The sequence below is a fragment of the Pseudomonas fluorescens genome, assembly GCF_000968015.1.
Lineage (GTDB): Bacteria > Pseudomonadota > Gammaproteobacteria > Pseudomonadales > Pseudomonadaceae > Aquipseudomonas > Aquipseudomonas fluorescens_W.
The window spans coordinates 1-57,671 of sequence record NZ_LACH01000044.1; the positions used below are offsets into that span (position 1 = coordinate 1).

Sequence of the window (57,671 nt, forward strand, 5' to 3'; positions counted from 1 at the left end):
CCATTGCCTGAGCAGCGAACAACAGGCCTTGATCCTGACCCTGCGCCGACGCTACGAGGAACACCTGGTGGACGTTGTCGAGCAGCTCACCGGTAAACCGACCAGTGCCACCCGGCGTGCCACCTTGAGCGGCATCGTCTCCCTCCTCAACCAATTGCCGGCCTGGGTTGGGGAGCCCCAGGCAAGCAAGGGTGCACGCCGCCAGCTGCTGCAAGACATGGTGATGAGTGCCCTGCAAAGCGCGTTACAGGCGACTCATGCCTCAGGCTCTCTCGGCTAATCAACCGGGCTCATCCCGTTAACGAACGCAGCAGAGATGCTGCGCTTGCGGGCAACACCCCGCCCCCTCCTCACATCACCCATTTGCCCCAAGGGTCACTCATCCCCCAAAGCGAACTGCGCCTCGAAAACGTTTGGCGCGATATGCAAATAAATCGGCGGATCGGGTTATTTCTAACCCCATCCCTCAAAGACTAAGGTGTAGCTATCCCAATGGTTAAGGCGGCATCAGCCAAAAGCCACCATTTAACAGACCCCAGCACAGTGGCAGCTAATGCAATTCTGCCACTCACTGAAACACTCTATGCGGCCGCCTAAAAGACTGCCCACTAATAAAAATAATGGAGACTTAATCATGCTGTTACATGGCGGAATGATGACTCAACCTCTTCTCATTTCTTCGATCATCACCCACGCGGCGCGTAATTCCGGTAGCCATGAAGTGGTGTCACAGCTTTCGGATGGCAGTCTCCATCGTTATACCTATGCCGACTGCGAGCAACGCACCAAACAACTGGCGGGCGCACTTCTGGGGCTGGGAATCACTCAGGGTGATCGGGTCGCGACACTGGCCTGGAACGGCTATCGCCATCTGGAAATCTACTACGGTGTTTCAGGACTTGGCGCGGTCTGCCACACCATCAATCCCAGGCTGCATGTTCAGCAGATTGTCTACATCATCAATCATGCTCAGGACGTCGCGGTGTGCTACGACATCGGCTTCGCAGCCCTGATCGCTCAGATCACCGAACAATGTCCAAGCGTGCGCCACTGGATCGCGCTAACCGACATAGACCATGCCGAAAGCTCTCTGAGTTATGAGGCATTGCTTCGCCAAGCCTGCGCCCTTGAGCACTGGCCTGAGTTCGATGAGAACACCGCCTCGAGTCTGTGCTACACCTCGGGCACCACCGGGCAACCCAAGGGCGTCTTGTACTCCCACCGTTCCACGCTGCTTCAGGCATACGCAGCCTCCCATCCCGACGCAATGGGTATCTCCGCCCATGACGTGGTACTGCCGCTGGTGCCCATGTTTCACGTCAACGCCTGGGGACTGCCCTATACGGCACTGATGGCGGGTTCGAAACTGGTCCTGCCAGGCAGCCGGCTGGATGGCGCATCTCTGCAAGCACTCTGTGATGGCGAAGGCGTGACCTTTTCAGCGGGCGTGCCTTCCGTCTGGCAGGGCTACATCGAAACCCTTCAGGCCACAGGTCAGCGTCCGCGGACCCTGCGCAGAGCCTACATCGGAGGATCAGCCTGTCCACCAGCGATGTTCAGTGCACTCCATGAGCTCGGCGTCGATGTCACTCATTCCTGGGGCATGACCGAAGTGTCCCCCCTGGGTACCGCTTGCCGTCTGCTGCCCAAGCACGAGGGCGAGGACGATCAAACCAAGATCCAGGTGTTGGCCAAGCAAGGGCGCGAGTTGTTCGGCATCGAAATGCGCACGGTCGATGAAGGCGGCGTAGCCCAGCCACGAAATGGACAACACCCAGGCAACCTTATGGTGCGTGGCAATTGGGTGGTCCGTGATTACTACCAGAGCGACTCGAAGGCATTGAGCGAAGGCTGGTTCGACACCGGTGACATGGCCACCATCGACGAAGACGGTTATCTGCTGATCACCGACCGCTGCAAAGATGTCATCAAGTCTGGTGGCGAGTGGATCTCCTCCATCGACCTGGAAAACATCGCCATGGCCCATCCCAAGATCCACATGGCCGCCTGTATTTCCTGCGATCACCAACGCTGGGGTGAACGCCCTCTGCTGATCGCTGTTGCCAAGCCTGGCGCGCAAGTCGATGCCGCTGAGTTGCTGGCTTTCTTCGAACACAAAGTTGCCAAGTGGTGCATACCCGATGACGTTCTGTTCATCGAGGACATGCCACTGACCGCCACCGGCAAGCTATTCAAACTCGCCCTGCGCGAGCGGTATCGCGATCACTACTCGCGCCAGTCATCGACAGGTGGCGAGACACAGAACCCTCCCCTAATCCAGGCAAAAGCCTGACCCTTCACTGCTATCTGGAGCCTGTATGAACGAGCCCTTCCTGAAAATCGAACTGCGCGACACCATCGCGATCGTCACGCTCAATCGTTCACAGAAACGCAACGCGTTGGATGAACAGGCGATTGCCGCCCTGGATGATTTCTTCTCCACTGTTCCAACGAACGTGCGCGCCATCGTACTGGCTGCTGCGGGCCCACATTTCTGTGCGGGCCTGGACCTTAAAGAACACCACGATAAAGAACGCTCGGCGATTGATTTCATGCGTGTATGTCAGTCATGGCACCGCGCCTTTGACAAAATTCAGCATGGCGGCATTCCGGTGATTGCGGCCATGCAGGGGGCGGTTGTCGGCGGTGGACTGGAGCTCGCCTCCGCAGCCCACGTGCGGGTGGCAGACGCCACCACCTACTTCGCTCTACCCGAAGGCCAGCGCGGCATTTTTACTGGGGGTGGCGCCACCGTGCGCGTGGCACGAATCATCTCCGCCAACCGGATGGTCGAGATGATGCTGACTGGACGCGCACTCGATGCACGCGAGGGGCATCGATTGGGTCTAGCCCATTACTTGTGCGAGCCAGGCGAGGATGTACTCGAACGGGCCATCGAGTTGGCCGAACGTATTGCCACGAACGCAGCGCTGTCCAACTACGCCATCGTCAGCTCAATCAACCGTATTGCCGACATGTCCTCAACCGACGGTCTCTTCGCCGAGGGCTTGATGGCTGCAGTGGTCCAGACCGGACACGATGTTCAGCGGCGTCTTGGAGACTTTGTCGAGAAGCGCACCGAAAAAGTCAGAGTCTGAGGCCGTTCAAGGCCGCAATGCATCACCTGCCACCGTCGTGGCAGGACCATAACAAAAAACTCCACCCGATCACCTCTCAGGTATTAAGGAGCAGCAGCATGTCATCGAATCTCGTTTATCAGAAAATCCGCGAAAACCCTCTGTATCACTCCCTGGTGCTGAGCCGCAGCCGACTGGCCTTTACCCTTAGCGCCGTGGTGCTGGGCCTCTACTCCCTGTTCATCGTTTCAGTATCGTGGCAACCGCAGCTGCTGACACAGGTGCCCCTGAGCAGCGGCAGCCTGACCCTCGGAATCTGGGCTGCATTAATCCTGATTGTCGGTTCATGGTTGCTGACAGGCCTCTACGTGCTGCGCGCAAATAACCAGTTCGACAAGTTGACCGAGGCGCTGCTTAAGGGAGTACGGCCATGAAGCTCATCACTCGAGTATCGTTATTCAGCCTGCTTTGCGCCGTCAGCTTCGTGGCGGTAGCACAGGCCTCGCTTCAGAGCACCCGCGAGCCAAATATGACGGCGATTGTGATCTTCATGGCTTTCGTGGTCACCACGATCGGCATCACCTACTGGGCGGCCGGACGCACACGCTCGACGTCCGACTTTTATACGGCGGGGGGTGGAATCAGCGGCATACAAAACGGCTTCGCGATTGCTGGGGACTATATGTCGGCAGCGACTTTGCTTGGTGTTTCAAGCATGGTCTACAGCACTGGCTTCGACGGTATGATCTATTGCGTCAGCGCATTTCTGGGTTGGCCGTTGATCATGTTTTTGATGGCTGAGCGACTGCGCAACCTTGGACGCTTCACCCTCGCCGACATCATTTCCTATCGCCTCGACCCAGTGGGCACACGGGTGTTTTCTGCCTGCAGTTCGCTGATCATCGTCAGTTTTTATTTGATCGTACAAATGGTCGGCGCGGGTCAGTTGATCAACCTGTTGTTCGGGCTCGATTACGAGGTCGCGGTCATCTGCGTCGGCGTGTTGATGGTGGTATACGTGACATTCGGCGGCATGGTCGCCACGACCTGGGTGCAAATCATCAAGGCTGTCCTGCTGCTCGGCGGCGGCCTGTTTCTGACACTGCTTGCATTCAAGCACTTCGGCTTCAGCCTGGAGCGCATGGTGGACAGCGCGGTTGCCAGTCACCAGAGCGGTAGCGCAATACTCGGGCCGTTGAAGTTCGCCAGTGATCCGCTGTCCATGTTCTCGATGGCGCTGGGTTTGGTGTTTGGAGTGGCAGGCCTGCCACACATCATGATGCGGTTCTTTACCGTCCCGGATGCCAAAGCAGCGCGGAAGTCGGTTTTTGTGGCCACCGGTTTGATCGGGCTGTTCTTCATCGTGGTCTGCGTGCTGGGAATATCAGCGATCAGCATCGTCGGACAACAACCGAGATTCTTTGAACAGGGGATTATAGGCGGCACGCTACTCGGTGGCAGCAATATGCCGGTCATGCACCTGGCCCAGGCGCTAGGTGGTGATCTGATGTTTGGGTTCCTCGCCGCCGTGGCCTTTGCCACCATCCTTGCCGTCGTTTCCGGCCTGGCCCTGGCCGGTGCTTCAGCCCTCTCCCATGACCTGTATGCCAATGTCCTGTGCAAGGGGAAATCCTCCAGCCTTAAAGAAATGCGTGTCAGCCGCTGGGCAACGATAGGCTTGGGTTTGGTCGCCATTGCATTGGGGATTGTCTTCAAAGGCCAGAATGTGGCGTTTCTCGTTGCGCTGACCTTCGGCATCGCCGCCTCATCGAATTTCCCGGTACTGCTGCTTGCCATGTATTGGAAAGGATTGACTAGCAGGGGCGCCATTTGTGGCGGCCTGGCCGGCCTTGTCAGCTCTGTTGCCTTGGTTGTGCTGTCTCCCGGTGTGTGGGTCAAAGTGCTGCATCACCCCGAAGCCCTCTTCCCTTTCGACTACCCCGCGCTGTTCTCGATGCCCTTGGCCTTCGGTATCGCCTGGGTAGTTTCATGCCTTGACCGCAGCGCAGCTGCAAACCTTGAAAGAACTGCGTTCGAACCGCAAAACGTACGCGCCGAAACGGGTTGGGGCGCCAATTCAGCAGCGCAACATTAACTATCTGAACGACTCCAAGGAGCTACTGATGAGCTATCAAGCCCCAGTTAAAGAGATGTGCTTCGTCATCAATGAGTTGGCAGACCTGGCGGCCATCGCTCGACACCCTGGAATGGAGGACGCAAGTCCCGATATGGCGAGTGCGGTGCTCGATGAATCGGCGAAATTCACTTCACAGGTGATCGCACCACTCAATCACGCTGGCGATGTTCAAGGGTGCCGGTTGGTCGCAGGCGAAGTGTTGACCCCTTCCGGCTTCAAGGAAGCCTTCGCCCAATTTGCCGCCGGTGGTTGGCAGGCGCTGGCGCACCCCACCCGATTTGGTGGCGCAGGGTTGCCGAAACTGGTCAGCACGGCCTGCAATGAAATGCTCAATTCAGCCAACATGTCTTTTGCTCTGTGCCCACTGTTGACCGATGGTGCGATCGAAGCCTTGCTAACGGCCGGCAGCAAGGAACAGCAAGATTACTATTTGCCACGCCTGATATCGGGAGAATGGACCGGCACCATGAACCTGACTGAACCTCAGGCGGGCTCGGATCTGTCCCTTTTGCGAAGTCGTGCCGAGCCGACTGATGATGGTCGCTATCGTGTATTCGGTAGCAAGATTTTCATCACCTATGGGCAGCACGATATGGCGAGCAATATCGTGCATTTAGTACTGGCCCGCGTACCTGGCGCGCCAGAAGGCGTCAAAGGCATTTCCCTGTTTGTGGTTCCCAGGTTTCTGCAAGATGCAGACGGCCGTCTGAATGTACGTAACGACATAGAGTGCCTGAGCCTGGAACACAAGCTGGGGATTAAGGCCAGCCCCACGGCGATCCTGCAGTTTGGCGATCATGGCGGTGCCATTGGCACCCTGATCGGCGAGGAGAACCGCGGCCTGGAATACATGTTCATCATGATGAACTCGGCGCGTTATGCCGTCGGCATGCAAGGTGTCGCCATCGCCGAACGTGCCCGACAGCAGGCGACTGCCTATGCACGAGTACGCGTTCAGGGCCGGGCATTGGACAGTAGCCATAAATCCGTTGCGATCATTGAGCATCCCGACGTCAAACGCATGCTCCTGGACATGCGCGCGTTGACCGAAGGCAGCCGGGCGGCCGCCTATATGACGGCAGCGCATGGCGACCTGGCGGCCTGTCATGCAGATCCCCGGCAACGACAGCAACATCAGGCGCTCTATGAGTTTTTGGTACCCATCATCAAGGGCTGGTGCACCGAGATGGCCCAGGAAGTGACCAGTCTGGGCATACAAGTCCATGGTGGTATGGGGTTCATCGAGGAAACCGGCGCCGCTCAGCATTTCAGAGATGCGCGGATTTTGCCGATTTACGAAGGGACCACCGCCATTCAAGCCAATGATCTGATCGGTCGCAAGACGGCGCGCGATCAAGGCGCAGTAGCGCGATTGCTGGCCAGTTACATCGAGGAAACCGAGAAGCAACTGCTCGCCAGTGGCAACCCGGATGCTCGGGCCGTTCACGGTCCGTTGCAACAGGCTCGATTGGCCTTTGAGACGGTGGTGGACCATGTGGTTGAACACCATCGTAGTTCAGCCCAGGCGGTTTACGCCGAGGGCGTCGCTTACCTGACACTGTGCGGGATATTGGTCAGCGGCTGGCAACTGGCGCGCGCCCTGCTGATCAGCGAGCCACGGCTCGCCGAAGACCCGAGTTTCTACGGCGCGAAAATCGTCGTCGCTCGCTACTTTGCCGGGCACTACCTCACGCGGGCAACAGCGTTGCGAGATTGCGTGCTGTACGGCGGCGAAACGGTGAACCGTTTAGCCGCCGATGATCTCTGACGCTACCACGGTTCTGCAGCGCATCAATTTTGGCCACCTGTCCCGCTTCTATGTACAAGCGGGACACTTTATCGGTTAAAGCCTGGCTAACCCAGGACATCAAAACGAGAGCAAAACAACAATGGCTACCATCCCTCATTTGATTCACGCAGAGCGCATCGTCAGCGGTGTGCGTACTTGCAATGTCTACAACCCTTCCACTGGCGAGGTTATCCATACGCTCGGCCTTGCTGACCGCGCAACCGTGCAACAGGCCATCGACTCCGCCAGGTTGGCCTTTCCAGCCTGGCGCAATACCCCGCCGGCCAAACGTGCGCAGGTGATGTACCGTTTCAAGCAACTGCTTGAGCAGAACGAAGCACGTATCGCTCAGTTGATCAGCGAAGAGCATGGCAAAACGCTGGAAGACGCTGCTGGCGAGCTCAAGCGCGGTATTGAAAACGTCGAATACGCCTGCTCGGCTCCGGAAATTCTCAAGGGCGAGTACAGTCGCAACGTCGGTCCGCGTATCGATGCCTGGTCGGATTTCCAGCCATTGGGTGTGGTGGCCGGTATTACCCCGTTCAACTTCCCGGCCATGGTGCCGTTGTGGATGTATCCGCTGGCGATCGTCTGCGGCAACTGCTTTATCCTCAAACCGTCCGAGCGTGATCCAAGCTCGACGCTGCTGATTGCTCAATTGCTGTTGGACGCCGGTCTGCCAAAAGGCGTGCTGAACGTGGTGCACGGCGATAAGGAAGCGGTGGACGCGCTGATTGAAGCGCCGGAAGTCAAAGCGCTGAGTTTTGTGGGGTCTACGCCGATTGCCGAATATATCTATTCCGAAGCCACCAAGCGCGGCAAGCGTGTACAGGCCTTGGGCGGAGCGAAGAACCACGCAGTGCTGATGCCGGATGCGGACCTGGATAACGCGGTCAGTGCCCTGATGGGCGCGGCTTTTGGTTCGGCGGGTGAACGCTGCATGGCGATTTCGGTGGCCGTGTGTGTGGGTGACCAGGTGGCGGATGCGCTAGTCAGCAAACTGGTACCGCAGATCAACGCCCTGAAAATCGGTGCAGGTACGAATAGTGGTCTGGATATGGGCCCGCTGATTACTGGCGCACACCTGGACAAAGTAACCGGATACATCGAAGACGGCGTGCAGGCTGGCGCTCAGTTGGTCGTCGATGGCCGTGGGTTGAAGGTTGCCGGTAACGAAGGCGGCTACTTCTTCGGTGGCTGCCTGTTCGATCGCGTCACGCCAGACATGCGCATCTATAAAGAAGAGATCTTCGGCCCGGTGCTGTGCGTTGTCCGGGTTAGCAGCCTGGAAGAGGCGATGCAGCTAATCAACGAGCACGAGTACGGCAACGGCACCTGCATCTTTACCCGTGACGGTGAATCAGCCCGATTGTTTTGCGATGAAATCGAAGTCGGGATGGTCGGCGTCAACGTGCCGCTGCCGGTTCCAGTGGCGTACCACAGTTTCGGTGGCTGGAAGCGCTCACTGTTCGGTGACCTGCATGCCTATGGCCCGGATGGTGTGCGTTTCTATACCCGTCGCAAGGCGATTACCCAACGCTGGCCACAACGTGCAAGCCTCGAGGCGGCGCAGTTCGCCTTCCCTAGCAACAGCTGATTACGCACAAACCAAAACGCCGCTCAAAGAGCGGCGTTTTTGCGTATGGAGCGGGAAACTCGGCTCACCTGTCTGTTGCGAGCCTCAAACGTTTCAGCTCCAGGGACGATCTCCATTCTCGTCCTTGATGCGGGTCTGCAGGCCCATCACATCCAGCGCCTTGAGGAATGGCTCAGCCGGAAGCTCCTCGACGTTGGCCATGCGCTGCACGTCCCACTCGCCACGGGCGACCAGCAAGGCTGCTGCCACGGGCGGCACGCCTGCGGTATAGGAAATGCCCTGGCTGTCAGTTTCCGCGTAAGCGTCTTCATGATCAGCCACGTTGTAGATGAACACTTCGCGCGGCTGGCCATCCTTGGTGCCCTTGACCAGGTCGCCGATGCAGGTCTTGCCGGTGTAGCCAGGCGCCAGCGAGCTCGGATCAGGGAGCACGGCCTTGACCACTTTCAGCGGCACGACTTCCAGGCCTTCGGCGGTCTTGACCGGTTGCTCGGAGAGCAGGCCGAGGTTCCTGAGCACGGTGAACACATTGATGTAGTGCTCGCCGAAGCTCATCCAGAAACGCACGTTGGGCACGTCGAGGTTCTTCGACAGCGAGTGCACTTCATCGTGGCCGGTCAGGTACAGGTTCTGCGCGCCTACGACCGGCAGATCGTCGGTGCGTTTGACTTCGAACATTGTGTTGCTGGTCCACTGACTGTTCTGCCAGCTCCACACTTGTCCGGTGAATTCGCGGAAGTTGATTTCCGGGTCGAAATTGGTGGCGAAATACTTGCCATGGGAACCGGCGTTGACGTCGAGAATGTCGATCGAGTCAATGCGGTCGAAATACTGTTGTTGCGCCAGTGCTGCATAGGCGTTGACCACACCCGGGTCGAAGCCCACGCCGAGAATGGCGGTAATGTTCTTCTCTTTGCACTCTTCGAGGTGATTCCACTCGTAGTTGCCATACCAGGGCGGCGTTTCGCAGATTTTGCCCGGCTCTTCGTGGATGGCGGTATCCAGATAGGCCACGCCGGTATCGATGCAGGCGCGTAGCACCGACATGTTGAGGAAGGCGGAACCGACGTTGATGACGATCTGCGATCCGGTTTCGCGGATCAGCGCCTTGGTCGCTTCGACATCCAGGGCGTTCAGCGAGAAGGCCAGGATTTCGGCGGGCACTTTGAGGCTGCCCTTGGCCTTGACGCTGTCGATGATGGCCTGGCACTTGGAGATGTTGCGCGACGCGATAGCAATACGACCGAGTTCATCGTTGTGCTGCGCGCACTTGTGGGCCACCACCTTGGCGACACCTCCTGCACCAATGATAAGCACGTTCTTCTTCAATTTTTCTCTCTCTCCTTATCTGCCAGCTTACGAAAGGCTGGACATGTAGTCGTTGTAACCAAACTCACGAACCACCTCGACTGTACCGTCGAGTTGTTTCACTACGATGGACGGCATTTTCAGGCCGTTGAACCAGTTCTTCTTGACCATGGTGTAACCCGCCGCGTCGATGAACGACAGCCGATCCCCGATAGCCAGCGGACGATCAAATTGATACTCACCGAAAATGTCTCCGGCCAGGCAGGATTTGCCGCACACCATGTAGGTGTGTTCGCCATCGCTAGGTGCGAGCTTGGCATTCAGGCGATAGATCAACAGATCGAGCATATGCGCTTCGATGGAGCTGTCCACAACCGCCAGGTTCTTGCCGTTGTAGAGGGTGTCGAGCACGGTGACTTCCAGCGACGCACTCTGCGTGATGGCCGCTTCGCCCGGTTCCAGGTAAACCTGCACGCCGTATTTTTGCGAGAAAGCCTTGAGGCGCGCGCAGAACTCGTCCAGCGCGTAGCCTTCGCCCGTGAAATGGATACCGCCACCGAGGCTGACCCACTCGACCTTGTGCAGCAAGTCGCCGAAGCGTTCTTCGATGGTGCACAGCATCTGATCGAACAGGCCGAAATCACCGTTCTCGCAGTTGTTGTGGAACATGAAGCCAGAGATCTGCTCGATGACCTGCTCGATCTTCACCGGGTCCCACTCGCCCAGACGGCTGAACGGTCGCGCAGGGTCGGCCAGCAGATAATCCGAGCTGCTCACCTGAGGATTGACCCGCAGGCCGCGCACCTTGCCTGCTGAAGCTTCGGCGTAGCGCTGCAACTGGCTGATGGAGTTGAAGATGATCTTGTCGCAGTTATCGAGCATCTCCTCGATCTCGTCGTCGGCCCAGGCCACGCTGTAGGCATGGGTCTCGCCCGCGAACTTCTGTCGACCGAGCTTGAGCTCGTAGAGCGACGACGACGTGGTGCCGTCCATGTATTGCTGCATCAGGTCGAACACCGACCAGGTGGCGAAGCACTTGAGTGCCAGGAGCGCCTTGGCCCCGGACTGTTCGCGCACATAGGCGATCTTCTGCATGTTCGCCAGCAGCTTTTGTTTATCGATGAGGTAGTACGGCGTTTTGATCATTTCGAGGCGCCTCCGGCAAGGCCAGCCAAAAAAGGATGCGCATTGTGCCTTCACTCGCTACATATCGAAAGAGCAGGAAGCCCTCTCCACGCGAAACGTGGCTCAATTTTAGTCCCAAGCACCAAACAAGCCAGAGTGACAGCCTTTGTCGCCAGGCCCCGTCACATCGCCGCGCTACTGATCCCGCCACAGATTCGCTACTATGTTTGACCGTTAGCGATACCGTCAGCTTTCCTTAATCTGGAGCCCGAATGCCTAATCAAAAGGACATCGCCGCCGAAAGCGGCGCACCGATGATTCCTGAGCAGCGCCGTGAATTGATGCTGCGACAGTTGCGCAAGCATCAGGTGCTGAGCGTGCACCAGTTGATGGAAATGTTCGACTGTTCGCACATGACCATACGTCGCGATATCGCGCTGCTGGAGCAGGAAGGTCGTGCTTATTCGGTAACGGGTGGGGTGCGGATCGCCAGCCAGCTCCATAGTGAGCCCAGCCATCAGTTCAAGGCGGTCGTCGAGTTGCCGCAGAAGCAGGCCATGGCCAGGCTCGCCGCCCGGCTACTGCATGCCGATATGACGATTTACCTGGATGCGGGAACCAGCACACTGGAAATCGTCCCCTACATCAAGGCGCTGTCCGGCATGACCGTGGTGACTAACGACTTCGGCATTGTCCAGGCGCTGATCGAAGCCCCCCATGTCACGGTAATTCATACCGGCGGGCAGCTGGATCACTCCAATCAATCGTGCGTGGGCGGCCTGGCGGTTGCCACCTTGCGCCAGGTCGTCACGGATATTGCGTTCATATCGACCAGCTCATGGGATTTGCGTCGCGGCCTCACCACGCCTTCGGCGCTGAAGGTGGAGGTGAAACAAGCTGCGATGCAATCGGCTTCGCAAGTGGTGCTGGTGGCCAGCAGTTCGAAGTACGGCACATTCAGCATGTACAAGATTGCCGGGCTAGAACAGTTCGACATTATCCTCAGCGACGATGCGTTGACCCCGGCCGCGGCCGATGGCATTCGCAAGCAGGGAGTCGATCTGTTGCTGCCGTCTGACAATCCTCCGGTCTAAAAAAAACGGGCTCCTGCATCCAGCAGAGCCCCCTTTCCCTTCTCTGTTGCGCTTAGCGCGCCTTCCATTCCCGCAACCACTGCAAGCCGGCAGACGTGTTGCCACGCGGCCGATATTCGCACCCTACCCAGCCGTCATAGCCCAACTGGTCGATCAGCTCGAACAGATAGGGATAGTTGACTTCTCCCAGGTCCGGTTCATGCCGGTCCGGCACGCCGGCGATCTGGATATGGCCGATACCATCGAAGTCCCGACGCAGTTTGGTGGCCAGGTCGCCTTCAACGATTTGGCAGTGGTAGCAGTCGAACTGAACCTTTAGGTTACTGGCGCCTACTTCCTTGCAAATGGCCTGGGCCTGATCCTGCCGGTTGAGGAAAAAGCCCGGCATGTCTCGTGTATTGATCGGTTCCAGCAGTACCGTGATGCCGACCTTCGCCGCTTGGGCGGTGGCATAGGCCAGGTTTTCCAGATAAATGGCGTGATGCCGTGCCCGATCACTCTCGGATGGCAGCAGGCCGGCCATCACATGGATGCGTGAGTTACCCAGCACGCTGGCGTATTCCAGGGCACGATCAAAACCGCTACGAAACTCGCTCTCACGGCCCGGCAACGACACCGTGCCCCGCTCGCCCGCCGCCCAATCACCGGGCGGCGCGTTGAACAATGCCTGCACCAGGCCGTTGTCGCTCAAGCGTTGCTTGAGTTCTTCAGCGCTGTAGTCGTAGGGAAACAGATACTCCACCGCTTCGAAACCATCGGCAGCCGCGGCGGCGAAGCGATCCAGAAACGCATGTTCCGGGTAGAGCATGCTGAGATTGGCAGCAAAACGAGGCATGGTAGCTCCTATGTATGGCTCTTGTAGGAGCCGAGCTTGCTGGCGAATGCGATCTCAAGGACGCCATCGCCGACAAGCCGTGCTCCTACAGGTCGACAGTTGGTTAGACAAACGGCCAGATCAGCAAGGTAATACAGAAACCCAAGGTGCCGAGCAAGGTGGTCAACACCGTCCAGGTGCGCAAGCCGTCGGCCACGTTCAGCCCGGACAGCTTGGTGAAGATCCAGTAACCGGCGTCATTGATATGGGACATGGCCAACCCGCCACCGCCCATGGCCAGGCACAGCAGCGCCATGTGATTCGCCGTGAGATCGAGGGTCGCGATCAGCGGGCTGATGATGCCGGCAGTGGTCACCAGCGCCACCGTCGTCGAGCCCTGCACCGCGCGCAACAGCATGGTCAGCAGAAAGCCCAGCGCCAGCACCGGCAGACCGGTGGTGCGCAGCATATCGGAGACTACCGCGCCGATTCCGGTATCCACCAGCACCTTGCCAAACACCCCGCCGGCACCGGCAATCAGGATCACCATGGCCACACCGGGCAAGGCCGAACCGATCACATCAGACACCTGAGTCCGGCTCCAGCCCCGACGCGAACCCAGCAACCAGGCACACAGCAAGGTGTCGATCAGCAGCGCCACCAGCGGCGCGCCGAGCACGGTCATGATGCCGCGCAGGGTCGATTCGGCAGGCAACAACGAGGTGGACAGCGTCCCCAGCAGAATCAGAATGATGGGCAGCAGGATCAGGCTGACGATCAGACCAAACCCCGGTGGGGGTGCCGGCGGCAACTTGGAAACGATGCTGCTGGTGGATTCTTCCAGGCCCATGTGCGACACGGCCACAGCCGCTCGCTCAGGGCTCTTGTCGTTGCCATTGGACCAAGCGGCCAGATCCTCGTTGGTGACGTGCGGGCCATAGACCTCGGCACGAATATCGTCGGTCATCGGGTACACCCGACGGGTCATGCGCCCGGCCACGCGGTAGCCGACATAGCAAAGGAACGCGGTGAGCGGCAGACCGAACATCAGCACGCGACCCAGGTCCGCGCCCAATTGACTGGCAGCGGCCACGGCGCCCGGGTGTGGCGGCAGAAAGGCGTGTACGGTCAACAAGGCCGCGCACATCGGCAGTGCGAACACCAACAGCGGCTTACGCGCACTGCGCGCAATGCCATAGGCCAGCGGCATCAGGATGATCACGCCGACCTCGAAGAACACCGGCACCCCGACCATGAACCCGGCAATCGTCAGCGCCAGCGGTGTACGCCGGTTGCCGAAACGAGTGATCAGGGTCTTGGCCAGCGCCTCGGCACCACCGGAGAGTTCGATGATCCGCCCGATCATCGCGCCCAGGGCAATGATGATCGCGATATGGCCCAGGGTCTTGCCCATGCCGCCTTCGATGGTCGCCACCAGATCGGCCGGTTTCACCCCGGCCACCAGCGCCACCAGAATGCTCACCAGCATCAACGCTACGAAGGGTTGGAACTTGTATTTGAGCACCAGGAACAACAACAGCGCGATGCCCACCCCTGCGGTAATCATCAGGATTAACGGGCTCATTTCAGAACCCCTCCACGCCGGGTAAACGAAACGGTTCTGCCACTGAATCTGAAATTGCCGCAGTGAAGGTGAGTCATGCTTGGATTTCCTGTTGTTATTGTTTTTTCAGGCAAGCCGGGTCCGTCGAGAGTCGCTACGCGTCTCATGTACAGGGCCTGCTGTATCGATTTGTCGTGTTAAGCCAGCGCTTTACCAGGTCGCGCCGAACGTCTCTCGCAACTCGTCCAAAGCTGCCTGGTCGAGGGGTTCCGGTTTGGGATGGCTCATCAGCCAGAGCCGCGCAGTTTCTTCAAGCTCCTCCAGGGCGTAACTGGCCCTGGATACCGAACTTTCCCAGACCACCGGGCCCAGCCGTTCGAGCATCACGCCGCGAACACTATTGGCCAGCTGCGCGACTTGCTCGGCAACCTTCGGCGAACCGGGTCGCTGGTAGCCAATCAACGGGATATGCCCGACTTTCATCACCTGATACGGCGTCAGCGGCGGCAGGATGTCGTCCGCCTGCCAGACACCGGCCAGCGTCAACGCCACCAGATGAGTGGAATGGGTATGCACCACGCCGCCGACATTCGGGTTGCGGTCGTAGACCTGGCGATGCAGCGCCAGGGTCTTTGAAGGTTTGTCACCGTACACCCATTCACCGGCCAGGTTGACCTTGGCGATGGTCGCGGGATCGAGGCGCCCGAGGCAGACATCGGTCGGTGTGATCAACCAGCCATCGTCCAGGCGTGCGCTGATATTGCCGGCGCTGCCGACGGTGTAGCCGCGCTGGTAAAGGCTATGGCCAACCTCGCAGATTTCTTCACGCAGGGCACTTTCGTTACTCACTGAGCACCTCCCGCGAGTTGGCTCAAGGCTTTGCTGAAGAAGTCGCGGCCACCGAAGTTGCCCGATTTGAGTGCCAGCGCCAAAGGTTCATCAGTACTGCTGACGGTCGCCGGCACACCCGGATCGATCTGCGCGCCGATCTGCAGCAGCTGTACGCCTAACGCCTGAACCACCGCGCCCGAGGTTTCTCCGCCGGCGATCACGAAGCGACGCACGCCGCTCTGGCGCAGACCTTGGGCAATTTCGCCAAAGGCGTTTTCCACCAGACTGCCTGCCTGCTCGACACCCAGTTGCTGTTGCACCGACTTGACCTCGTCCGGTGAGCTGGTGGCGTAGATCAATACGGTTTGCTTGTTATCACGGGCGAAGGTCAAGGCTTGCGCCACCACCGGTTCACCCGCCGCCAAGGCCAACGGATCAATCCGCAAGGCCGGCCGCCCGGCTTCGAGCCAGGCCGCCACTTGTCCATTGGTGGCGATCGAAGCACTGCCGGCCAACACCACTTCCCCGCCGAACACCGCCGGGAGTTTCGAGGCATCGAGGTCGCGCAGCTTGCCGGCGCGACGGAAATTTTCCGGCAACCCCAGGGCCAGCCCCGAACCACCCGTCAACAACGGCAGATCGGCACAGGCGGTGCCGAGGGTATACAGATCGCTATCCGACAAGGCATCAGCGATGGCCATGCCGACACCTTCAGCCCTCAGCTCGGCGATTCGCGCACGCACCTGCTCAGCGCCGCGGGCAATGGTGTCGTAGCGCAACAGGCCGACATTCAGGCCAGTCTGCGATTGCAGGACCCGAACCAGATTGGCATCGGTCATCGGCGTCAACGGGTGATGCTGCATGCCCGACTCGCTGAGCAGTTGATCCTGCACAAACAAGTGACCGCGAAAGATCGTCCGGCCATTCTCCGGAAACGCCGGACAGGCCAGGGTGAAGTCGCTGCCCAGCGCCGCCAGCAGCGCTTCGCTGACCTGGCCGATATTGCCGGCCGCGGTGGAGTCGAACGTCGAGCAATATTTGAAGAAGATCTGCTCGCAGCCTTGTTCGCGCAGCCAGGCCAGCGCGGCGAGGGACTGTTCGACCGCGTCGGCGACAGGAAGGGTGCGCGACTTCAGAGCAATGACAATCGCATCGGCATCAAGCCCGGCAGCAACGTCTGCGCTCGGGATACCGATGCTTTGCACGGTACGCATTCCGCCGCGCACCAGCATGTTGGCAAGGTCCGTGGCACCGGTGAAATCGTCGGCGATGCAGCCCAGCAGTGGGCGTGCGGTGGAGGTAGTCATGGGGTGTTCCTCAAACGGACTCAGTCTTGGCAGTCGGCAATTCGATGCCCGGGAAAATCTTGATCACCGCCGAGTCGTCCTCACGGCCAAAGCCGGCACTGGATGCCTGCATGAACATCTGGTGAGCGGTGGCCGACAGCGGCAGCGGGAATTTGCTGGCCCGAGCGGTATCCAGCACAAGGCCCAGGTCCTTGACGAAAATATCCACCGCGGACAACGGCGTGTAGTCAGCCTTGAGAATGTGCGGCACGCGGTTTTCGAACATCCAGGAATTACCAGCGCTATGGGTGATCACCTCATACAGCGCATCGGCATCGACCCCTTCACGCAGGCCCAGCGCCATGGCTTCGGCAGAGGCGGCAATATGCACCCCGGCGAGCAGCTGGTTGATGATTTTGACCTTCGAACCCAGGCCATGAACGTCACCCAGGCGATAAACCTTGCCGGCCATGCCCGCCAGGATCGACTCAGCCTTGGTATAGGCGTCGGCCGGCCCCGAGGTCATCATGGTCATCTCGCCAGCGGCCGCCTTGGCGGCGCCACCGGAAATCGGTGCATCCAGATACAGCAGGCCCAAAGCGGCCAGGCGCTGGCCCAGATCCACCGCGTACGTCGGGGCGACGGTGGCGCAGCCGATCACCATACTGCCCGGACGCAGTGCGGCCACGGCACCACCCTCACCAAACAGTACGGTTTCGGTCTGCTCGGCGTTGACCACCACGGTCACTATCACGTCGCACTCAGCGGCCATGTGCGACGGCGAAGTGCACGCCACGCCGCCCTCCCCGGCAAACTGTTCAGTCACCGCAGCCCGCACATCACAGGCATGCACATTGAAACCGCTGCGCAACAACGAGCGAGCGATGCCCAGGCCCATCGCGCCCAGACCGACAACACCGACATTCTTGTTATTCATGGGGTACTCCAGAGGAAAGCAGCGACTGCTTGCGCGCCTGCAAGGCGCAGACATTGGCCGCGTTGTAGAGAGGGCTGCGGTAGACAGGATCAGCGCCGAGCGGATAAACCCGCTGAGGGGCACTGTCGGGATCTCATCGAACATCAAGGCAATCCTGTTTTTGTCGTGTTATCAGGTTGTCATACCGGCTGGTGAAGATCATCTACCAATGATCAGATTATGTGAAGTATTTTTTCAATCTAACATTTTTTAACATACCCTGCGGATCCTCGGTAAACCCATACGTGCGATGTAGCAGCTGTCGAGCTTGCGAGGCTGCGTTCGGCTGCGCAGCAGTCGTAAATCCGACGAGCGCGGCCTACCTGATTCACCGAGAGCACTGATTTCACGACTGCTGCGCAGCCGAACGCAGCCTCGCAAGCTCGACAGCTGCTACAGAGCCGGACGCAGGCTTCGCCAGCTGCTACAAGACATGCGTTTCTGCGCCCGGCGGTGTGGCAAGTTTTGAGCACTGACTTACACTGCGATACACCCAATGCGAACGAATGAATGTTCAACAGATCGATAGGTTCCATGGCAAACCGGGGATCACGTCATGATCTGGGTGAAGCCAACATGAAAACGGTCACGGCCCTTTTCACCTGTCTGCTCGCTGCCAGCGTTTGCGCGGCGACGAGCACCTGCGCAAATGCGGCGTCGTTCAAGACCAGCTTCGACTGCGCCACGGCAAGGGCATCCGTCGAAAAGCTTATCTGTCGCGATCGGCAACTGGCACAGATGGATATTGAATTGACGCGTCTTTATCGCCTGGCGCTCACGGATGAACGTTCAGTACCGCGGCCAGACAAAGTCTTGATCGACCAGCAGTTCTGGATCGACTCCCGTAATCAGTGCGCGTCCACGCCTGACCTCAAGGCGTGCACGATCCGAAGTTATGCCGAGCGCGCGCACCAGCTACGTCAAGGCTCGGCCATTGTGAGAACCAAGGATCCAGACAGGCTGACCGAAGGCCCATTGGCTTTTCGCTGTACAGGGTTTAACGCACTGATTGCCGCCACCTTCTTCAACACGCAGCCGGGTGTCGTGTACCTGAAATGGGCGAACACCTCGATCACCCTGAACCAGGTGCCGAGTGATACGGGAACCCAATACACGGGCAAGGATTCCCAGGGGAACTACCGCTTCTGGCAAGACGGCAACGGGGTGATTTTCCAAAAGCCAGGTTCAGGGGCGATGAGTTGTACGGCCGAGCCGGTCAGCTGATTTCTCTGGGGCAGTGACACTTTTGCAGCTGCTACAGATCGTGTTATGGCTTAACTGACTGGCAATAGGCAGAGCGCCGGCCCACGCTCACGTATTCGGCGATTTATGCCACGGATACCCTTTCGCGCTGAGTTGAAAGGCGTAATCGAATAAGCGCTTCATGTACTCGCCATCGAATTTATGCGCGCGAGAAGTATCAAAATCGGAGCCGATGTACGCCAGATTGAAGTCCGCGCCATCCTGCTGAGCAATTCGGTAAATGCGATCCAGATCGCTGATCCCCTGAGTCTGGATCAATGCGCTGATGGCGCGACCGCCGATGCTCAAGGTGCGGCGCTTGGTTCCGGACCACTGCAACTCCAGCTTGCCGTTGCGAATGACATAGAAATGCCGTTCATCACGCAAACGCGCCCCGGTCACACGGTTCAGCGCCATCACCGTGCCGGGTGGGTAAAGGAACACCTGAGTCAGGACGCCTCCGTCCACGTGCATTTCCTGAAACTGTTCGCCGTCAACCTCCACATCGATCATGACGGGTGAGACGGCGCCGGGAATACTCATCGACGCGATCATGATGTTGCGAAACAGGTCGAGCGCGTCCGGTGCCTGGCTGGAGGCGATAGCACCCATGTTCCAGGTGACCGGGCGTCCAGAGTCAAGGTCGGTGGTGCCGATCATCAGCAGACGTCCTTTGGCGTATTGCGACGCGATCGCCGCAAGAACCTCGGCCGTGATGTGCTGTGCAATGAGCCGCGACAGTGGCTTGCTGTGCGCAATACCGTCACTGGCAAGACGGGTCAGCACATTGCGCGCATGGAAAATGTCTTTTGGACCGACTGCGTTGCAGATACCCAGAATGACACCGTCGTACTGGGGCCCCAGGTAGGCGAACGGGGCGACCAGGGCGCCAGCGCTAATGCCGGTGACGACTTTGAACACCGGTCGAGACCCATGCAGGGTCCATCCCGCAATGATGCCCCCCGCGAATGTGCCTGCGTCGCCGCCCCCCGAAACGGCCAACATGCTTGCCAGCGGCAGGGTGTCATTGGGCAGCCCTGCGCTGGCGAGCGCCTCGGCTTCTCTAAGGTTGGCCTGACTCACATCCCGAATGAACGGCGTCAGATCCTGGTCCAGCCAGTAGCGAGCATTGGGAATGCCGGGGATGAGCGCTTTTTCGGTTAACGTTGGCGGCACCGCATCTCGGCGTTGCAGGCACGCTTGACGCAACATGTTCAGCGTTGAGGCGCTAGGCCTGAGCAGGAATGTTTTCAAAACGCCTCCTCCGGCCTCTGTAATTGACAAAGAACACGCCTGCCTTCTCAATCAGCCGCCGGTCTTCTGAAGACCAGCAGTTTGCCGGTGGCTCGCTGCACGACCTTGTCATTCTGATTGAGTGTTTCCATGAACAGGGTCACCACCCCCCGATCTGGTTTGGAGCTGGACGGTTCGATGGCCTGCACGGTGCATTGCAGACGTAACAGGTCATCCGGGTAGGTCGGCGTCGGCCAGCTCAACTCGATGCTCAGGCCGATGATCCCGTCTGCCAATGGCACGCTTTCCACCAGCAGCTTCATGGTCAAGGCTGCGGTGTTCCAGCCACTGGCTGCCAGACCACGGAACAGGCTCAGCTCGGCGGCTTCAGGATCGAGGTGAAACGGTTGCGGGTCGAACTCCTGAGCGAAGGCCAGCATCGACGCTCGATGGACACGCAGGCTGTCGCTTTCGAACGGCTGACCCAGGCTCAGGTCATCGAGGTAGAGTTTTTCCCAGGAATGGATGGTCATGATTCAACCCTCTCTAGGCGTAGCTGATGTCGCTGAGGTCGATAGCCACCAACAAGGCATCCTTGTCTGGCTGACCGTCCGCCCCGCGCCGATAGGCTCGCCGTTTGCCGGGCATGCGCAGCCCGTCTGCTTCAACGTAGTCATGGACATACTGCGTAGCAGGCAGGCCACCACTCACGTCCACGTTGTAGTCGTGTCGACGAAGCAGGAAGTCCTCGTCGAAGTAGAATTCCTGCACCGCGCAGTGAGTGGCGATGCTCTGGGGAAAGGTCACCTGTAGTCGTCGCCAGCGCTGTGTCCCCTCTTGCCAGGGCTCGACTTCCTCGGCCAGGACACCTGGCAAGGTGAACAGGAAAGGCATGGTCAGGTAGGACCAGAGCGCGTAACCGTTGAAGTACGCTCGCTGAAGTGGGTCCCATGGGGTTGTTTCCCCGTGACCGCGAAAGGATTCCCGGGGCGCTGATCGCTCGGCAATCACCTGGCCAGTGGTGGTTTCGATGGCGATGCGGTCCGGCGTGTAGGCCGTTCGTTGATCAGGCCCACCGAATGGCATCACCGAAGCGCGCTGTTCATGCAGCCAAACGCTCATCTGGCGGGGTGCGCTGTCTTGCGTCAGCCCTTTCATGCCCCACAGCGAGCCGCCGGTCACGAGCGTGGCGCGAACTTTACTGAAGTGGTTCCAGCGTTCCAGACCACCATGGGCGATCAGCACCTGGTCCAGTAGTTGATGATTCTGTGCAGTCATGGTGGCAGCCCTGCTCGTCAGAGCGAATGGCCTGAACACCTTTCATGCTAGCGCAAGCCCGGGCAGTCATAACGTCGGCGGGACGTCCGGTCTGTTCGGCGGCGGATCCTCCACCCATTGCCAGAACAACTGATAGCCGACCGCAAGCACCACCGGGCCGATGAACAGACCGAGGATGCCACTGGTGACCATGCCGCCCAGGGCACCGATCAACACCACCGGCATCGGCACATCGACACCACGCCCGAGCAGCAAGGGCTTGAGTACGTTATCCACCAGGCCGGCAACGAACACATAAATGGCGAAGACGATGGTCGCCGTGCTGGCCCCCTCGGTGGCGAACACATAGGCAATCACGGGAACCGTAATCAGCGTCGCGGGCAATTGCATGATGCCGAGCAGCAGCACCGCCAAGGCAAGCAGGCCTGCACCGGGGACACCCTTGAGTACGAATCCGATGCCCACCAGCAGCATCTGGATGAAAGCGATGCCAACCACCCCCAGCGCGACCGCACGGATCGTTGCGGTACACAGTGCGGCGATTTTCGGCCCCTTGCCCGGATCGCTGATGCGTGAAGCGATCTGTACCGCACTGCGCCTGCCGCTCTCGCCATAGGCCATGAAGATGCCGGCGATGATCAATGCAAAGATAAAGGTGAGGAAGCCCATGCCGACGCCGGCCAGTTTGCCGAGGAAACTCACGCTGAAATGTTTTATCTGCGGCAGGTACTTCGCTGTCAGGTCGGGAAGATCGGTTGAGGCCTGCAGCCATATGGCAGAGAGACGCTTGCCCACTAACGGCCAGTCAGCGACTGAGTCAGCGGGTGGCGGAATATGGAAGTTGCCTTCCTTGACGGTGGTCATGGCATGCGAGACCGAATCGGCAATCGAGGTGACCAACAGATAGATCGGCACCATGAGCACAATGATAGCGATCAGCACAATCAGCGTCGCAATATGGCCGTCTTTCTGACCCAGCGGCCCCTTGAGCCGCACTTGTAATGGATAAAGGGTGATCGCCAGGATCACCGACCACAGCATGAGGTCACGGAACGGGCTGAAGATCTCAAAGCAGAACAGCACCAGTACGGCAATCAACCCGGCACGGATCAAAACATCGAGCAGACTGCGAGTGAACGCCTTCTCGGAACTGGATGTGGGCACCATTGCGGCCTCCTTGCAGATCGCTGCAGAGGAATGAGATCGGTTAGCCCAGCATAGACGTTCAATGGAGAACGCGAGAATGGCGGTGCTGGATAAGTGTCTGGCTCAGGATCCACCCCTCACCCTAACCCTCTCCCCAAAGGGTAGAGGGGACTGACCGAGTTGTTCTTAGAGTTACATCGACCTGAAATATCAAGGTGAACGCAGGCTTTGAAAAGCGTGGAGATCGGCTCCCTTTCCCCCTCTCCCCTATGGGGAGAGGGCTGGGGTGAGGGGTGGATTCATCTGACACCCCTGTTACCCCTGCGCAAATCACCGCAGCTTCAGCGGATCAACCAGTTCAGCGGCGATGGCCATGCCCACCAGGTCCGGCAAGGTATTGGCCTGCATGCGTTTCATCACCCGCGAGCGATACAGGTCGACGGTTTTTGCGCTCACGCCCAGTTGCTCAGCGATTTCACGGGTGGTGTAACCCTGGACCAGCGGCAGCAAGACATCGCGCTCCCGTGGGGTCAGTGTGAGCAAGCGTGCCTGCAAGGCTTCGTGCCCCTGATTGCCCGAGCGGTTTGCCGCGCAGTTACTGAGTGCCTGTTGCACGCTGTCCAGCAGCAATTGCTCGTTATAGGGCTTCTCGATGAAGTCATGGGCGCCTGCCTTGAAGGCGCGAACCACGATCGGAACATCCGCGTGCCCGCTGACGAAAATGATCGGCAGGTTCAGCTCGCGTGTGCGCATTTCTTCCTGCACGTTCAAACCGCCCATGCCGGGCATGCGAACATCGAGCAGCACGCAGGCATCGAGCGTGGCATCACAAGCACTGAGAAACTCCACGCCACTGGTAAACGGCAAGGCCTTGAGCCCTACCGATTCCAATAACCAGACCGTTGAGTCGAGCATGCCTTGATCGTCGTCGACCACATACACCACGTGCTCCGTCACACCTGCCATTACGTTATTCCTGTTGTTGTTTTGTTGGGCCGGCCAGCGGCAAACGGCAGCACATCAGCAGCCCGACAGGTTGGCGCCGGGCCTGCAATTCGCCACCGAAACCTTCAATGATGCTGCGGCTCATGGACAAACCAAGCCCCAGGCCATCGGCCTTGCTGGTATAGAACGGGGTAAATATCTGCTCCAGTTCCGGCTCGCTGACGCCTGGCCCCTGGTCTTGCACACTGATTTCCACGGTTGCACCACTGCCCTGCCCCGCAGCCATCACGATCAGCGACGGTTGCCCCGGATGTTGTTCGCGGTTGGCGTCGATGGCATTGCGCAACAGATTGAGCAGCACCTGCTCCAGCAGCACCCGGTCGGCATAAATCGGCGGCAGATTATCCGGCAGGCGATCCTCGATTGTCACTTGGCAATTGCTCGCTTCCCAGGCACATAAACGCACGGCCTCGCGGGCGACGTCAGTGAAGTTCAGGGCCTGCATCCGGCGTTGTCCCTTGCGCAGAAACGCGCGTAAACGCCTGATCACTTCTGAAGCATGCGTGGCGTGATGGGTAATGCGTTCCAGCCCTTGCGCCACTCGGGCGGCGGCCTGGGGATTTGAATCCAGCGTCTGTAAATAGCGCTGGCTGGCATTGGCGTAATTGACCACCGCCGCCAACGGCTGGTTGATTTCGTGAGCAATGCCCGAAGCCAACTCACCCAGGGTGACCAGCCGCGCGGTGTGGGCCAATTCGTCCTGATGGCGGCGCTGCTGCACTTCACGCAGTTCACGCTCGGTCATGTCCCTCGCCACCAAGGAATAATAGCGCTCGCCGCCGGCCGAACGGTGTGCCAGCAGCACCAGCGATACCGGCACTGAAGTGCCGCCACCCGGTGGCTGCAATCGCGCATCGGTGCTCCAGACACCGTCGCGTTCGGCGCTGCTCCAGCCATCACGCTGCAGACGTGCCAGGTCGGCGCTGGCAAACAATTGCGCCAGGGCTGGCATCGGTTGTTGCTCGTCGATCCCGAGGATGCGCCGCGCCGCTGGATTGAGGTAAGTAACTTGCCCCTCGGGGTCGATGAACAACACCGGATCGGTGTTGGCTTCAACGACTTCCGCCAGGCGCCGCTTGTTCTCTTCGGCTTGCACCCGGGCGGTAATGTCCCGGGACACGCTGACCACTTCAACCACTGCCCCGGTGTAGGTCTCACGAATCGCCCGGCTCGCGGTTTCGAACCACAGGTAATGCCCGTCTCGATGGCGAATGCGATAGGTCATCGTGTGATAACCGTCCTGCTCCAGTGCATCCCGCGCGCGCTGCACCAGACTGGCCAGGTCCTGGCCATGGAACAAACCCTGGGCCATTTGCCCGCGCAACTCTTCCGGCCAGTAGCCGAGCAACGTCCAGGACGCCGGCGAGGCATCAAGAAAGCGTCCGTCCGGGGTGTGTCGGGAAATCAGGTCGGTGGTGTTCTCGATGATCAGCCGGTACAACCGGCGCGCCGTGGCGGCCTCACGCTCGGCCAGCACTTGTGCCGTGGCATCGCGGCAACGGGCGAGCACACGGTTGTCCTGTGGATCGGGGATAAACGTCCAGATCAGGATCTGCGCTTCGAATTGGGCTTCGACCCCGTCGATGGCGCGTTGCTGGTCGAGGCAGGCTCGTACCAGCACCCGGTGATTGACCGGCAGAAAACCCAGCACATCAGTCAGCGGTTTTTCGGCGAGCAGTGCCAACAGCGCGGCATTGAACTCCAGCGGTCGGCCCTGCGCATCGAGCAACAGACTTGGCTGTGGATCGTGACCTAACAGCGGTGAGCCGCGCAGCATGCCGTTAACGCTGCTCAGCAAGGTCGTCAGCAAGTCCTGCACCCACCCCAGCCAATCAAGACTGACGCCCTCGCACACTTCCACCAGCAACAACCCCGGTTGCCCCGGTTGCAAGGCCAGATCAAACACCTGGCCATGGCTGATAGCCGCGCGACGCAGTCGCCCGGACAACCAGCAATCGAGTTGCCGAACTTGCGCCAGATCCAGGCGCCCTGCCTCGACCAGTCGATCAAACAGCAACTGATCGCTGGCCAGCGACGGGTCGCCCAGGCCCGGTGGAAAGTGCTGGGCGGCACCCTCGTGGCTGTAAATCCGCGCATTGGTTTGCCAACTCAAATAAACCGCCCGGCGCACCTCGGGACATTCCTGCAGCGCACGGCACAACGCATCGGCCCGGGCGGCCAGCGACACACCCTCGCGCTGCAGGCGCAACCAGCTGTGCAATCGAACGGGAGTCAGGGTCATCACGGGTCCGCTTCGTTGGGGAAGCCAAGGATATACCGGCCTTGGCGGTGTGACTGTATTGATTTAGACCTGCAAGAATCAAATATAGTACATATCCTATATGACGTAGGTTGTACTTCCATATCGGCAGCTGAATGTTATATAAAGCAAACCGGACATAAAAGGTGCCCTCAGCGGCGACGCTGCAAGGTCACCTATAGAGCTAACAATCAGCCACCGAGTACCCGTACATGTCGATCTATGAACAAGGGCTAAGCCCTGCGGCTGTCAATCATATTGCCTTGTCTCCCCTCAGCTTCATCGAGCGCACCGCCAGCGTTTATCCGGACTACCCCGCTGTCATCCATGGTTCCATTCGCCGCACCTGGGCGCAGACCTACACCCGCTGCCGCCGTCTGGCTTCGGCGCTGGCCGGTCGCGGCATCGGCAAGAACGACACGGTGGCCGTGATGCTGCCCAACATTCCCGAGATGCTTGAAGTGCACTTCGGCGTTCCGATGATTGGTGCGGTGCTCAACCCACTCAACGTGCGTCTGGATGCCGAAGCCATCGCCTTCATGCTGCAACATGGCGAAGCCAAGGTGCTGATTACCGACCGCGAGTTCCATGATGTGATTCACGCTGCCATTGGCATGCTCGATCACCCGCCGCTGGTCATCGACGTTAATGACCCGGAGTACGGCGAAGGCCAGGCGGTCAGCGATCTGGACTATGAAGCGCTGTTGGCCGAAGGCGATCCGGCATTCGCCTGGCAATGGCCGGCGAACGAATGGGACGCCATTTCGCTGAATTACACCTCTGGCACCACCGGCAACCCCAAAGGCGTTGTTTACCACCATCGCGGTGCGTACCTGAACTCGTTGGGCAACCAGATGACCTGGGCCATGGGCAACCATCCGGTCTACCTCTGGACCCTGCCGATGTTCCATTGCAACGGTTGGTGCTACCCGTGGATCATCACCGCCATGGCCGGTGTGCATGTGTTCCTGCGTCGCGTCGATCCACAAAAAATCCTCACGCTGATCCGCGAGCACCAGGTCACCCATCTGTGCGCTGCGCCGATCGTGCTCAATGCCTTGGTCAACATGCCGGAGTCGGCTAAAGCGGCGATCGATCACCCGGTCAACGCGATGGTCGCCGGTGCCGCACCACCGGCCAAAGTGATCGGTGCCGTGGAAGAAATGGGCATCAAGGTCACCCACGTCTATGGCCTGACCGAAACCTATGGCCCGGTGACGCTTTGCGCGTGGCATGCCGAATGGGATGAGTTGCCGCTGGACGAACGGGCGCAAATCAAATCCCGTCAGGGCGTGCGCTACCCGACGCTCGAAGGCGTGATGGTCGGCGACTCGAAGACATTGGAGCCGACCCCTCGGGACGGTCAGACCATCGGTGAGATCTTCATGCGCGGCAACACCGTGATGAAGGGCTACCTGAAGAACCCGACCGCCACGGCCGAAGCGTTCGAAGGCGGCTGGTTCCACACCGGCGACCTGGCGGTGTGTCATCCGAACGGTTACGTCGAGATCAAGGACCGACTCAAGGACATCATCATTTCCGGCGGCGAGAACATTTCCACCATCGAACTGGAAGGTGTGCTCTATCGCCATCCAGCCGTCATGGAAGCGGCCGTCGTCGCCCGCCCTGATGAGAAATGGGGCGAAACGCCCTGCGCCTTTATCACGTTAAAGGCTGATCACCAGGACGTTCGCGAGGCCGACATCATCAGTTTCTGCCGCGAACACCTGGCCGGCTTCAAAGTGCCGCGCACGGTGATCTTCACCCTGTTGCCGAAAACGTCCACCGGCAAAATCCAGAAGTACGTCCTGCGCGACAGGGCCAAAGCGCTCTAACCCGAACCGACGTTGTACCACCCGGCGGCAGGTGTTTTACCTGCCGCTTCGGGCTCGTGCACGCCGAATTCGGCCCCGTTCAAACGCCTATAACAACAAATGTGGAGCCACCCATGATCGACATCCATTCAACCGATACCCAACGCTGTGAACGCATTCGGTCCAACCCGAAATTCCTTCAATTGGTGAGCAGCCGTTCGCGCCTGGCCTGGTCGCTGAGTGCTGCGGTGCTGGGCACTTACTACGCGTTCATGCTGGTGGTGGCGTTTGCCCCGCAGTGGCTGCATGCGCCGCTCGCCGAGCATCGGATGTTGACCCTGGGCATGCCGGTTGGCGCGGCGATCATCATTTTTTCCTGGCTACTGACCGGCTGGTACGTCTACAGCGCTAACACGCGTTTCGATGCACTGGGCGCCGCCATTCTCGAGGAGAGCAAGTAATGACTCTTCTGCGTAAACTTCTCCTCGCCGCTGCCGGGCTGTTGCCGGCCTCCGTTGTGCTGGCTGCACCCGCGCTGGGTGCGGTGGAAAAACAACCGCTCAACCTGCATGCGATCGGCATGTTCTTCGTCTTCGTGCTGGGCACGCTGGCCATCACTTGGTGGGCCGCGCGGCAAACCAAATCCACGTCGGATTTCTACACTGCGGGCGGTGGCATCACCGGGTTCCAGAACGGTCTGGCGATTGCCGGCGACTACATGTCCGCCGCCACGCTGCTGGGGCTGTCCAGCCTGGTGTTTGCCAAGGGCTACGACGGCTTCATCTATACCATCGGCTTCTTCGTCGGCTGGCCGATCATCACCTTCCTGATGGCCGAGCGTTTGCGCAATCTGGGGCGCTACACCTTTGCCGACATCGTGTCCTATCGACTGGACCAGAACAAAGTGCGGATCTTCGCCGCCTTCGGTTCGCTGACGGTGGTGTGCTGCTATCTGATCGTGCAGATGGTCGGTGCCGGTCAGTTGATCAAATTGCTGTTCGGTCTCGACTACCCGGTTGCGGTGGTGATCGTCGGCGCGCTGATGCTGGTGTACGTGATCTTCGGCGGCATGATCGCCACCACCTGGGTGCAGATCATCAAGGCTGTGTTGCTGCTTGCCGGCGGCACGACCCTGGCGGTCATGGCGATGTCGCAATTCGGTTTCAGCTACGAAACCCTGGCCACCAAAGCCGTCGAAGCCCACGCCAGTGGCTGGAACATCATGGGCCCTGGCTCGATGCTTGCCGACCCGATCAACACCGCTTCGATGTCGCTGGGCCTGGTGTTCGGGATTGCCGGTCTGCCGCACATCCTGATGCGCTTCTTCACCGTGCCTAACGCCAAGGAAGCGCGTAAGTCGGTGTTCTACGCCACCGGTTTCATCGGTTTCTTCTTCCTTGTCGTCTGCACCCTGGGCTTTGCCGCGATGGTGATCATCGGCACCGACCCGCAGTACTACGTTAATGGTGAAGTCGGCGGCGCCTTGATTGGCGGCGGCAACATGGTCGCCATGCACCTGGCCAAAGCGGTCGGTGGCAACCTGTTCTTCGGTTTCCTCTCGGCCGTGGCCTTCGCCACCATTCTGGCAGTAGTTTCCGGGCTGGCCCTGGCCGGTGCCTCGGCGATATCCCACGACCTCTACGCCACGGTGTTCAAGAAAGGCAAAGCCAGCCAGAAACAGGAAATGCGCGTGACCCGCATGGCCACTGTCGGCCTTGGCATCATCGCGATTCTGCTGGGCATTCTGTTCGAGAAGATGAACGTCGCGTTCCTGGTGGGCCTGACCTTCGGCATCGCCGCATCGACCAACTTCCCGGTGCTGATCATGGCCATGTACTGGAAAGGCTTGACCACCAAAGGCGCGATCATCGGCGGTTTCGCCGGCCTGATCTGCGCGCTGGTGCTGGTGATCCTGTCGCCAGCCGTCTGGGTCACCGTGCTCGGCCATGCTCACGCGATCTTCCCGTACGACCACCCGGCGCTGTTCTCCATGCCGCTGGCGTTCCTCGTGATCGTCGTGGTGTCGAAACTCGACCGCAGCGTGCGGGCCGACAAAGAGCGTGACGCTTACGCCGACCAGTTCGTTCGCGCCCAGACCGGCCTCGGTGCCGCCAGCGCTTCCAGCCATTGATTGAAAGGGCACGGCCCGCTCAAGCAGCGCCGTGCCCATCGCACAACCTTTTGAGGTTCACGTTATGCCCGAATTCAACGCCCCGCTGCGCGACATGCGCTTTGTCTTGCATGAAGTGTTCGACGCCCCGGCCCTGTGGGCACGCCTGCCCGCCCTGGCCGACAGTGTCGACGCCGCCACCGCTGACGCCATTCTTGAGGAGGCGGCCAAAGTCACCGCGCACCTGATTGCGCCATTGAATCGCAGTGGCGACGAGGAAGGCGCCCAGTGGGTCGATGGCCAGGTCAGCACGCCAATCGGTTTCAAACAGGCTTATGCCACCTACATCGAAGGCGGCTGGGTAGGCCTTTCCGGTAACACCGATTTCGGCGGCATGGGCATGCCGAAGATGCTCGCCGTGCAGTTCGAAGAAATGCTCTACGGCGCCAATTCCAGCTTCGCCCTGTATTCAGCGTTGAGTTCCGGCGCCTGCCTGGCACTGGATGCCCACGCCAGCGACACCCTGAAAAACCTCTACCTGCCGCCTATGTACGAAGGCCGCTGGGCCGGTTCCATGTGCCTGACCGAAGCTCACGCTGGCACCGATCTGGGGATTATCCGCACCCGCGCCGAACCACAGGCCGACGGCAGCTTCAGCATTACCGGCAGCAAGATCTTCATCACCGGTGGCGATCAGGACCTGACCGAAAACATTGTCCATCTGGTGCTGGCGAAACTGCCGGACGCACCGGCGGGACCGAAAGGCATCTCGCTGTTTGTCGTGCCCAAAGTGCGGGTCAATGCTGACGGTTCCCTCGGCGCTGCCAACGCCGTGAGTTGCGGTTCGATCGAACACAAGATGGGCATCAAGGCCTCGGCCACCTGCGTGATGAACTTCGATGGCGCCAGCGGCTGGCTGGTTGGCGAGGCCAACAAAGGCCTGGCGGCGATGTTCACCATGATGAACTACGAGCGCTTGTCCATCGGCATTCAAGGCATTGGCTGCGCCGAAGCGTCCTATCAAAGCGCCGTGGCTTACGCCCGAGAACGTGTGCAGAGCCGCGCGCCGACCGGTGCTGTTGCTCCGGACAAAGTGGCCGACCCGATCATCGTCCATCCTGATGTGCGCCGCATGTTGCTGAGCATGAAAGCCATGACCGAAGGTGGACGAGCGTTCGCCAGTTATGTCGGTCAGCAACTCGATCTGGCGAAGTTTTCCGATGACGCCAACGAACGCGACAGCGCGCAAACGCTGGTCGCGCTGCTCACTCCAGTAGCCAAGGCATTTTTCACCGACACCGGCCTCGAAAGCTGCATCAACGGCCAGCAAGTGTTCGGCGGCCATGGCTACATCCGAGAATGGGGCCAGGAACAATTGGTCCGTGACGTGCGCATCGCGCAGATCTACGAAGGCACCAACGGCATTCAAGCCCTGGACCTGCTCGGACGCAAAGTGCTCGCCGACAAGGGCGTTGCGCTGCGCCAGTTCACCGCTGAAATCCGACATTTCGCCCATCAGCCTGACGCGCCCTACTCCGCTCGACTGTTCGATGCCGTGCAGCGTCTGGAAGACCTGAGCGACTGGCTACAGGATCAGGCCGCGACCAACCGCAACGAAGTCGGCGCCGCGTCGGTGGAGTATTTGCACCTGTTCGGTTACGTCGCCTACGCCTGGCTTTGGGCGCGCATGGCTCAGGTGGCCAAGCAAAAGCTGCACGAAGACGAAGGGTTTTATGGCGCGAAAATCGCCACCGCCGACTTCTATATCCACCGCCTCCTGCCACGCATTCTGAGCCTGGAGCAATCCATCCGCGCGGGCAGTGCCTCGTTGTTTGGCCTGAGCGCCGAACAGTTCTAACGATTGAACCGCACGCGGCGCCACGCTCCTGTCTTTTCGGCGTTCGCGTTTTTTATCGATAAGCCCTCGCCCACCTGGCGAGGGCCGCGGGACCTGTCTTTCCATAATAAAAACAAAGGGGCTTCACCATGGACCGCAACACCCGCACCCTCGCTACCCGACTCTTGCTGGCCGGCGGCGTCATCAGCCTCTCGGCCCCCGCCGCTGCTGACTTTGTCAAAGACAGCAAGGCCAGTCTTGAGCTGCGCAACTTCTATTTCAACCGTGACTATCGCCAGGACAACGCCGCTCAATCCAAACAAGAGGAATGGGCCCAGGGCTTCTTGCTGCGCTATGAATCGGGCTTCACCGACGGTTTGATCGGTGTCGGTTTCGATGCCATCGGCCTGGTTGGCGTCAAGCTCGATTCCAGCCCGGATCGCGCCGGTTCCGGCCTGCTCAAACGCCATCGCGACACAAGCAAAGGGGCGCAGGACGAGTACGGCGAACTGGGCCTGACCGCCAAAGTGCGCGCCTCTAAAAGCACCCTGAAACTCGGCACGTTGCTGCCGAAACTGCCGACGCTACTGGCCAACGATTCACGGCTGTTGCCGCAAACCTTCAAGGGCGGTCAGTTGACGTCGCTGGAGCTCGAAGGCTTGACCGTGGATGCCGGGCGACTGACGCAGGTCAATCAGCGCGACTCCTCGGACTACGAGGACATGGGCATCACCCGAACCGGCGCCAAGGGCATCACCACACGTCATGTCGACAGCGACAGCTTCGATTTCGCCAGCCTGAACTACAAATGGACCAGCAACCTCGCCACCGGCTACAGCTACGGTCACCTCGACAACTTCTACAGCCAGCATCTGATCAACCTGACCTACGTGTTGCCAGTCACAACCGGCCAGTCGCTGAAGACAGATCTGCGCTTCGCCCGCTCCACGGACGATGGCGGCAGCAATGTCGATAACAATGCGATTGGCGCGATGTTCACCTACAACCTCGGCGGGCATGCGTTCGGTCTGGGTTATCAAGGCATGAGCGGCGACACCGGCTACGCCTACGTCAACGGCACTGATGCGTTCCTGGTGAACTTCGTGCAGATCGGCGACTTCGCCAGCAAGGACGAAAAGTCCTGGCAAGCGCGTTACGACTACAACTTTGCGGCCATCGGCGTACCGGGGCTGACCTTCATGACCCGCTACCTCACCGGCGACAACATCGATCTGGGCGGCAATCGTCCGGAAGGCAAGGAATGGGAACGGGATACCGACATCGGCTATGTCGTACAGAGCGGGCCGCTGAAGAATGTCGGGGTGAAATGGCGTAACGCGACGGTGCGCTCGACCAACTTCGGCAGCGACCTGGATGAAAATCGCCTGATCGTCAGCTACACCCTGCCGATCTGGTAAGCCAATTCAGGTTCACAAGGGGGACTCGCTTGACGGCGCAGTCCTCTTTTTTATTCTGGATTTTCGCAGTGATGGCGGGCCTCATCGCGAGCAGGCTCGCTCCCACAGGGGGAATGCGGTCAACTGTGGGAGCGGGCTTGCTCGCGAAGTCGGCCTCAAAGGCGCCAAAGATGAGAGTAGGTTAAGATGCCTGCAAACCAGGCTCGCCACGAGACACCCCGCATGCCAGATTCGCCCCGTCTGATCAAGAAGTACCCCAATCGCCGACTCTACGACACCCACACCAGCAGTCACCTGACGCTGGCGGACATTCGTCAGTTGGTCGTCGATAAAGTGGCGTTTCAGGTGGTCGATGCCAAGAGCGGCGAGGACCTGACGCGCAGCATCCTGCTGCAAGTGATTCTGGAAGCCGAAAGCGGCGGTGAGCCCATCTTCACCACCGAAATGCTGCTGGGGGTTATCCAGTTCTACGGCCCTTATCAGGGCGTTCTCGGCAGTTACCTGGACAAGAGCATTCAGACCGTCATCGACATCCAGTCCCAGACCGGCGCGCAGTCGTCCGAGGCCTGGAGCGACTTCATGCATCAACAGGCCCCGGTGATGCAGGACCTGATGCGCCAATATGTCGACCAGTCCAAGGCGTTGTACCTCAATACCCAGAACCTGTTTGGCATGTTCGGCGGTAAACCTGGCACCGATAACGGGCCGAAAAAAAATGGCGATGGGGAATAAACCCATCGCCATTGGTGCCGCTGATCTAATGCGACTTACTTGTTACCGCTAGTAGCCTTGGCACTTGCTTCTGGAGCAGCTTTGGTCGCCGCGGCAGATGCTGCGTCGAAACTGCTCTGAGCTACATCGGCAGCCTGTTTTACGGCTTTCTGTGCGCTTTCGAACACAGTGCCGGCATTCGCCAGGCTCGACTTGAACGCGGCCACAACTGGCTCGGAGCCGGCCGGTGCATTCTTGCTGATGGCTTCAACGAACTCTTGCACCTGCTGGGTGCCCGCTTCGACCTGACCCGAAGTCAGTTTGGCGATGTCCGACTGAGTACCGACGATCAGCGCTTGAACCTGACGATTGAACTCGGCCAGACGTTCGGTCTGTGCACTCGGCTGGGTGAAAGAAGCCTGCAGCTCGGCGAAACCTTGTGGATCACGTACGGCCAGCAGCTTGCGAACACCTTCGAAGTGCTCTTCGGTGGAGTCACGCAGTGCCTTGAACTGCAACTGGCTGAGCTGTTCAACGCTGGCGAAGACTTTGCCGCTGATTTGCTGCAAAAGATCGAGGTTGGCTTTCTGAGCGGTTTGCAGTTTTTCCGAATTGAAAAAAGACATGCTTGAATCTCCTGGTACTAGAAGGCCCTGATGGACCTGAGGACGCGATAGCGATCCGGCCAGTCATCGCGTTAGCCTTGATATTGCAGTGCACAAAACTATTTGGCAACGTCTATTTTTGTGCGGTGCAAAATAACCTTTGCTAAAGCCCTCCTTATTCGCTGTAAACTCCTGCTCATCGAACGGCCGGGCTAGACCTCTTTAACTAAAGGGTTCAGATGGGCCGGTTCCCATGTACAGCGTCAGGAGATCACGATGGGTCAGGAATTAAATATTGCGCTGCAAGATGAAGAGTTCTCCGAACCCGCCGGCTTGTTCGAACACCTGAATCATCTGCAGCGCCTCAATACCCAAAATGTCCTCGACGCCGTGCGGAAGCGCCAGGCAAAAACCTTCGCGCCTCTAAGCCTTGGGCAACTCCGACAGCCCACGCCCGCTGACTGGCAGGAATACTTCACGGACCTTGGCCAACGCAGCGTGTTGTTCTGGGACACCTTGCGTCAGCGCGGCGACAACACCCTGGCTCACGAGCGCGCCGGGTATCCGCTGCTGCTCAAGTTCAATCATGAAACGCTGGTCGCCGGTGAAGACCTGTCCCGCCCGGTCAACTACTCGCTGTTGCAAATCCTCGGCGGCCCCGGACAACAGATCGACAGCAAAAAACAGCCTGTGATCATCATCGACCCCCGCGGCGGTCACGGCTCGGGCATCGGCGGTTTTAAACAGGACTCGGTCATCGGCGAGAGCCTGAGAGCCGGCCACCCCACCTACTTCATCTCCTTCAGTCACTCGCCCCGCCCAGGGCAAACCCTTGCCGATATCACAGAAGCCCAGGCGCGGTTCATCGAAGTCGTCAGCGCCCGACATCCCGACAGCACCAAACCCGTGGTAATCGGCAACTGCCAGGCGGGCTGGGCGTTAATGGGCCTCGCGGCCACCCGTCCCGAGCTGCCGGGTCTGATCATCGTCAATGGTGCGCCGTTGTCGTACTGGGCCGGCGTCAATGGCCGCAATCCGATGCGCTACACCGGAGGTTTACTGGGCGGTGGCTGGATGGCACGCTTGGGAAGCGACCTCGGCAATGACCGTTTCGACGGCACCTGGCTGGTCAGCAATTTCGAAAACCTGGACCCGGCCAACACCTATTGGGGCAAGTACTACCACCTGTTCAGCGAAGTCGACAGCGAGGCCGCACGCTTTCTGGATTTCGAACGCTGGTGGGGCAGCCCGACCCTGCTCAATGGCGAAGAGATCGAGATGATTGTCGACGACTTGTTCATCGGTAATCAGCTGTCCGGTGGCCTGGGGCGCAAGAGCAGCGGGCTTGACCTCAAGCTGATTGAAGTGCCGGTGGTGGTGTTCTGCTCGTATGGCGACAACATCACCTCCCCGCAGCAGGCACTGGACTGGATCACTGACGTCTATCCTAGCGATCTCGCGTTGCAAAATGCCGGACGTACCATCGTTTACCTGAGGCACGCGAGTATCGGTCACCTGGGCATCTTCGTGTCCGGTGAAGTGGCGCGGCGTGAACATCGTGAATTGCTCGGTGCGGTCGATGCGATCAATGCGCTGTCAGCCGGGCTGTATGAAATGCTGATCGAAGACCTGCCGGAGAATTCGGCGACGCCGTATGCCGTGCGTTTCGAACGCCGGCGTATCGCCGACATCCATGGCCAGGTGCAGCCGCCCCGTGATGACGATCGTGAATTTGCGCTGGTCCAGCGCGCGTCCGCTATCAACAACAATGTGTACGACGAATTCATACGCCCGTGGTTGCGCCAGATGATCAACGAACCGAGCGCCGAAATGCTGCGCCGGGCGCACCCTTTCCATCAGCAGCAAGTGGCCTGGAGCAGTTTGAACCCGGCGCTGTGGTGGCTGGCAGGCAGTGCCGCCCAGGTAAGCAAGGATCGTCACCCCGCCAGCCAAACCAACCCGTTGCTGGTCTGGCAGGAACTGTTTTCCAACCAGGTGCAGGACGCCTTGAACGGCTATCGGGATCTGCGCGATGTCGCACAGGAAATGTGTTTCTACGGCGTGTATGGCGTACTCAACAGCCTCACCGGCAATGCACCCGGACGAAATCTTCAGGAACATGCCGAGCAGCACGACAAGGTTTTGATCGAGCGTTTGCAGGATGCCCTGCCCCTTGGCGGCCTGATGGAAGCCTTGATACGGATCCTGTTCCTGCTGGGCCGCGACAGCGACGAGCCGGGCAAGGAAAGTGTCGAAAAATTGATCCAGCAGCTGCAAGTGTTGCTTCAGGACTACAGTGCCGAGCCGCTTGATCTGCGCGAAACCCTGCGCCTGCAAAAACTGCTGGTCGCCACCCACCCACAAAAAAGCCTGCACAGCCTGCCTTTGATGCTGGTTGAAGTCGAAGAGCGTCAACAAGTGCTCGCGGCCGTCGCCAACTTGCTGCCGGAGCTGCTAACCCGCGGCGCAGACAATCTCTTCTGGCGTGAGCTGCACACATTGCTTGACGTGCCGCTGCCAGGTTTCAGCCTGACCCAACCACCCGGTGCAGCCGATGCCATAGAAGAGAAAGTCCCGGCGATAACCCCTGAGCCAATCAAGCAGAAAGTCCCGGTGGTCATCCCTGAGCCAATCAAGCAGGAAAAAACCGCAGTAACCCCTGACCCCGTCGCCAAGGTCGCGAGTCCGGTGAGCAAACCTGCCAAAGGCAAGAAAGGTGTGAAAAAACCTCCTGCACCCTGATAAGCAACCGCGTCAGACAGGCGCGGCTTCCTCGATTTCAAACGATTCATCGGCCCGATACTGACCGGGTGTCATGCCAAACCAGCGGCTACAGGCTTTGTTGAAACTGCTGTGATCATGAAAACCAAGGAGATACGCGACATGCTTCATGTTGAAGTGAGAATGGCGCAGGTAGAAATCGGCCAATTGCCGGCGCACCGCGTTCTGCACGTCCTTGAATTGCGTCCCTTCCTTTTCCAGCGCGCGCTGCAATGTCCGCTTGCTGATGTTCAAGTGCGCCGCGATCGACTCCATGTCGCACTGCCCCTGGCCCTGACTCAACCGCTCGGTAATCAGCGCGCGAATCCTGCCGACGATGCAAAAACCAAACAGCAGGTCCAGTTGAGCCTCGGCAAAACTATCATGCAGCACCGCCAACGCTTCATTGGCCATGTTCAACGGACGCATCAGTTCCTGACCGTCAAACAAAATGCTGTCGTAAGGCGCGTCGAAATGCAGGTCGCAGCCAAACAGCCGACGATGCTCGGACGTGTCTTCAGGTTCGGGATAGGTGAATCCCACGCTCAAGGGTTGCGGTGCGTTGCCGCCCGCCAGCTTACGGCAGAAACCCAGCAATGAAGCCAGCGCTGCATCGGTGTATTGGCGAGGTTTGACCGAGCCTTTTTGTTGATGATCGAGTCCGGACAGTCGGTAATTCTGCTGTTCCGATGTAAAGAAAAGGCTGAATCCGGTGCCGATCAACGGACTGAAACGGACCAGTCGTTCAAGGGCTTTTTTCAGATTCAGGCTGGACATCATGGTGTAGCCGACGATCTGAAAGCTGCCGGGGTGGAAACTTCCATAGGCCTTCAAGCCAATGTTTGGATCACCCGAAGCCTGAGCGGCCAGATCCCATAGTCGATAGATAGCCTTTCGCTCGCAAAACGCTCCTGGTTTGTCCGCGAGCTTCATGTCTAGTTCAGCCTCCTGACACAGACTGGCAACATCCAGTCCTTGAGCCAAGAGCGTATTTACCAGCACGCTGGCATAGCCTGAACTCATTCTATACATGGCGTCCTCAATGACCTGTGGAACCGAACATCCTGTCCGGAGCCATGACTGATCTGCGATGAATCAAAGACTAACGGATCGTTCCCTTACCAATATTGATCCCAGTATAGGTACTCCTCATATTTAGCCAGCCGGGCATTACAAGGTCATGGCACCGTTGGACACCAGACCGTCACCTCTCAACACTTCCGCACGCCCCGCCAATACCGAACAATCCCCCATCTTGCAGCGCAAAATACAAAAAGGAAGAGAGCCTATGAAGTCGCTTGGTCGTATTGCGTTGGTCACGGGAGGTATGGGTGGGATTGGCACTGCGATAAGCCAACGCCTGTACAAGGAAGGATTCAAGGTCATCGTGGGCTGCAGCTCTGATTCCGCTCGCAAGAATGAGTGGATAGCCGGTCAACTGGCGGCGGGTTATCAATTCGAATGCATCTATGGCGACATCACCGATTGGGAATCAACGCGCAAAGCGTTCGAGATGGCTCGTGAGCAGTACGGCCCGATCGATGTCTTGGTCAACAACGCCGGCATCACGCGTGATGCGTCCTTTCGCAAACTGACGCCCGAAGACTGGAACGCGGTCATCGGCACCAACCTGAGCGGCCTGTTCAACACCACCAAACAGGTGATTGAAGGGATGTTGGCCAAGGGCTGGGGACGGGTCATCAACATCTCCTCGATCAACGGTCAGCGCGGCCAGTTCGGCCAGACCAACTACAGCGCGGCCAAGGCCGGCATCCACGGTTTCACCATGGCCCTGGCCCGGGAAGTGTCCGGCAAGGGCGTGACCGTCAATACCGTCTCCCCAGGTTACATCCAGACCAGCATGACCGCGGCCATCCGCCCGGACATTCTCGACACCATGATCGCGGCCACACCAGTTGGGCGTCTCGGCCAACCTGAAGAAATCGCTTCCATCGTGGCCTGGCTGGCTTCGGATGAATCGGCCTATAGCACCGGGGCCGACTTCTCGGTCAACGGCGGCATGAACATGCAGTAGACCTGTCAGGGCATGGATGCCCTGCTTCCGCTCGACAACATCTTAATGAGGTCACGCATGAACGAAGTCGTAATCGTTGCCGCTACTCGTACCGCCATTGGCAGTTTTCAAGGTGCCTTGTCCGCGATTCCAGCCACCGAGCTGGGCGCGGCGGTCATTCGCCGTTTGCTGGAAGAGACCGGTCTGGACGGCTCGCAGATCGATGAAGTGATCCTCGGCCAAGTACTGACCGCAGGCTCGGGGCAAAACCCGGCACGCCAGACGGCAATCAAGGCCGGCCTGCCCCATACCACCCCTGCCCTGACCCTGAACAAGGTTTGCGGCTCGGGCCTCAAGGCTGTCCAGCTGGCGGTCCAGGCCATCCGTTGCGGCGACGCCGAACTGATCATTGCCGGTGGTCAGGAAAACATGAGCCTGGCGCCGTATGTACTGCCCAAGGCCCGCACCGGTTTGCGCCTGGGTCATGCGCAACTGCAAGACAGCGTGATTCAGGACGGTTTGTGGGACGCCTTCAACGACTACCACATGGGCATCACTGCCGAAAACCTGGCGCAGAAGTACGACCTCAGTCGCGAAGACCAGGACGCTTTCGCCGCAGCCTCGCAACAGAAAGCCGCTGCGGCCATCGAAGCGGGCTACTTCAAGCGTGAAATCACCCCGATCCTGATCCCTCAGCGCAAGGGTGAGCCGCTGGTCTTCGACACCGATGAACAGCCGCGTCCAGACAGCACATTGCAGGCGCTGGGCAACCTCAGACCCGCGTTCCAGAAAAACGGCAGCGTGACCGCCGGTAACTCGTCGACCCTCAACGACGGCGCCGCCGTGCTGTTGCTGGCCAGCGCCGCCAAGGCCCTGGCCCTCGGCTTGCCGGTTCTGGCACGCATCAAGGCTTACGCCAGCGCTGGCGTGGACCCGGCGATCATGGGCATCGGCCCGGTGCCGGCCACCCGTTTGGCATTGACCAAAGCCGGCTGGAGCCTGGACGACCTCGACCTGATCGAAGCCAATGAAGCGTTCGCCGCGCAATCACTGGCAGTCGGCAAGGAACTGGGTTGGGACACCAGCAAGGTCAACGTCAATGGCGGCGCGATTGCCCTGGGTCATCCGATCGGCGCATCGGGCGCGCGGATTCTGGTGTCGCTGTTGCACGAGTTGATTCGTCGCGACGGCAAAAAAGGCTTGGCTACGTTGTGCATCGGTGGCGGCCAGGGTGTCAGCCTGGTCATCGAGCGCTAGAAACACAGGAGTGTTTGCTTGAGTTGCTGACGCGGCGCCGAAGTCCGGCGCCGCGGTTTTTTTCTGCCCGGTTTACGTGAGTGGGCAAGGAGTTCCATGGACAATAACGCGCATACCTTCAACACCTTCTGGTCAGGCCAGGTTCCGTTCATTGCCTCCTTTGCAGTGCAACAATTACGTCTCTGGGTCAGTAGCAATCCGTGGTTTACCGGCCAGGAATACAACGAGTGGTTTGACCTGCCGCGCGGCACCCTGGACAGCCTTCAATCGGATTACCAGCAGCAATGGGGCGAACTTGGCCAGCAACTGCTGACCGGTCAGCCATTCAGCTTCGACGATCGACGTTTTGCCAGTGGCAACTGGAGCCAGCCATTGTTCGGCTCGCTTGCAGCGTTTTACCTGCTCAACGCAGGTTTTCTGCTGAAGCTGCTGGAGAAGTTGGCGATCCCGGACAAAAAGCCGCGTCAGCGTCTGCTCTATCTGGTGGAACAAGCCATCGCCGCCGGCGCGCCCAGCAACTTTCTGGCCAGTAACCCCGATGCGCTGCAACGTGTCGTCGATACTCAGGGAAGCAGCCTCATCACCGGCCTGTTGCACCTGGCCAGCGACCTGCAAGAAGGCAAGATGCGCCAGTGCGACGCCGGTGCATTCAAAGTCGGTGTCGATCTCGCCAACACCCCCGGCGAAGTGGTCTTCGAGAACGAACTCTTCCAGCTGATCCAGTATTACCCGCAAAGCGAAACCCAGTACCGGCGCCCGGTGTTTGTCGTGCCGCCGTCAATCAACAAGTACTACATTCTCGACCTGCGCCCGGACAACTCGATGGTTGCCCATCTGTTGAAACAAGGGCATCCGGTGTTTCTGATGTCGTGGCGCAACTTCGACCAGGAACACGCTGGCACCACTTGGGATGACTTGATCGAAACCGGCATCATCAAAGGCCTGCAAGTGACCCGCGAAATCAGCGGCGAGCAGCGGCCCAATTGCGTCGGCTTCTGCATCGGCGGCACTTTGTTGAGTTCGGCGCTGGCCGTCCTGGCGGCGCGCGGTGACCGCGAGATTGGCAGCGTGAGCCTGTTGACCACCTTCCTCGACTACCTCGATACCGGCCCCATCGACATCTTTGTCGACGAACAATTGGTGGCTTACCGCGAGCGCACCATCGGCGGCCTGGATGGCCCGATCGGCCTGTTCAAAGGCGAGGACATGGGCAATACCTTCTCGCTGCTGCGTCCCAACGACTTGTGGTGGAACTACAACGTCGACAAATACCTCAAGGGTCAGAAACCGATCCCCCTCGACCTGCTGTTCTGGAACAACGACAGCACCAACCTCCCGGGCCCGATGTACTGCTGGTATCTGCGCCACACCTATCTGCAGAACGACCTGAAATCCGGTGAGCTGGACTGTTGCGGGGTCAAGCTGGACCTGCGCGCCATCGATGCTCCGGCGTACATCCTCGCCACCCATGACGATCACATCGTGCCGTGGAGAAGCGCTTACGCCAGCACCGAGTTGCTCTCCGGGACCAAGCGTTTTGTACTGGGCGCATCAGGGCATATCGCCGGGGTGATCAACCCGCCGGCCAAGGAAAAACGCCACTACTGGACCAACAACCGGGTCACCAAAAACCCGGAAACCTGGTTCAAGAACGCCCAGCAACATTCCGGTAGCTGGTGGAATGACTGGTTCGTCTGGCTGGCTGAACAGTCCGGCGAACGCCAGCCCTCGGTGCTGCATACCGGTAACGCCCAATACCTGGCGATTGAGTCGGCACCGGGGCGTTATGTGATGCAGTGATCAACCGCCCCGCGCGAAAAACGCGGGCGCTGTGGTAATGCCATTTCAGCAGCAATGCCTGTCTTGTAGCAGCTGTCGAGCTTGCGAGGCTGCGTCCGGCTGCGAAGCAGTCGTAAACCCTGAGTACGCGGTGAGTCTGACGCACCGCATTGTCTAACGGCTGTTACGCAGCCTCGCACGCTCGACAGCTGTTACAGAGCCGGACGGACCGGGGCGGCGTTCCGACAAGCCCCCTCGCTCCAGAGGATCTGTGACTACTCGGATAGGGCCAGTCGATCCAGTGCGCGGTTCACCATCAACTCGAACAGCAAGATGACTTGTGAAATACCTCGCAGGGTGTTGAAAATGGCGGAAGGCAGCCGGAGTCGAACCTGCCCGGGAACGGATGCCGTCCCCAACCGGGTTTGAAGCCCGGCCGCGCCACCGGGCGCGATTGCCTTCCTTGAAGTCAGTGCTCGGTGCGTTGGGCCAAGGCATTGTCGAGGCGGATATGGCGCTTGTCGCCAAACCGTCGCGTCAGGCCGATCCGGTCGAAGTATTCGAGAATCTGGATGCTGCGCTTGCGACCCAGGCCCACGGCATCACGAAACGCCGTGACCTGAATCACCGGGTTTTGCGCGGCCAGTTGCACAAGCATAGCCGCCAATCGGCGGATCACCGTGTCGGTGTAGAACAGGTCACGGACGACTTGATGCACTAATCCCAATCTCGCCATTTTGCACAGCAGCAAGCGCACGGCCGCCTCGTCATGGTCAAGGTCACGCACCCACGGCGGATCAAAACCAGCCTGTTCGAACAACGGTTGCAAGTGTTGCCAAAGGGCTTCCTCGTCTTCGCTCAAACGCACCTGATGATCGGGCAAATGCAGCCATGGCCCGCTGGCGGCAATGGCCCCGCCGGCGAGTAACTCGTCGAGCAGGCTGATGAACGTCGGACGGTCCAGCGCTGTGCCGGTGAACCGCCGCAGGCGATCCCGGTCCGGGCCCATTTGATCCGGTTCCAGTTGATGAAAGCGTGCGAGGTGTTCCAGCAGCGGTGCTTTCAGCGCTTCCCAGCGGGTCGCACTGAACAGCAACGGACCTTGGCGAATGTCGACCAGACGCACGTCATCCGGCAAAACCCACGTGTTGCGGGGGCGGTTGAACTGACGCTCCAGACGCAGCGGATCGAGCCCGGTGTCGCTGTTGGACAATAACGCCGGAAGGCTGTCTTCCAACTCTTTGCGTGTGGCGAGGGCGTGTAGCTGCGCCAGCCGCTCGGGGCTTCGACGTTGTCGGGTCGGTGCAAACGGGTCGAGCACCCGCGCGCCGCCGAGGGTCCGTTGGGCGCTCTGGTCACGCAGGATCAACGGATCGCCCTTCACGGCCTGCACCGGCGTGTTCAGCAGCAGTTGCGCGAACATCCTTTCACCCGGCGCCAGGCGGGCGCCTTCCAGCAACGCCACCCGCCCGGTCACGTCCTGAGTCCCGACGTGAACATGCACAGGTTGAAAGTGCTCGAAGGCTTTGGGTTCGCTGGCTAACAAATGCAGGTCGACATCCACTCGCTGGGTCGGCGCGAACAGCCACTCGGCCAGCAACCAGTGGCCGCGGTGTATCTGCTCCAGAGCCAAGCGTTCGGCACTCAGGTTCAACGCCACTCGCTGTCCGGCCATTGCGACTTCGGCGGCCCGATTCTGCGCATGCAGGCCGCGCACGCGCACGGGTTTGCCCTGCGGGCCGAGCATCAGCGTATCGCCCACCGCCACCACGCCAGACAACGCAGTGCCGGTCACCACGATACCGACGCCGGCCACGCTGAAGGCACGATCAATCGCCAGGCGAAAACCGCCGATGGTGCTGCGTTGAACGACTTCACGCTGTGCCTCGAGCAAGGCTTGTCGCAGGGTCTCGATGCCCTCCCCGGTCACACTCGACAGCGCAAACAGCGACGCGTTGGCATAAGGCCCCGATGCCAGCAATGTCTGGATCTGATCGCGAACGGCTTGCACTCTGGACGGTTCGACCCGGTCGCATTTGCTGATCGCCACCAGCGCCCGAGGGATGCCCAGCAGTTCAACGATGGCCAGGTGTTCGCGGGTCTGCGGCATGACGCCGTCGTCGGCCGCGACCACCAGCAACACCAGATCAATGCCCTGAGCCCCCGCCAGCATGTTGTGGGTGAAGCGCTCATGACCGGGCACATCGATAAAACCGGTCAGGGGCGCTTGCGGTTCCAGCGCCGCGTAAAGGTAGCCGAGATCGATGGTCATGCCGCGTTCACGTTCTTCCCGGCGACGGTCGCCGGCCTGGCCGGTCAGGGCCTGGAGCAAGGCAGTCTTGCCGTGGTCGATGTGCCCGGCGGTGCCGACGATCACCCTATGTCTCCTGTAATTGATCGAGTTGCGCCAGCCACGCCGGCTCATCGTCCAGTTGCCGCAGATCCAGCCACAACGCATCGTCATCAATGCGCCCGAGCACCGGAATCGGCAGCGCACGCAGGGCCGCTTCCAGCCCGTGCAGCTGCCGTCCGCGAAAACGTTTGGACGCATGCGGTCGAAGGCATAAAGCCGCACTCGGCAATCGCGCCACCGGTTGGCTACCGCTGCCGATCATGCTCAGCGCCGGTACCGCGCTGACGCTCCAGCCGTCGCCCAGGATTTTGGCCAGCGAGGGTTGCAGGCGCTCAGCCTGGGCCAGGATATCCGCCTGGGGTCGGGTCAGCAGGCGCAAACTCGGCAGCCGTTCGGCCAGTCGATCAGGATCGCGGTACAGACCCAACACCGCTTCGAGGGCGGCCAAAGTCAGTTTGTCGACCCGCAAGGCGCGCTTGAGTGGATTCTTCTTGATCTTAGCGATCAGGTCTTTGCGGCCGACGATCAACCCGGCCTGTGGCCCACCCAGTAACTTGTCGCCGCTGAAGGTGACGATGTCTGCACCATCGATCAGCGCCTGGCGCACCGTCGGCTCGGCGGGCAAGCCCCAGCGCGTCAGGTCCAGCAGGCTGCCGCTGCCGAGGTCTTCAAGTAACGGCAAGCCGTGTTTATGCGCGAGTTGCGCCAGCTCGGCGGTCGGCACCCGCGCGGTGAAGCCTTCGATGTTGTAGTTGCTCGTATGGACGCGCATCACCAAACCGCTACGGGGGCCGATGGCCGCCTCGTAATCGCGGGCATGGGTGCGATTGGTGGTGCCGACTTCGTGAAGCCTGACCCCGGCTCTGGCCATGATGTCGGGAATGCGGAAGGCGCCACCGATTTCGATCAGTTCGCCCCGGGAAATGATGCCTTCCTTGCGCGCGCCCAGACTGTTAAGTGACAGCAACACCGCAGCGGCATTGTTGTTGACCACCGTCACCGCCTCGGCGCCGGTCAGCTCGCGGATCAGGCCTTCGATCAAGTCATCCCGGTCGCCGCGCTTGCCGCTGTGCAGGTCGAATTCCAGATTGAGTGGGTAGCGTGCCGCGAGTTGCACGGCGTCGATGGCTTCCTCCGGCAACAACGCTCGCCCCAGATTGGTGTGCAGCACCGTGCCGGTGAGGTTGAACACCCGGCGCACGTTGCTGCGATGCTGTGTGGCCAAGCGTTCGCCCGCCCTGCCCGCCAACACTTCAGGCGCGATTTCAATGGCGTCGAGTTGCCCTGAAAGCACCGGTTCACGTAAGTCATCCAGCAATAGCCGCAAATTCGCCAGCAACGCGTCGCGCCCATAACGCTCGGCCAGCGGTTGGCAAGCGGGATGGCGCAACAGACTGTCGATGGAAGGCAGCCGCAGGGTTTGGCTGGCGGATCTGGAGGACATCAGGCGCTCCTGATTACGAATGACCGTAGCGCCTGAGTGTAGCCGCAGAGTTTGTAGGTAGAACTCAGTCACCTCCCGGTGCCAGCAACAGATTCGGCGCCGGACGCTGGTAGCCTTCCTGCTCCAGGCGCATGTCCAGCAGCAGGCTGGTCAGGTCCGTCGAGAGCGCTTCGGCCTCGGCGTCGTTTTCCAGGTAAAGCAGTTTCAGGTAGCTGTGGCAGCCGGGACAGACCTCCGCGCGCAACGGAGCCTGATTGGCGGCGTAGCGGTCGTCATCGAGGCTGACGTATTCAAGGCCTTTGCTTTGTTCGCAATACACGCATTTGACCCGCACTACATGCCATTCGCAGGCACACAGCGAACACACCAGATACCGCAAGCCGTTGTACTTGCCGCGATGGCGAATCACGCCGGCCATGGCCGGTGAACCGCAGGCCGGGCATTGGCTGAGACTGTCGCCGGGTTTCAACGCAAGGTCCGGCGTACTCAGCAACCAATGACTCCAGGCCACCTGCAACGCCGCGCCGAGAAACGGCACCACGGCGGCGGGCAGCAAGGTGAACTGGCCGCTGACCAACGTAATCGCCCAGGCCTTGCGTTGCCCGACGTTGGCGCTGCGCAAGGTCGCCACGGCTTTTTCCACGGCAGGTTGCGGCAGTGGCTGGTAACGCTGCAACAGCGCGTCGAGGTACGGCAGCCAATCGTCTTCACGTACCAGACTGTCGGCGGCGAACGGCGGCAAGCCATGTTGCTGGCACACGCGCAGGCGTTCGGCATCGGGCATGGCGGTGACGGGCGGATCGTCCATCAGGCCCTGCTGCACGTGGCACAGCCCGGTCACCAGTCGCAGGTAATCGGCCAGTGGATGGCCGTCGACCAGACGCTCCAGACGCAAGGCGCGCAAGGTGAACAGGTTGTTCGGTGGCAGGTGCAGAAACGGCGGTGAACTCGCCGCCGCTTCGATCTCGCCAGGCTCAAGAATCGTCGCCACGGGGCTATCCTTTTTTGCTGATCGGCCGGTCGGGGTGTTCGTCACGGGTCACTTCGCGGTACCACAGTTCATGGTGTTTTTTCGCCCAGGCGCGGCTGACCCCGCCATGCACCATGGCGCTGACCGAACCCTTGATCCAGATGCCGGCGTAGATGTGAACAATGATGCTCAGCACCAGGATGAAACCCGCCAACGCATGCAGCAGCATGGCCCAACGAATGCTGGTGATGCCGAAGTACTCGCTGAAGTACGCGCGCCAGATCACCAGCCCGCTGAACAACAGCACCAACATGCACATCAGCAAGGTCCAGAACAGCAGCTTCTGCCCAGGGTTGTACTTGCCGATGGGTGGCACGCCCTCCTCCTCATTCTTGATCACCCGCCCGACTCGCCTCAGCCACAACCGATCGTTGGCGATAAAGAAGTTCGCCCGCCAGAAACGGATCACCAGGCCAAGGAACAGCACGAACATCGCCACGCCCATGAACGGATGCAGGATGCGCGTCCACGGGCCGCCGCCGAACAGGTTGCTGAGCCAGAACAGTGCCGGATGAAACAACGCCAGCCCCGACAGTGCAGCCATGAAAAACAGAATCGCCACCAGCCAGTGATTGGTGCGCTGGTTTGAGGTGTAGCGAAGGATCGGTTTGTCGTTCATGACCTGTCCTCCCCCTTCGGATCATAGGTGTGCACCGATGGATCGATTTCATGCACGGCGGGATCGGGGATGCTCGGGTGTTCGTCCTCCTCGACCAGTTGCGGCCCGATGCGCACGTAGTGGAAGAACCCGGCCAGCACCGCCAAGCCCATGGCCAGCAACCCCAAGGGTTTGCTCACGCCTTTCCACAGGTCCACCAGCGGACTGATGGTCGGTCGGTCCGGCAGACCGGCATACAACCGGGGCTCATCGGCATGGTGCAGCACATACATCACGTGAGTACCGCCGACGCCACTTGGGTCGTACAGTCCCGCGTGTTCGAAGCCACGGCTCTTGAGGTCGACGATCCTTTCGGCCGCGTGTTCTTTCATGTCGTCCTTGGTGCCAAACACAATGGCGCCCGTCGGGCAGGTTTTGACGCAGGCCGGTTCCAGCCCCACCGCCACCCGGTCCGAGCACAACGTGCATTTGTAGGCCTTGTGATCCTTTTGCGAGATTCGCGGGATATTGAACGGGCAACCGGTGATGCAATACCCGCAGCCGATGCAATGGTCCTGGTCGAAATCGACGATGCCATTGGCATGCTTGATGATCGCCCCAGGGCTCGGGCACGCCGCCAGGCAACCGGGCTCGGCGCAGTGCATGCAGCCGTCCTTGCGAATCAGCCATTCCAGATTACCGGCGTCGGTTTCATGCTCGGTGAAGCGCATCAAGGTCCAGGTTTCTGCGCTCAGGTCCTGAGGGTTGTCGTAGGTGCCGAGGTTGTGGCCGACATCGTCGCGCAGCTCGTTCCATTCCGAGCAGGCAACCTGACACGCCTTGCAGCCAATGCACTTGGTTGTGTCGATCAGCTTGGCCACTTCCTCCTGATTGCGTACCGAGGACGGGACGGTCGTGGTGGCCGAACGGGCGATGATGTCTTGGCTGGCCATTTAGACTTTCTCCACGTTGACCAGGAATGACTTGGATTCCGGGGTCTGAGTGTTGCCATCGCCGAGGAACGGCACCAGGGTGTTAGTCAGGTAACCGTGACGCGTGAGCCCGGTAAAACCCCAGTGCAGCGGGATACCGATCTGGTGCACCACCTGATTGTTGACCTGCAGCGGACGAATCCGCTTGGTCACCACCGCCACCGCTTCTATATGCCCGCGCTTGGAACTGACACGGACCCGGTCGCCGGCCACGATGCCTTTCTCCTTGGCCAGCACTTCACCGATTTCGACGAACTGCTCGGGTTGGGCAATCGCATTGAGCTTGCAATGCTTGCTCCAGAAGTGGAAATGCTCGGTCAGCCGGTAACTGGTCGCGGCATATGGATAGTCCTTGGCCACGCCCAGGGAATCCCACACCGAATCGAAGATCCGCGCCGCCGGGTTGCTGGTGGCTTTCTTGTTTTGCGGGTGCAACGGGTTGATGCCGATCGGCGTTTCGAAGGGTTCGTAATGCTCAGGGAAAGGTCCTTCGTTCATCTTGTCGACCGCGAAGAACCGCGCGACGCCTTCGGGGTTCATGATGAACGGGTTCATCCCGGCTTCCGGTGGCGAGTCGGCCTTGAAGTCCGGCACATCGGTGCCGCTCCAGACCTTGCCGTTCCACCACACCAGGCGTTTTTTCTCGTCCCACGGCTTGCCTTGCGGGTCGCACGAAGCGCGGTTGTAAAGAATCCGTCGGTTCGCCGGCCAGGCCCAGGCCCAGCCCTGATGTTGCTTCATGCCATACGGATCGCTGTTGTCTCGCCGGGCCATCTGGTTGCCCGCTTCAGTCCAGCTGCCACAAAAAATCCAGCATCCGGAAGCCGTGCTGCCGTCGTCCTTGAGCTGGCCGAAACCGGCCAGTTGCGCGTTGCCCTTGATCGCCGCGCCGGTAGCGTCGGTGAAGTCCGTGGTGGCATAGCCGTTGATTTCCTTGGCCAGTTCTTCCGGCGAAGGCTCGTCGGCGATTTTGTACGGCCAGGACAGTTTGAGGATCGGCTCGGCATAAGCGCCGCCGTTGGCTTGGTAACGCTGACGCAGACGGATAAACAGTTCGCTCATGATCCGCACATCAGTGCGCGCTTCGCCAGGGCCGTCAGCACCTTTCCAGTGCCATTGCAGCCAACGGCTGCTGTTGACCAACGAACCGTCTTCTTCGGCGAAACAGGTGGTGGGCAGGCGAATCACTTCGGTCTGGATGCCGGCAGTTTCGACATCGTTGTACGGCCCGACATTGCGCCAGAATTCCGAGGTCTCGGTGGACAGCGGGTCCATCACCACCAGCCATTTCAGCTTGGCCAGTGCCGCCATCACCCGGTTTTTGTCAGGCAACGCGGCGATGGGGTTGAAGCCCTGGCACATATAGCCGTTGACCTTGCCCTGGCCCATCAGGTCGAACACTTTGAGGATGTCGTAGTTCGGGATGTCGAGTTTCGGCAGATAGTCATAAGCCCAGCGGTTTTCGAGCGTGGCATTCGCGCCGTACCAGGCTTTCATCAGGCTGACGTGGAACTTGCCGTAGTTTTGCCAATAGGACAGTTGCCCCGGACGCAACGGTTTTTGTACCCGTTTGGTGATGTAGGCGTCGTAATCCTGCTCCGCATCCTGCGGCAACGTCAGATAGCCCGGCAGCGAATTGGACAGCAAGCCGAGGTCAGTCAGCCCCTGAATGTTGGAGTGCCCGCGCAAGGCATTGACGCCCCCACCCGGCATGCCGACGTTGCCCAGCAGCAATTGCACCATGGCCGCGCTGCGGATGATCTGCGAACCGATCGAGTGCTGCGTCCAGCCCAGCGCGTAGAGAATCGTCATGGTCTTGCCCGGTTGCGAGCAGGTGGCGATTTCTTCCCAGATCTTCTGCATGGCATCCACAGGCATGCCGCAAATCTGGCTCGCCAGTTGGATGTTGTAGCGGCTGTAATGCTGCTTCATCAATTGATAGACGCAGTGCGGGTCTTGCAGGGTCGGGTCGACCTTGACGAAGCCGTCTTCACCGAGTTCATAACCCCAGCCGGACCTGTCGGTGTAGGCGCGTTTGGCGACGTCGTAACCGCTGAAGATCCCGTCCTCGAAGCCGAACCCGGCTTTGACGATGAACGACACGTCGGTATAAGCGCGCACGTACTCGTGCTGGATCTTGTCCTCAGTCAGCAGGTAATTGATCAGCCCGCCCATGAAGGCGATGTCGGTGCCGGTGCGAATTGGCGCGTAATAGTCGGCCACCGAAGCGGTCCGGGTAAAACGCGGATCGACCACGATCAAGCGTGCCTTGTTGTGCGCCTTGGCTTCGGTCACCCATTTGAAGCCGCACGGGTGCGCTTCTGCTGCGTTGCCGCCCATCACCAGGATCAGGTTCGCGTTGCCGATATCGGTCCAGGTATTGGTCATGGCACCACGGCCATACGTCGGGGCAAGACTTGCCACCGTCGGGCCGTGTCAGACACGCGCCTGGTTATCAAACCCCAGCATGCCGAGACTGCGAATGACCTTGTGGGTGATGTAACCCGCTTCGTTGGACGCCGCCGAGGCCGCGAGGAAACCGGTGGTCAGCCAGCGGTTCACCGTTTGGCCCTGGGCATTCTTCTCGATGAAGTTGGCGTCGCGGTCGGCCTTCATCAGGTCGGCGACGCGATCCAGCGCTTCATCCCAGGAGATACGCGTCCACTCAGTGGTGCCGGGTTTGCGCACCTGCGGATACTGCAGGCGACCGGGGCTGTGAATGAAGTCCAGCAGGCCGGCACCTTTGGGGCACAGGGTGCCGCGATTAACCGGGTGGTCGGAATCGCCTTCGATGTGGATGATGTTTTGCGCGACGTTCTTGGCGGCATCGCCCTGGCTGTACATGATCACGCCGCAGCCGACCGAGCAGTACGGGCAGGTGTTGCGGGTTTCATGGGTGTGGGCAAGCTTGAAGTGGCGCACCTGCTCGGCGAAGGCAGTCGCGGGGGCCATGCCCAGCGCGCCGAGGCTCGAGCCCGCAAGGCCGATACCAGCGACCTTGAAGAACTGACGACGGTTGAGGTCCATCGTGCACTCCTGTCAGGTGGAGACCCGGTACTTTTGCCGGGTTTTTCTGGACAAACACAGTTGTGGCAGTCTGGCTGCCGACATTTGAAACTGTAGACAATGTTAGAACTGACTGTGTGAAAACCGACCATCGGGCAATACCGGGACGTCAGCCATCACACCCAACCTTGTGGGAGCGAGCTTGCTCGCGATAGCGGTGGGTCATTCAACATCTATGCAAGCTGATACGCCGCCATCGTCGGAACGCCGCCCGGAACAAGCTCGCTCCCACAGGGGCTTGGCGTTTATCATGAGCGTCGGATTTACCCTGCCCTTTATGAGACTGAGCATGACTTTCGATTTTGATCAGGTGTTCGACCGCCACAACACCGGCAGTACCAAATGGAGCCGTTACCCGGCCGATGTGTTGCCGATGTGGGTGGCCGACATGGACTTCTCCGCACCGCCGGTGATCATCCAGGCCCTGCAAAAACGTCTGGAACACCCGATGCTCGGCTACAGCGTGGCCCAGGATGACTTGCGCGATGCCATCGTCGCCGACCTCTGGAACAAGTACGCCTGGCGCGTATTGCCTGAGGAATTGATTTTCCTGCCCGGCGTGGAGTCGGGTTTCAACATGGCCTTGCATGCGCTAGTCCAGCCGCAGCAGAACGTCGTGGTTCAGGTCCCGAACTACCCGCCGCTGCGTCATGCGCCGGGGCACTGGGGTTTGAACAAGGTTGAACTCGAATTCGACGCGTTGGCGGACGGCACTTACGCCACGCCACTCGCTGCCTTGAATCAGGCGCTGACCGGCGGCGGTGCGCTGCTGCTGAGCAACCCGCATAACCCGGTGGGCAAAGTCTTCCCGCGAGAAGAACTGCAAGCGGTCGCCGACATCTGCCTGGAGCAGGATGCCTGGATCATCTCTGACGAGATTCATGCCGAGCTGTGTTTCGACGGGCGCGTGCACATTCCTACGGCTTCCCTGAGCCCGGAAATCGCCAAGCGCACCATCACGCTGATGTCGGCGAGCAAGGCCTACAACATTGCCGGGCTGAAGACGTCTTTCATGATCATTCAGGACTCGGCTTTACGTGCAAAGGTCAACCACGCCCGTTGCGGCATGGTCGACAGCGTCAACCCGATGGGCATGGAAGCGACGCGCGTCGCCTACAGCGAAGGCGGCCCTTGGCTGGCCGGGTTGAAGGCGTATCTGCAAAGCAATCGGGATTATCTGGTGGAAGCGGTCAACACCCGACTGCCGGGTGTGACCATGAATATCCCGCAAGGCACGTATCTGGCGTGGCTCGATTGCTCGGCGCTGGGACTGGATAACCCTCAGCAGTTCTTCCTTGAACAGGCCAAGGTCGGGCTGAGCCCTGGTCTGGATTTTGGCGATGACAGCAAACAATTCGTGCGCCTGAATTTCGGCTGCCCACGGGCATTGCTGGAAGAAGGCATTGCGCGGATGGAACGCAGTTTGCTCAATCGCAAAGCCTGACACATCCCCTGTGGGAGCGAGCTTGCTCGCGATGGCGTCACAACAGCCAGCATTTATGTCGACTGATACTCCGCCATCGTCGGAACGCCGCCCGGAACAAGCTCGCTCCCACAGGGGGGCTTGTGCGTTTTCCGGAGTGTCGCAAGCCCCCTGAAATCCAACCGAACTCAAGGCAAAACACCAGGGTCAACCCTTTGACTCTGCTGTCTTGCGAACGGAGATTTCCCAATGACTGCCTATCCAAAACCACCCTTCCCGAAGCAGCCACAACCCGTCCCCGGTTCCCAAAAGAAAATGGACCCGTGCCTGACTGTGGCGAACAAAGTCAGCTGAACGCCGTTTGCGTCTGGAGCGTCGGACTGCTGGTGCCGGTCACCCTACTGGTCTCAATGATCCTGCTATGGTTCAACGTGTTGACGCCTGAATACCTGCGCGCGACCGTCGATTGATCGCCAAAGGCACGACATCGCGGCACGCACCCGACGAGTACCGAACATGAGTTTCATTTTGTGGGTGGCGGTGTTGGGTGCGGTGCTGCTAACGCTGGCGCTGACGTCGTCGTACCTGCGATGGATGCCGGTGACTACATCGGCAGTGTGCCTGGTGCTGGGTGTGGCGATCGGGCCCGCAGGGTTCGGGCTGTTGAAACTGGACACCGATGATGCGTCCACCTGGATGGAGCACCTGACGGAAGTCGCGGTGCTGTTTTCGTTATTCGTCTGTGGTTTGAAGCTGCGCTTGCCGCTCAGGGACAAAAACTGGCGCATTGCCTACGGCCTGGCCGGCCCGGTCATGGTGTTGACCATTGCCGGTGTCAGTCTGTTGCTGCATTACGGCTTCGAATTGTCCTGGGGCGCGTCCGTGTTGATCGGCTCGATTCTGGCACCCACCGACCCGGTGCTCGCCGCCCTGGTGCAAGTCAACGACGCCCGGGATGACGACAGCGTGCGCTTCGGGCTGTCGGGTGAAGCCGGGCTCAATGACGGGATCGCCTTCCCGTTTGTCATCCTTGGCCTGCTGCTGGTGCAACACGACGGAGACCCCGGCTGGCTGAGCGACTGGGTGGTGCGCAGTCTGTTGTGGGCTGTCCCGGCCGGTTTGCTCACCGGCTACTGGATGGGACGTGGCATTGGCCGCGTTACCTTGTTAATGCGCATCAAAAATGACGACAGCACCCTTTCGCCGAATGACTACCTCGCCCTCGCCTTGATTGCCCTGGCGTATGTCGGGGCCGAGTCGATTCACGGTTATGGCTTTCTGTCGGTATTCGCTGCCGGCCTGGGTTTGCGCCACGAAGAAGTCAAATCCATGGGCGACGACGAACTTCCCGCCGAGCATCTGGTTCAGCCTGTCGTGGGACATCAGAACGTCGAGCCGCAACATGCGGTTCATGGTGATACCGCAAGCCTTGAGGACACTCAGGTCGCCGCGGGAATTATGATGGGCGACATGCTCGCCTTTGGCAGTCTGGTGGAACGGGCCATGGAAGTCTTTCTGGTGACGTTGCTCGGCGTGGTGCTGATGGCGCATTGGGACTGGCGTGCGTTGCCGATCGCCGGCGTGTTGTTTTGCCTGATACGACCACTGAGCGTCGTCGCCATGCCTTGGGGCAGTTTGCTCAACGGGCGCCAGCGAATGTTGATTGGCTGGTTCGGCATACGCGGCATCGGCAGTCTCTATTACCTGTTTTACTCGTTGAACCACGGCCTGAACCCGTCGGTGGCAACGCTGTGCATCAACCTCACACTGTCTGTCGTCGCATTGAGCATCCTGCTCCACGGCATCAGCACTCAACCCCTCCTCGCTCGATATGAACAACGCAAGAATAAAAATAGCTGACGCTTACCGCGAACTGCATGAGTCAATTTCCGGACTCATGCAGGCTGCATGACCGCAGTTCGCCATCAGTCACTTCAACTTATTGTTTTATAAACAAGTTATCTCACTGGCAAATCGGCACGACAAATGCTCCAGGACTATGAGCGACTTTCGGCCTTGAGACCGTTCGCGCTCACCCCCTGACTCGTTGGAGAGACTCGACCATGAACGCCATAGACCTGTTGAAAGCCGACCATGAACGCGTAAAAGGCATCCTGACCCAGCTCAGCGAATCCACTGAACGTGGTGTCAAAAAGCGCGGCGAGTTGCTGGCCAAGCTGGAAATGGAGATCGCTATCCACACCCGTCTCGAAGAAGAAGTCCTGTACCCGGCGTACAAGAAAGCCGGGGGTAAGGAGCAGGACGTCATGTATTACGAAGCCAAGGAAGAACATCGCACCGTTGATTCCCTGGTGCTGCCAGACCTGAAAGTCACCGACCCGTCCACTCCGGAATTTGCCGGCCGCGTAAAAGTGGTCAAGGAACTGCTGGAACATCACATTGAAGAAGAGGAAACGGAAATGTTTCCTCAGGCGAAAAAGCTGCTGGGTAAAGCCACCCTGGAAGAGTTGGGCGCACAAATGGAAAGTTTGAAAGCCCAGTACAAGAAAGAAATGAGTGCGGCCAATCTGGCGGCTTGATGCTCGTGGAGGGAACCCAAAAGCCCCGGTATATGCCGTAATGCCGATCAGTTAAGCCAAAACGCGATCCGTAGCAGCTGGCGAAGCCTGCGTTCGGCTGCGCAGCAGTCGTAAAATCAGACGATGCGGTGTTTCAGGAAGACCGCAAACTCAGGTTTCACGACTGCTGCGCAGCCGAACGCAGGCTTCGCCAGCTGCTACGGATTGTGTCGTTCCTTAACTGATCGGCATTAGGCATATGCCGGGGCTTTTGGGTTGTTCGGTTCACGCGCCAGGGTTGGTCACCTGGATGTAAACCGCGTAGCTGCCCAACAGCATCCAAAAAATGGCGAAAATCCATGGCGTACGCACGGAAAACAGCAACGACTTGCGATATCCCTTATGGGACGATTCCATCTCACTGAACAGCGGAGACTCATCGTAAGCAAGCCCCATCAAGGGCTCACTGCTCAGCAACTCACTCTGTTTGAAATGCCAGTGATCAATGATGTCGTATGCCGCGCGAATCCCCGGCCAGGCGTTGAGCGAACTGAGCACTCCCAACAGTGCTAAAAAGGGTGGCACCACCAGCGTGAACAGTTTTCCCCACTCAGGGTTGAGGTTAGACATGCACGATGCGAAGGCAATCACCAGAAACGATTGCGCCGCCAGGTAGGCGTCGGTGCGATTGGCCACAATGCTGGTTTCATACTGGATTTCCCGGCGGTAGAAATCCAGACGCTCCTTGGGTGAACCGAACATCTTGGCATTGTGTTCGGTCAGGGTTTCTTCGGCCGGGGCCTCGGTCAATATTCTGGGCACAAGAGTCACGCACGGGATGGAAAGCGTTTAGAAGTAACGTCTCCCGACAAGTTCAGCTGGAATGACAGACAAAGCGGTCTGCAATGGACTATCTCGCTTGGTCATTTCATGGTCGTGGCGATGATTTCCACGAGATTGAGTTGGGTAAAGGGTTTGGACAGGCGCGGTAGTCTGGTTGCGAAACCTTCCAGGCGCTCGGCAAAACCGGTGGCCAGGATGATCGGCAGGCTTGGTTTGATGATCCGGATAGCCTGCGCCAGTTCCGCGCCATTCATCTGCGGCATGGCCATGTCGGTGATGACCAGATCAATTGCCTGTTCGCTGTCGAACATGGCCAGCGCCTGTGCACCGGACGCGGCACTGATCACTCGATGCCCCAGGTCTTCAAGCAACAGACAGGTACTGGTCAATACCAGGCTGTCGTCGTCCACCACCAATACACACAGTCGGGGCACGGGCGGTGCGGCGTGCTCCTCGGCAACAGGCCTGGCAACTGAACCAGCGGTGGCGACGGGTATCCACAGTTCGGCGGTTGTGCCTTTGTCCTTCAGGCTCTTGAGAACGAATCGGCCGCCCAATTGCTCGATAAAACCATGAACCATCGACAGACCCAGGCCAGTACCTTTGCCAACGCCCTTTGTGGTGAAAAAAGGGTCCCTTGCCGATGCCAGCGTCGCGTCATCCATGCCCTCACCGGTATCGGTGACACTCAGGCAGACATAACGACCGGGCGGCAGGGAAAGCTGCGCCTTGCCCAGAACAGCATCTGTCTGGGCACTGATCACGATTTTTCCACCATAAGGCATTGCATCTCTAGCGTTGGTCACCAGGTTCAGTATCGCCAGTTCGAGCTGATTGACGTCGGCCAGGACCGGTTCAAGTTCTGGCGAAAAGCGCGTTTCGAGCACCACGGAAGGCCCGAGGGAGCTGCGCAACAGTCCGGTAATCCCTTGCACCAGTTTCGGAATCTCGACAGGTTCGGACTTGAGCTCCTGGCGTCTGGCAAACGCGAGCATGCGCTGAGTCAGGGTTACGCCACGCAAGGCACCCTGGGTGGCGTTATCCACCAATCGGGTGATTCTCGAATCGTCCCCGACGCGTTTGCGGATGATCTCCAGATTGCCAAGGATGACAGTCAGCAAGTTGTTGAAATCGTGGGCGATGCCACCACTGAGTTGACCGATGACCTGCATCTTCTGCGCCTGAAACAGCGCTTCGCGGGTTTGCTCCAGGTCTTGCTGGGCTTGTGTGACTTCGGTGATATCACGGGTGATCTTGGCAAAGCCGAGTAACGTGCCGGTGTCGCCCCAAATCGGGTCGACAACGACATGTGCCAGAAACCGCGTACCGTCCTTGC

44 protein-coding genes, 1 tRNA gene and 2 pseudogenes (1 of these 47 running past the window's edge) are annotated in these 57,671 nt (G+C 59.6%); 23 read left to right on the top strand and 24 right to left on the bottom strand.

Annotated elements, in window-relative coordinates:
* The 7 genes and pseudogenes from VD17_RS19375 to VD17_RS19405 all read left to right on the top strand — a co-directional run.
* A pseudogene (locus VD17_RS19375) lies at window positions 1–280 on the top strand (TetR/AcrR family transcriptional regulator); the annotation flags it as partial.
* 375 nt (window positions 281–655) lie between these two features.
* Window positions 656–2,293, top strand: a complete 1,638-nt coding sequence (locus VD17_RS19380) for a long-chain-fatty-acid--CoA ligase (protein ID WP_311132809.1) — start codon at window positions 656–658, stop codon at window positions 2,291–2,293.
* A 25-nt stretch (window positions 2,294–2,318) separates the two neighbouring features.
* Window positions 2,319–3,098, top strand: coding sequence for a crotonase/enoyl-CoA hydratase family protein (locus VD17_RS19385; RefSeq protein WP_080932042.1), 780 nt, complete (start codon window positions 2,319–2,321; stop codon window positions 3,096–3,098).
* Window positions 3,099–3,196: 98 nt separating this feature from the next.
* Window positions 3,197–3,511: a DUF485 domain-containing protein gene (locus VD17_RS19390; RefSeq protein ID WP_046055208.1), complete on the top strand. Its 315-nt coding sequence runs from the start codon at window positions 3,197–3,199 to the stop codon at window positions 3,509–3,511.
* Window positions 3,508–5,172: a cation/acetate symporter ActP gene (actP, locus tag VD17_RS19395; protein WP_052962719.1), complete on the top strand. Its 1,665-nt coding sequence runs from the start codon at window positions 3,508–3,510 to the stop codon at window positions 5,170–5,172. The genes VD17_RS19390 and actP overlap by 4 nt, the downstream gene beginning before the upstream one ends.
* A 28-nt stretch (window positions 5,173–5,200) precedes the next feature.
* Window positions 5,201–6,982 (top strand): acyl-CoA dehydrogenase, encoded by a 1,782-nt coding sequence (locus VD17_RS19400; protein WP_046055209.1) that lies wholly within the window; start codon window positions 5,201–5,203, stop codon window positions 6,980–6,982.
* A 121-nt stretch (window positions 6,983–7,103) separates the two neighbouring features.
* Window positions 7,104–8,600: a CoA-acylating methylmalonate-semialdehyde dehydrogenase gene (locus tag VD17_RS19405; protein ID WP_046055210.1), complete on the top strand. Its 1,497-nt coding sequence runs from the start codon at window positions 7,104–7,106 to the stop codon at window positions 8,598–8,600.
* A gap of 93 nt (window positions 8,601–8,693) precedes the next feature.
* On the opposite strand, the gene VD17_RS19410 is transcribed toward VD17_RS19405, so the two are convergent.
* Together VD17_RS19410 and nspC are read right to left on the bottom strand one after the other, a co-directional pair.
* Window positions 8,694–9,929 (bottom strand): saccharopine dehydrogenase family protein, encoded by a 1,236-nt coding sequence (locus VD17_RS19410; RefSeq protein WP_046055211.1) that lies wholly within the window; start codon window positions 9,927–9,929, stop codon window positions 8,694–8,696.
* A gap of 27 nt (window positions 9,930–9,956) precedes the next feature.
* On the bottom strand, window positions 9,957–11,054 hold the full coding sequence (nspC, locus tag VD17_RS19415) for a carboxynorspermidine decarboxylase (RefSeq protein ID WP_046055212.1): 1,098 nt from the start codon (window positions 11,052–11,054) through the stop codon (window positions 9,957–9,959).
* A 251-nt stretch (window positions 11,055–11,305) separates the two neighbouring features.
* Between nspC and VD17_RS19420 the strand changes: the two genes are divergently transcribed.
* Window positions 11,306–12,127 carry a DeoR/GlpR family DNA-binding transcription regulator gene (locus VD17_RS19420; protein ID WP_046055213.1) on the top strand — a complete coding sequence of 274 codons (822 nt, stop codon included), beginning with the start codon at window positions 11,306–11,308 and terminating at the stop codon, window positions 12,125–12,127.
* 52 nt (window positions 12,128–12,179) lie between these two features.
* Here the strand turns inward: VD17_RS19420 and otnI are convergent, their stop codons facing one another.
* The 5 genes from otnI to ltnD form a co-directional block, all read right to left on the bottom strand.
* Window positions 12,180–12,962, bottom strand: coding sequence for a 2-oxo-tetronate isomerase (otnI, locus tag VD17_RS19425; RefSeq protein ID WP_046055214.1), 783 nt, complete (start codon window positions 12,960–12,962; stop codon window positions 12,180–12,182).
* 103 nt (window positions 12,963–13,065) lie between these two features.
* Window positions 13,066–14,526, bottom strand: a complete 1,461-nt coding sequence (locus VD17_RS19430; RefSeq protein WP_046055215.1) for a GntT/GntP/DsdX family permease — start codon at window positions 14,524–14,526, stop codon at window positions 13,066–13,068.
* A gap of 189 nt (window positions 14,527–14,715) precedes the next feature.
* Window positions 14,716–15,354, bottom strand: coding sequence for a 3-oxo-tetronate 4-phosphate decarboxylase (gene otnC / locus VD17_RS19435; RefSeq protein WP_046055216.1), 639 nt, complete (start codon window positions 15,352–15,354; stop codon window positions 14,716–14,718).
* Entirely contained in the window at window positions 15,351–16,643 is a 1,293-nt protein-coding gene (gene otnK, locus VD17_RS19440; protein ID WP_046055217.1) for a 3-oxo-tetronate kinase, read from the bottom strand. Before otnK ends, otnC begins: the two co-directional genes overlap by 4 nt.
* Before the next feature lie 10 nt (window positions 16,644–16,653).
* Window positions 16,654–17,559 carry an L-threonate dehydrogenase gene (gene ltnD / locus VD17_RS19445; RefSeq protein ID WP_046055218.1) on the bottom strand — a complete coding sequence of 302 codons (906 nt, stop codon included), beginning with the start codon at window positions 17,557–17,559 and terminating at the stop codon, window positions 16,654–16,656.
* 615 nt (window positions 17,560–18,174) lie between these two features.
* Between ltnD and VD17_RS19450 the strand changes: the two genes are divergently transcribed.
* Window positions 18,175–18,822, top strand: coding sequence for an MliC family protein (locus VD17_RS19450; RefSeq protein WP_046055256.1), 648 nt, complete (start codon window positions 18,175–18,177; stop codon window positions 18,820–18,822).
* 87 nt (window positions 18,823–18,909) lie between these two features.
* Here VD17_RS19450 and VD17_RS19455 read toward each other — a convergent pair whose 3' ends face one another.
* The 6 genes from VD17_RS19455 to VD17_RS19480 form a co-directional block, all read right to left on the bottom strand.
* Complete coding sequence (locus VD17_RS19455; protein WP_046055219.1) at window positions 18,910–20,094, bottom strand: patatin-like phospholipase family protein; 1,185 nt, start codon at window positions 20,092–20,094, stop codon at window positions 18,910–18,912.
* 47 nt (window positions 20,095–20,141) lie between these two features.
* Complete coding sequence (locus tag VD17_RS19460; protein WP_046055220.1) at window positions 20,142–20,606, bottom strand: MaoC family dehydratase; 465 nt, start codon at window positions 20,604–20,606, stop codon at window positions 20,142–20,144.
* A gap of 13 nt (window positions 20,607–20,619) precedes the next feature.
* Window positions 20,620–21,351, bottom strand: a complete 732-nt coding sequence (locus VD17_RS19465) for a hypothetical protein (RefSeq protein WP_046055221.1) — start codon at window positions 21,349–21,351, stop codon at window positions 20,620–20,622.
* A gap of 66 nt (window positions 21,352–21,417) precedes the next feature.
* Window positions 21,418–22,518: an AI-2E family transporter gene (locus VD17_RS19470; protein WP_046055222.1), complete on the bottom strand. Its 1,101-nt coding sequence runs from the start codon at window positions 22,516–22,518 to the stop codon at window positions 21,418–21,420.
* A gap of 309 nt (window positions 22,519–22,827) precedes the next feature.
* The gene (locus tag VD17_RS19475) at window positions 22,828–23,463 is read right to left on the bottom strand and encodes a response regulator transcription factor (RefSeq protein ID WP_046055223.1); all 636 of its coding nucleotides are present in this window, start codon (window positions 23,461–23,463) and stop codon (window positions 22,828–22,830) included.
* A gap of 4 nt (window positions 23,464–23,467) precedes the next feature.
* A complete protein-coding gene (locus VD17_RS19480) occupies window positions 23,468–25,744 on the bottom strand; it encodes a PAS domain-containing sensor histidine kinase (RefSeq protein WP_046055224.1) in 2,277 nt (758 codons plus the stop codon).
* Window positions 25,745–25,974: 230 nt separating this feature from the next.
* Between VD17_RS19480 and VD17_RS19485 the strand changes: the two genes are divergently transcribed.
* The 6 genes from VD17_RS19485 to phaR all read left to right on the top strand — a co-directional run bounded on the left by VD17_RS19485 (window position 25,975) and on the right by phaR (window position 33,673).
* A complete protein-coding gene (locus tag VD17_RS19485) occupies window positions 25,975–27,597 on the top strand; it encodes an acyl-CoA synthetase (RefSeq protein WP_046055225.1) in 1,623 nt (540 codons plus the stop codon).
* 113 nt (window positions 27,598–27,710) lie between these two features.
* Window positions 27,711–28,037 (top strand): DUF485 domain-containing protein, encoded by a 327-nt coding sequence (locus tag VD17_RS19490; protein ID WP_008146418.1) that lies wholly within the window; start codon window positions 27,711–27,713, stop codon window positions 28,035–28,037.
* The gene (locus tag VD17_RS19495; RefSeq protein WP_046055226.1) at window positions 28,037–29,707 is read left to right on the top strand and encodes a cation acetate symporter; all 1,671 of its coding nucleotides are present in this window, start codon (window positions 28,037–28,039) and stop codon (window positions 29,705–29,707) included. Before VD17_RS19490 ends, VD17_RS19495 begins: the two co-directional genes overlap by 1 nt.
* Before the next feature lie 64 nt (window positions 29,708–29,771).
* Entirely contained in the window at window positions 29,772–31,544 is a 1,773-nt protein-coding gene (locus VD17_RS19500) for an acyl-CoA dehydrogenase C-terminal domain-containing protein (RefSeq protein WP_046055227.1), read from the top strand.
* A 128-nt stretch (window positions 31,545–31,672) separates the two neighbouring features.
* On the top strand, window positions 31,673–32,941 hold the full coding sequence (locus tag VD17_RS19505; RefSeq protein ID WP_046055228.1) for an OprD family porin: 1,269 nt from the start codon (window positions 31,673–31,675) through the stop codon (window positions 32,939–32,941).
* Window positions 32,942–33,127: 186 nt separating this feature from the next.
* Window positions 33,128–33,673 carry a polyhydroxyalkanoate synthesis repressor PhaR gene (gene phaR, locus VD17_RS19510; RefSeq protein WP_046055229.1) on the top strand — a complete coding sequence of 182 codons (546 nt, stop codon included), beginning with the start codon at window positions 33,128–33,130 and terminating at the stop codon, window positions 33,671–33,673.
* Between the two features lie 35 nt (window positions 33,674–33,708).
* On the opposite strand, the gene phaP is transcribed toward phaR, so the two are convergent.
* Window positions 33,709–34,278: a TIGR01841 family phasin gene (phaP, locus tag VD17_RS19515; protein ID WP_046055230.1), complete on the bottom strand. Its 570-nt coding sequence runs from the start codon at window positions 34,276–34,278 to the stop codon at window positions 33,709–33,711.
* A gap of 255 nt (window positions 34,279–34,533) precedes the next feature.
* Between phaP and VD17_RS19520 the strand changes: the two genes are divergently transcribed.
* Window positions 34,534–36,999 carry a DUF3141 domain-containing protein gene (locus tag VD17_RS19520; protein ID WP_046055231.1) on the top strand — a complete coding sequence of 822 codons (2,466 nt, stop codon included), beginning with the start codon at window positions 34,534–34,536 and terminating at the stop codon, window positions 36,997–36,999.
* 12 nt (window positions 37,000–37,011) lie between these two features.
* On the opposite strand, the gene VD17_RS19525 is transcribed toward VD17_RS19520, so the two are convergent.
* Entirely contained in the window at window positions 37,012–38,049 is a 1,038-nt protein-coding gene (locus tag VD17_RS19525) for an AraC family transcriptional regulator (protein ID WP_046055232.1), read from the bottom strand.
* Window positions 38,050–38,305: 256 nt separating this feature from the next.
* On the opposite strand from VD17_RS19525, the gene phbB reads away from it, so the two are divergent.
* The 3 genes from phbB to phaC all read left to right on the top strand — a co-directional run bounded on the left by phbB (window position 38,306) and on the right by phaC (window position 42,088).
* Window positions 38,306–39,052, top strand: coding sequence for an acetoacetyl-CoA reductase (gene phbB / locus VD17_RS19530; protein ID WP_046055233.1), 747 nt, complete (start codon window positions 38,306–38,308; stop codon window positions 39,050–39,052).
* A 57-nt stretch (window positions 39,053–39,109) separates the two neighbouring features.
* Entirely contained in the window at window positions 39,110–40,288 is a 1,179-nt protein-coding gene (locus VD17_RS19535) for an acetyl-CoA C-acetyltransferase (protein ID WP_046055234.1), read from the top strand.
* A 96-nt stretch (window positions 40,289–40,384) separates the two neighbouring features.
* Window positions 40,385–42,088, top strand: coding sequence for a class I poly(R)-hydroxyalkanoic acid synthase (phaC, locus tag VD17_RS19540; protein ID WP_046055235.1), 1,704 nt, complete (start codon window positions 40,385–40,387; stop codon window positions 42,086–42,088).
* Between the two features lie 346 nt (window positions 42,089–42,434).
* On the opposite strand, the gene VD17_RS19545 is transcribed toward phaC, so the two are convergent.
* From VD17_RS19545 to fdnG, 7 genes are all read right to left on the bottom strand, one after another.
* Window positions 42,435–42,530, bottom strand: a tRNA-Sec gene (locus VD17_RS19545).
* Window positions 42,531–42,536: 6 nt separating this feature from the next.
* Window positions 42,537–44,444, bottom strand: a complete 1,908-nt coding sequence (selB, locus tag VD17_RS19550) for a selenocysteine-specific translation elongation factor (RefSeq protein WP_046055236.1) — start codon at window positions 44,442–44,444, stop codon at window positions 42,537–42,539.
* Window position 44,445: 1 nt separating this feature from the next.
* Entirely contained in the window at window positions 44,446–45,864 is a 1,419-nt protein-coding gene (selA, locus tag VD17_RS19555; RefSeq protein ID WP_046055237.1) for an L-seryl-tRNA(Sec) selenium transferase, read from the bottom strand.
* 64 nt (window positions 45,865–45,928) lie between these two features.
* A complete protein-coding gene (gene fdhE / locus VD17_RS19560; protein ID WP_046055238.1) occupies window positions 45,929–46,855 on the bottom strand; it encodes a formate dehydrogenase accessory protein FdhE in 927 nt (308 codons plus the stop codon).
* 4 nt (window positions 46,856–46,859) lie between these two features.
* Window positions 46,860–47,513 (bottom strand): formate dehydrogenase subunit gamma, encoded by a 654-nt coding sequence (locus VD17_RS19565; RefSeq protein ID WP_046055239.1) that lies wholly within the window; start codon window positions 47,511–47,513, stop codon window positions 46,860–46,862.
* Window positions 47,510–48,445 carry a formate dehydrogenase subunit beta gene (fdxH, locus tag VD17_RS19570; RefSeq protein ID WP_046055240.1) on the bottom strand — a complete coding sequence of 312 codons (936 nt, stop codon included), beginning with the start codon at window positions 48,443–48,445 and terminating at the stop codon, window positions 47,510–47,512. Before fdxH ends, VD17_RS19565 begins: the two co-directional genes overlap by 4 nt.
* Entirely contained in the window at window positions 48,446–51,511 is a 3,066-nt protein-coding gene (gene fdnG / locus VD17_RS19575) for a formate dehydrogenase-N subunit alpha (protein WP_185753188.1), read from the bottom strand.
* Window positions 51,512–51,839: 328 nt separating this feature from the next.
* Here fdnG and VD17_RS19585 point away from each other — a divergent pair, with 328 nt between their 5' ends.
* The 4 genes and pseudogenes from VD17_RS19585 (at window position 51,840) to VD17_RS19595 (ending at window position 55,513) form a co-directional block, all read left to right on the top strand.
* Complete coding sequence (locus tag VD17_RS19585) at window positions 51,840–52,994, top strand: MalY/PatB family protein (RefSeq protein ID WP_046055242.1); 1,155 nt, start codon at window positions 51,840–51,842, stop codon at window positions 52,992–52,994.
* A gap of 228 nt (window positions 52,995–53,222) precedes the next feature.
* A pseudogene (locus VD17_RS32280) lies at window positions 53,223–53,320 on the top strand (NAD(P)-dependent oxidoreductase); the annotation flags it as partial.
* A gap of 169 nt (window positions 53,321–53,489) precedes the next feature.
* Window positions 53,490–54,833 (top strand): cation:proton antiporter, encoded by a 1,344-nt coding sequence (locus VD17_RS19590; RefSeq protein WP_046055243.1) that lies wholly within the window; start codon window positions 53,490–53,492, stop codon window positions 54,831–54,833.
* 203 nt (window positions 54,834–55,036) lie between these two features.
* Window positions 55,037–55,513 carry a hemerythrin domain-containing protein gene (locus VD17_RS19595; RefSeq protein ID WP_046055244.1) on the top strand — a complete coding sequence of 159 codons (477 nt, stop codon included), beginning with the start codon at window positions 55,037–55,039 and terminating at the stop codon, window positions 55,511–55,513.
* Window positions 55,514–55,777: 264 nt separating this feature from the next.
* Here the strand turns inward: VD17_RS19595 and VD17_RS19600 are convergent, their stop codons facing one another.
* A complete protein-coding gene (locus VD17_RS19600; protein ID WP_046055257.1) occupies window positions 55,778–56,314 on the bottom strand; it encodes a hypothetical protein in 537 nt (178 codons plus the stop codon).
* Between the two features lie 101 nt (window positions 56,315–56,415).
* Window positions 56,416–57,671: the 3' portion of a hybrid sensor histidine kinase/response regulator gene (locus tag VD17_RS19605; protein WP_046055245.1), read on the bottom strand. 667 nt of this gene lie beyond the right edge of the window; 1,256 of the gene's 1,923 nt are visible here — the last part of the coding sequence; the start codon falls outside the window, past its right edge; it ends in the stop codon at window positions 56,416–56,418.

Excerpts from the sequence above, each read along its gene's own strand:
- VD17_RS19380 (WP_311132809.1), top strand. The coding sequence starts at position 656 with ATGACTCAACCTCTTCTCATTTCTTCGATCATCACCCACGCGGCGCGT.
- VD17_RS19385 (WP_080932042.1), top strand. The coding sequence starts at position 2,319 with ATGAACGAGCCCTTCCTGAAAATCGAACTGCGCGACACCATCGCGATC.
- VD17_RS19390 (WP_046055208.1), top strand. The coding sequence starts at position 3,197 with ATGTCATCGAATCTCGTTTATCAGAAAATCCGCGAAAACCCTCTGTAT.
- actP (WP_052962719.1), top strand. The coding sequence starts at position 3,508 with ATGAAGCTCATCACTCGAGTATCGTTATTCAGCCTGCTTTGCGCCGTC.
- VD17_RS19400 (WP_046055209.1), top strand. The coding sequence starts at position 5,201 with ATGAGCTATCAAGCCCCAGTTAAAGAGATGTGCTTCGTCATCAATGAG.
- VD17_RS19405 (WP_046055210.1), top strand. The coding sequence starts at position 7,104 with ATGGCTACCATCCCTCATTTGATTCACGCAGAGCGCATCGTCAGCGGT.
- nspC (WP_046055212.1), bottom strand. The coding sequence starts at position 11,054 with ATGATCAAAACGCCGTACTACCTCATCGATAAACAAAAGCTGCTGGCG.
- VD17_RS19420 (WP_046055213.1), top strand. The coding sequence starts at position 11,306 with ATGCCTAATCAAAAGGACATCGCCGCCGAAAGCGGCGCACCGATGATT.
- otnI (WP_046055214.1), bottom strand. The coding sequence starts at position 12,962 with ATGCCTCGTTTTGCTGCCAATCTCAGCATGCTCTACCCGGAACATGCG.
- VD17_RS19430 (WP_046055215.1), bottom strand. The coding sequence starts at position 14,526 with ATGAGCCCGTTAATCCTGATGATTACCGCAGGGGTGGGCATCGCGCTG.
- otnK (WP_046055217.1), bottom strand. The coding sequence starts at position 16,643 with ATGACTACCTCCACCGCACGCCCACTGCTGGGCTGCATCGCCGACGAT.
- ltnD (WP_046055218.1), bottom strand. The coding sequence starts at position 17,559 with ATGAATAACAAGAATGTCGGTGTTGTCGGTCTGGGCGCGATGGGCCTG.
- VD17_RS19450 (WP_046055256.1), top strand. The coding sequence starts at position 18,175 with ATGAAAACGGTCACGGCCCTTTTCACCTGTCTGCTCGCTGCCAGCGTT.
- VD17_RS19460 (WP_046055220.1), bottom strand. The coding sequence starts at position 20,606 with ATGACCATCCATTCCTGGGAAAAACTCTACCTCGATGACCTGAGCCTG.
- VD17_RS19465 (WP_046055221.1), bottom strand. The coding sequence starts at position 21,351 with ATGACTGCACAGAATCATCAACTACTGGACCAGGTGCTGATCGCCCAT.
- VD17_RS19470 (WP_046055222.1), bottom strand. The coding sequence starts at position 22,518 with ATGGTGCCCACATCCAGTTCCGAGAAGGCGTTCACTCGCAGTCTGCTC.
- VD17_RS19475 (WP_046055223.1), bottom strand. The coding sequence starts at position 23,463 with ATGGCAGGTGTGACGGAGCACGTGGTGTATGTGGTCGACGACGATCAA.
- VD17_RS19480 (WP_046055224.1), bottom strand. The coding sequence starts at position 25,744 with ATGACCCTGACTCCCGTTCGATTGCACAGCTGGTTGCGCCTGCAGCGC.
- VD17_RS19485 (WP_046055225.1), top strand. The coding sequence starts at position 25,975 with ATGTCGATCTATGAACAAGGGCTAAGCCCTGCGGCTGTCAATCATATT.
- VD17_RS19490 (WP_008146418.1), top strand. The coding sequence starts at position 27,711 with ATGATCGACATCCATTCAACCGATACCCAACGCTGTGAACGCATTCGG.
- VD17_RS19495 (WP_046055226.1), top strand. The coding sequence starts at position 28,037 with ATGACTCTTCTGCGTAAACTTCTCCTCGCCGCTGCCGGGCTGTTGCCG.
- VD17_RS19500 (WP_046055227.1), top strand. The coding sequence starts at position 29,772 with ATGCCCGAATTCAACGCCCCGCTGCGCGACATGCGCTTTGTCTTGCAT.
- VD17_RS19505 (WP_046055228.1), top strand. The coding sequence starts at position 31,673 with ATGGACCGCAACACCCGCACCCTCGCTACCCGACTCTTGCTGGCCGGC.
- phaR (WP_046055229.1), top strand. The coding sequence starts at position 33,128 with ATGCCTGCAAACCAGGCTCGCCACGAGACACCCCGCATGCCAGATTCG.
- phaP (WP_046055230.1), bottom strand. The coding sequence starts at position 34,278 with ATGTCTTTTTTCAATTCGGAAAAACTGCAAACCGCTCAGAAAGCCAAC.
- VD17_RS19520 (WP_046055231.1), top strand. The coding sequence starts at position 34,534 with ATGGGTCAGGAATTAAATATTGCGCTGCAAGATGAAGAGTTCTCCGAA.
- VD17_RS19525 (WP_046055232.1), bottom strand. The coding sequence starts at position 38,049 with ATGTATAGAATGAGTTCAGGCTATGCCAGCGTGCTGGTAAATACGCTC.
- phbB (WP_046055233.1), top strand. The coding sequence starts at position 38,306 with ATGAAGTCGCTTGGTCGTATTGCGTTGGTCACGGGAGGTATGGGTGGG.
- VD17_RS19535 (WP_046055234.1), top strand. The coding sequence starts at position 39,110 with ATGAACGAAGTCGTAATCGTTGCCGCTACTCGTACCGCCATTGGCAGT.
- phaC (WP_046055235.1), top strand. The coding sequence starts at position 40,385 with ATGGACAATAACGCGCATACCTTCAACACCTTCTGGTCAGGCCAGGTT.
- selA (WP_046055237.1), bottom strand. The coding sequence starts at position 45,864 with ATGTCCTCCAGATCCGCCAGCCAAACCCTGCGGCTGCCTTCCATCGAC.
- VD17_RS19565 (WP_046055239.1), bottom strand. The coding sequence starts at position 47,513 with ATGAACGACAAACCGATCCTTCGCTACACCTCAAACCAGCGCACCAAT.
- fdxH (WP_046055240.1), bottom strand. The coding sequence starts at position 48,445 with ATGGCCAGCCAAGACATCATCGCCCGTTCGGCCACCACGACCGTCCCG.
- VD17_RS19585 (WP_046055242.1), top strand. The coding sequence starts at position 51,840 with ATGACTTTCGATTTTGATCAGGTGTTCGACCGCCACAACACCGGCAGT.
- VD17_RS19590 (WP_046055243.1), top strand. The coding sequence starts at position 53,490 with ATGAGTTTCATTTTGTGGGTGGCGGTGTTGGGTGCGGTGCTGCTAACG.
- VD17_RS19595 (WP_046055244.1), top strand. The coding sequence starts at position 55,037 with ATGAACGCCATAGACCTGTTGAAAGCCGACCATGAACGCGTAAAAGGC.